Raw genomic sequence first — 57,671 nt, forward strand, 5'->3', positions numbered from 1 at the left:
AAACCGTATTGCTTTGGCCAAACAAAAAGGCTGTGATGCTGTTGACCCGGATAATGTCGACCTGCATACACAACAAAGCGGCTTTAACATCAGCTATGATCAACAACTTGAATACAATATGTTTATTGCTTCGTCAGCACATGATGCACAACTGTTCGTTGGGTTGAAAAACAATTTAGATCAATTAGCAGATCTTCATACTTACTATGATTTCGCCATCAATGAATCATGCATTCGCTGGAATGAATGTGAAATGTTGACTCCTTTTGTAAACAGCAATAAGCCTGTATTTCATGTTGAATATTTGGGTGTAAGTGGTGCTGGAAGTAGCGAGTTTGAACAGATGTGCGCACATACAAGTGAACTAGGCATCTATTCCCTCGTGTTACCGAGAGAGTTAGACGACGCCTATCGCTTTAGTTGCCAATAGCCCTGCACACACCTCAGCCCGAGCACCTGCTTGGGCTACTTTAGTACCGCATTTTTGCAAAGTCGTAATGCCTTGTAATAACCCTAATGGATGCTATGCACTAGCCTGAACTGATATCGCTTAACTGCAAGGGAGTTGCTCATTCGGGGTTCCGGCAATGAATAACAAAGCCAAAGCGCATTACCACGCGCACAAACACCTGTTAGCTATGGTTCGTTCAGTGATTTTTGATATGTGTGCAGCGGCTGTTCGCATCACCATGTTGCTGTACCATGCATTTACCAGCTCAAACTGCACCAGCGCGCATCGTTTAGCTATCTATGGTGCCTTTGTTTATCTCTTTATTCCCGCTGATTTATTGCACGACCTCACGCCCACATTGGGTTATATCGACGATGGCTTATTAATCATCGCCGCCGTTGTATCCTTGTTTTCCTGCATGGATTTAAACATCCGCATCAAAGCCAAAAATAAGACCACTAAGCTAATGGAGAAGTGGTTTCACACCTCAGCACTTTGAGATTGCTCATCAAGCAGATGTAATAACGACTTAAAGGGCACATCGCTGTGCTCTTTTAAACCAATTTCACAGGTGCGGCTGTTTGAATAACCTTGTTGGCAGCTGGGAGGTCTTTTTGCTTTGAGGCCTCGCAGCGCATGTGCGTTTAGTTCGGGCTGGGTGAAGCCTTTGTCACCGGCGAAGCCACAACAACTGACTCCTGTCGTTTGAACGTCTTTACTCAGTGCATTGGCCAATTGCAGCATACTCTGGCCGCCATCCATGTGCTGTGAACTACAGGTAACATGCACCCAAACGGTGTCATCGGCTTGTTCAACCTTGAGATACGGTAACAAGTATTCAGTGGCAAATGCCATGGCGTCAATTACTTGAATACTATCGCTAACTTGGCTTTTCATGGCGCAGGGGCTGGCGTCCATCACCACTGGCCATTTCCCCCCTTCACTCAATGTAGCGATTGATTGCTGCAACTGGGTTTGTTTATCTTGCGCTTGCTCATTTAGTCCTTTACTTTGCCACGGCATCCCACAGCACAGTTCCTCAAGCTTAGTGGGAGAAACTATGCTCACTCCCGCTTTTTGGCACAGACTTGCAAATACGCTTTGCACACTGCGCTGGTCATCATTGGCGAAGATACGATTAGCGCAACTTGGGATATAAACCACTTTACGTTCTAACTTGCGTGGTTCAGCGATTCGGGGTTGTTGATTTTGCGCGAGCGGCCAGGCGCTGTAATAAAGGGGTGCACCAAAATTCTTGTGCAGCCAACGGCTCATATTCTGCACTCTTTGTTGGCCTAGAGTGCGCGCCATAAAGTGCGTACTGCGAATACCCACGCGGGCAAAGGTGGATGTGCGCGAAAAATGTGCCGCTGTCATCTTGGAGATTGCGCGAATGATACGGCTGTTCTGTGCTTGTTCGGCCCGTAACGATTTAATGTACGCACCGGTGTCAATCCCCACAGGACAGCGCGTTGCACACAATCCAGTGGCAGCACAACTGTCGATAGCTAAATGCTGGTAGCGCTGCTGCACTGCGCCTAGTTTCTGGCGCAAACTTTGGGTTTGGCTAGTATCTTGTTGCAGATGCAACTGCTGGCGTAATTGTTGTTCATGACGTTTAAGACTGATCCGCTGCCGTGGAGTTAAAGTGTATTCTTTTGACGGGCAAACAGGTTCACAAAACCCACATTCGATACACGGGTCAATTTGCTCATCACTTGCTGGCATAGCTTTGAGGTTTTTCACATGCGCTTTTTCATCAGCGTTGAGGATCACCCCAGGGTTTAAAATACCTTTTTCATCGAACAAGGCTTTGATGCGCTGCATAACCTGATAACCATCACTGCCCCATTCCAATTCAACATAGGGTGCCATGTTCCGGCCCGTGCCATGCTCAGCTTTCAGCGAACCATTTAAGTCAACAGCAACTAACTGTGCCACGTCAGCCATAAAGCGCTCATAACGCGATACTTCTTCAACACTCTCAAACCCTTGCGTAAATACAAAGTGCAGATTGCCCGCTAAAGCATGACCAAAAATAATTGCTTCATCATAGCCATGTTTATCAAAGAGTTGATGTAAGGAATGAATACCTGTACTTAGGTCTTCAAGCGCAAACGCAACATCTTCAATAATCACTGTGGTGCCCGTTTTACGCACAGCCCCCACCGCAGGGAAAGTGCCTTTGCGCACATTCCAAAGCGCTTGCGCTCGAACTTTGTCATCACTTAATGGGTAGTGATGTACAAGATGGTCGGTGTAAGTATCTAGTAACTCTGTCACTGTCGAATTGATTGCATCGAGTTGCGCTTGGCTTTCACCTGCAATTTCGATTAGCAATGCCACGGAATCGTCGGGAAATTCGTTAACATTTTGCGGCATTACACTGTGATCGCGCACCGACATTAAGGCACGCTTGTCGAGCATTTCCACCGCCTCAATATCTAAGAGACTCAATTGCTTGATGAGCTCACAGGCACTCTCAATGTTCGCAAAAGTAAATAAACCTGTTTGTTTGAAATTGGGGTCGACAACCGTGTTATAGGTAATATCAGCAATAAAGGCTAACGTGCCTTCGGATCCTATGAGTAAATGCTTGATAATGTCGATACCATCGCTGTAATCCACCAACGCGTTAAGGCCGTAACCTGTGGTATTTTTCAAACGGTATTTATGGCCGATGCGCTGCGCCAAATCCGTGTTTTGTTTGACCTCTTGAGCCAGCTTTTCCAACGCTTCAATAAACATCTTATGAGATTGCTTAAACAGCGCGACACTGTCTTTATCGCTGGTATCCAATCGGGTGCCGTCAGCGAAGATAAGCGTCATGTCTTTGAGGGTGTGATAACTGTTATTTTTCACTCCACAACACATACCCGAGGCATTATTGGCGGCGATACCGCCAATCTTGCAGGTATTAATTGACGCCGGGTCGGGGCCTATTTTTCGCCCGAACGGGGCGAGCAAAGCATTCACTTTCGCCCCTATCATTGACGGGCACACTTTGACCCACTCACCACTTGGCGCAATATCGATATCCTGCCAATCATCGCTCAGTACCACTAACACACTGTCGCTGATTGCCTGCCCTGACAAACTGGTTCCCGCTGCTCGAAAGGTCAACGCTATTTCATAACGGTTTGCCTGCGTCACGATATGCTGTACTTGCTGGGCGTTTTTAACCATCACCACATAATGCGGTATCAGTCGATAAAAACTAGCATCAGTCGCTAACGCATATCGTAAGGCGTAATCGTCCACAATTTGCTGTTTTGGCAATGTGGGCTGAAGGGCCTGAATGAAGGCTTCCATGGCGCTATGAGACTCTGACATAATGAGATGAACGGTTATTGCAACTAGCCCTAGCATAACTTGGAATAAAATATTATTAAACTGCTATTCATAAAAAGCGAATTATGAACAGAATTAACAAAGGATTGAGCGTAATTCTTATTCATCGACAAAGCTTGTTTTTTTACCGACAAACGCTATAGAATCATGAATACTTTATTCCAAAAGCATAAAATAGACTCCTGCTGGGGAAGTGATGTGAACTACCGTCTAATAACAAAAGCGTTGGCTGCCAGCTGGCGCACCAAATTTAACCTCGTATCGATTGTAGGATGTGTTTTTATGAGTGCTACCGCTCATGCGAAAGCGCCAACGTTAGCTGAACAACTTGGTCAAAAGTTAATGTTGGACTTTCGTTATTACTGTGAAGATAACGCACAAGAGAGTGAAAAGTGCCGCACACCAATGACTTCCTTGCCACCCGCTCTCGCAAACCTAGTGGCTAAGCACAACATTGGTGGGGTGATCTTATTCGCTGAAAACATCGAAAACACCCAGCAGGTTGTTACTCTGAATCAACAATTGCAAGATGCCGCTAAACTCAGCTCGCTCGGCGCCCCTCTATTTATCAGTGTTGACCAAGAAGGTGGTCGAGTAGCCCGTATTCCACGCGATATCGGCACTGCGATGACAGGAAATATGTCTATTGGCGCCACCTATGCAGAACATGGCACTCATTACGCCACAGCCGCTGCACAAGTATTAGCGAAAGAGCTCAAGGTGCTCGGTTTTAACGTCAACTACGCCCCCACTGTCGATGTAAATATGAATCCTGAAAACCCAGTGATTAATGTACGCTCCTTCGGTGAGGACCCAAAACTCGTTGCTGAACTTGGCGGTGCACAAGTAGAGGCAATGCAAAATCACCAAGTTATTGCTGCACTGAAGCATTTCCCAGGGCATGGTGATACCAGCGTTGATAGCCATACAGGTTTACCTAAAGTGGAGCACGATAAAGCACAAGTAATGAGCCAAGACATTGCGCCATTCAAAGCGATTATCGATGAAGGACATGCGCCTGGCATGATCATGACAGCGCATATTCAATACCCAGCACTGGATGACTCTACTTTCGTCAGTAAAGACGGAAAAACGATGGTCAAACCTGCAACTATGTCGCGTGCGATCATGACCGATTTGTTACGTGATGAATTAGGTTACGATGGCGTAACGATTACCGATGCGTTAGACATGGCGGGTATCAGCCATTTCTTCACACCAAAAGACGCGGTGATCAACACCTTCAAAGCAGGTGTTGATATCGCTCTTATGCCAATTCCTATTCGCAATGACGAAGAAATCGCACAATTCGATACCCTCATGCAAGAGCTAGTTGCAGCTGTTGAAAATGGCGAACTAAACAAACAGGAAATTAGCCAATCCAGTGCACGCATCAAAGCGCTCAAAGCGCGTTACAATTTGGGCGATCAGTCTTCTAGTATTGACAAGCAAGTGAGCCAAGCTAACGCCGTGCTAGGTAGTAAAGCACATCGCGTGATTGAAGCCCAAATTGCCGAAGCGGCGATTACCGATATTAAAAATACCCAGCTTGCGCCAAAACTAGTCGCTGATGCTCAACACATTACACTTATCATGCCAGATACGCGCAAATGCATGGCCTTGCAACAAGCACTAGAAGCCACAGGCGTAAAGGACAAAACGTTTCATTGCGTGAGCCTGCAAGGGTTCGACCCTGAACAAACACAAGAAACGCTCAGCAAGACTGATCTGGTTATAGCCGCCAATGCCAGTCCTGCACAGAGTGCTGTGGAAATCGGCGGTATGGACGACGTTGAAGCTCTTGAAGCCTTTTCACTTTCGCGCTCAGAGCAACCAAAAGCGCTCGAAGCTCTGATGGCACAGGCACAAGCGCATAAAGTCAAAACTATTTTCGTAAGTCTGCGAGCACCCTATGATGTTGCTCAATTCGGACAGTATGCTCAAGTGGCACTTGCCACCTACGCCTACAATATAGATGTAGACAATGGTCAAACAGTGAAGGGCCCAGCATTTTCTGCCCTTGCTAAAGTATTAGCCGGCAAAATCAGTGCGAAGGGCAGCTTGCCTGTGACTGTTAACCAAGCTGATTCAGAATAAACAATAGGGAAAGCGATGAATGCCAATGCCTCTTTAAAAACGCCACAAGCCATTCGCGAGCTGATCCGCAATGGTGATTACAGTGGCAACACTTCTGGCTTTGCCCCTGGCTTTGTGCAAGCGAATTTGGTTATTTTGCCAAAGACCTATGCCTATGACTTTTTGCGATTTTGCCAACTCAATCCGCAAGCATGCCCCTTACTTGGGCAAACCGATGCAGGGGCTGTTGGTCTTGATGAATTAGCTAAAAATCTGGATTTGCGCAGTGACCTGCCGCGTTATCGCGTATTTAAAAATGGCCAACTCGTCTGTGAGCCGACAGATGTGAGTGATATTTGGCGAGATGATTTAGTAAGCTTTTTAATAGGCTGTTCATTTTCCTTTGAAGAGGCGCTCATTGCCGATGATATTGAGATCCGCAATATATCCGAGCAAAAAAATGTGCCTATGTACATCACCAACATACCTTGCCAAAGTGCCGGGCCGTTTAAGGGCAATATGGTCGTGAGCATGCGACCGATGAAACCCAAAGATGCGATTCGCGCTATCCAAATTTGTAGCCGTTATCCTAAAGTTCATGGTGCTCCGGTGCATTTTGGCGACCCTGCTGCGATTGGCATCGAGGACATCAATACCCCCGATTTTGGTGAGGCGGTAACGATTAAAGATGGCGAAGTGCCGGTATTTTGGGCATGTGGTGTCACTCCGCAAGTTGCCATCACCAATGCTTGTCCAGATTTTTGTATTACCCACAGCCCAGGTCATATGCTGGTGTTAGACATTAAAAATACGTCACTGGCGACGTTTTAGGAGCCCTTATGTTACTCAATTGCGACTTAGGTGAAAGTTACGGCAGCTGGAAAATGGGCGAAGATGCACTGGCCATGCCCCACATTGACCTAGCCAATATTGCCTGTGGCTTTCATGGTGGCGACTCCCAAGTGATGACCCGCACCCTAGCGCTGGCAAAGCAGCACAACGTAAAGGTCGGCGCACATCCAAGTTACCCTGACAGACAAGGCTTTGGTCGTCGTTCTATGGCGTTGAGTAAACATGAGCTCACCTGCGATTTACACTATCAAATAGCCGCGCTCAGTGGTATGGCTGCGGTACAAGGTGTCGATGTTCACTATGTGAAACCACACGGCGCACTTTATAACGACATGATGGCTAATGAAGACATTCTCATCAGCGTACTTGAAGCCGTCAGTCGCTACCCGAGTGACCTCAAACTCATGATGTTGGCAACCAATCAGGCTGCTCATCACATTGAGCTTGCCAAAAACACAGGGGTCACTGTACTTTTCGAAGCCTTTGCTGATAGACGTTACACGGATGCCGGCACCTTAACGCCCCGCAGCCAAACAGGCAGCGTGTTGAATAAGGAACAAATGCTTGCGCAAGTTTCGCAACTTGTTAATGAAGGTACAGTGACGACAGACACTGGCAAGGTGATTGCGCTGCAAGCGGATACCTTGTGCGTGCACGGCGATAATGCAGAAGGTGTTGCCGCCATTAAAGAGATACGTGCGCTATGTGCCCGTTAACGCCAGAGTTGCAATTGAGCCGAGCAATCGAGGATTTGCTGGTTGCGCGCAATTTGCGTGGTATGGCTACCATTCAAAAAGAGCTAAGCGCAGGCTATGTACATCGCGCGGCAAAAACCTTGTTCGAGGCACAAGGTGAAATTCTAATTAGCACGGGATTTCCGGTCATTGGCACCTTTGAAACCGACGGGCCTGTGGGCGCCATAGCCCTTTACAATGCCCTTGAAGCACTAGGAAAGAATCCGATTTTGGTCTGTGGTGACCCACTTTACAGTAAGTTAGTGACGGACTTTGAATGCTTACAATTGGCTATCAATGACCTTGAGGGTGCGAAACAGCAGGCGTTAAACTTTTACGAAAGCCGCGACATCGGCTGTGTTGTTGCAATCGAAAGGCCCGGCCTCAATGCCCAAGGGAAATATTGCAATATGCGCGGCGAGGATATCAGCCACGGCTGCGCGAACTTCGACCCCTTTATGACTTTTGCCCCTTGCCCTACCATCGCGATAGGCGATGGCGGTAATGAAATAGGCATGGGCAATGTTATCGACGCGCTGAGAGAATTAGACATTACTCCGAGTGTTACCAAATGCGACGAGTTAATCGTTGCCGATGTATCAAATTGGGGGGCTTACGCCCTCATCGCATATTTTTCACTGTGGCAAAAGCTGGATTTGCTTGCCGACATTGATTGCCAACAACTGCTCGCCTATTTGAGCAAACACGGCAGTGTGGATGGCGTAACAAGACGAAACGAGCCAACAGAAGATGGGCTTGATGCAACACAAGGTGAAGCTCTGATCACCGAATTGAGAAGGCTAACGGGCTATCTGCCCAATGAATGAGGAAAAACGATGAGCCTAGTGTATTTGAATGGCCAGTATATGCCGCCGGAAGAAGCGAAAATTTCGCCTATGGATCGCGGCTTTTTGTTCGGCGATGGAATTTATGAAGTGGTTCCGGCATATCATGGCAAAATGCTGGGTTTTGACGCGCACGTTGCGCGCATGCGTGATGGCCTTGCAGCCATTGAAATCGAACTAGATTACAGCGGTGATACATGGCGTGAGATCTGTGACACCTTAATAAGCAAAAACCCAGGGCCAAACCAAGGTATTTACTTGCATGTGAGTCGCGGTACAGATAGCAAACGCAACCACGCCTACCCGCAGGGTGTAAAACCGACCGTTTTTGCGTTCTGTTTTGAACTACCGGGTGAGCCAACAAATGATGAGAGCACAGCCACTTCTTATCAGGTGTCACTGGAGCAAGACCGTCGTTGGCAACGTTGTAATATCAAATCAACGGCACTGCTTGGCAATGTGATGCACTACCAAACAGGTGCACGCGCAGGCAATAAAGAAACCATCTTGTTCAACGCCAAAGATGAAATCACCGAAGCGAGTTCAAGCAACGTGTTTATCGTCAAAGATGGGATCATTTCTACGCCGCCTTTAGACAATCAAATTTTGCCGGGGATCACCCGTTGGTTAATCTTGCAAATCGTCCACTCTCACAGCGACCTTAAAATCCAAGAACGAGTGATCAGCAAAGAGGAATTACTCAACGCCGATGAAGTATGGATCACCTCAGCAACCAAAGAAGTAGGCCCTGTGGTTAAAGTGGATGAGAAAGTTATTGGCGAAGGTAAGCCGGGCCCGATGTGGCAGCGCGTACAAACGCTATTTACCGCACACAAGTTCGACTACTGATAGGTGTGGCTCTAAAGAAAAACCGCTCATTTTGAGCGGTTTTTTTATGGCTAATTCTGTTCTCTGGCGCTGTTTTTACTTCTTGGCGCTCCTAACAATATAGCTAAGTGGCAAACACACACAGATAAGAAAGCACTGACGCCAATGGCACCACCATATCCTTGTAAGCGCGGCACTAGATACTGAAATAATAGAGCGAATATCACCGCAGCACTCACTTGTGTATACCAGCCAAAGCGATGAGGGGCACTCATCCCCACAAAGGTGCCACCAAAAAACACGGCAGCGTATAGGTTTGGGTCTTCAGTGCAAAAATATAAACTGATATAGGCGATAATAGCTAACAGCGATGACGCACGAATAGCATCAAAATGATTGTGCTTGGCCAAAAGGAAGGTACTGAGCGCACCTGTGATTGCGAGTGAGATGAAAATAACGCTTACCATAACCCACCCTGCGTCAACATAAACAGCGCGACACTCACAAACGCGACGCTGCCGAGCTTGCCACCGAACCCGTGAAACATATTCATGGTGAGCGCATACAGACTTGTGCCAATTAACGACAACAAAATCAGCTGCCAATAATTACTGATCACTTCCGCTGAACACATCCCAGCAAAGCACCCAGCATAGACTGCAGCCCGAGGGTGGGCCCCATATTTCTCCCAAATGGGAATAAACGAACCAATAAAAGCGGGTAAGGCCGCCGCCAGTACCAGCGGAACTTGCCATTGTGAATGCAACACAAAGCACGTGGCGCAACCTAATAAAAAGGCGATGTATTTAAGGAGGAAGAATTTAATCATAGCGGGCTAATGTTAAAGCACTTACGTTTTGTACCCATAATGATTTTTGAGCATTGTTCGCGATTGTTGCTACAAAGGCATAGCGATACCTAACTAAAAGATATTTTAAACGCGAACACTCTCAGTTTTAGGTATCCTCGTTGTTGCTGAGTTTTTGCAACTAACACGCTTACAAATCCACAATCATGTCAAAACCGCCGTAAATAAGGCGCTTGCCATCAAGCGGCATAGGGTTGGTTTGTGGGTCCATTCTCGGGTCTTCCATCATTTTCTGCCAACCGGCATCACGCACTTCCTTTGACGGCCAAATAACCCAAGAAAACACCACGGTTTCATCATCTTGGGCCTTCACCGCCATGGGAAAAGACGTGACTTCGCCGTCGGGAACATCATTCCCCCACGTTTCCACGACCCTTAACGCACCATACTCTTTAAAAATGTCTGCAGTCATTGTTGCAAATTCAATGTATTTTTCTTTATTTGCTGTGGGTACAGCAACAACGAATCCATCTACAAAAGACATAACCGTGTTCCTTTTTCTTATTGCTGGTGAGCCATAACTATAGTGCAGCTAAAAAGATTTGCAGTGTAAGGAATACATAACTCATTCAGAGCCATAGCCTTAAACATTTCACGGAGCTGACCACCCAGATACTCTATGCTAAGCCTATGCAATCGGCCCCTGGGTTGGCGGCTATGCGTTGGCAAGCGGTGCACAAATGAATGAGACAAGCTACGTCGCCTCTTCGGTGGTTTGATAATGTAGGTGCTCAGTGCCGTCATGCGGCAGCGCCAAAAGCGCCAAGAACTGGCTCCCTGCATGAATTAAATCGTAATCATACTTCACAAGGCATGATGCTGATGTGGGCCTTGGCTGCCCACATCGAGCAAAAAGGTATCACCGTTATGCGGAAATTGCTGATGATGAGACTGCTCAAGACCTACACGCGCACTGGTCACCATTAGCATGTCTCGTTGCTCACCAACAAATGCAACACTGGTTACCTGCCACGCTGGTAAAGCAATAAAATTGATTTGCTCAGCATTGTTATCAAAGCAATACACGCCACCACCTTGGAATGCAGCGACCCACAAGTTCCCAGCACAGTCTACACACATGCCATCTGGGTAGCCCATATCTGCGCTAAAAACTACGAATAGTCGCTTGTTACAAAGTGCACCGTCATCATCAACGTCAAAGCAGTAAATCGTGCGCTTGGCAGAGTCTGTACTGAATAGTTTTGTGCCATCTAGGCTCAAGACTGGGCCATTACTGACGGTATAACCCGAGTCCAAAACTCTGACAACATTATCAGCATCGTATTGAAAAAGGTGACCACACGCAGCCACTTCTTTGTCGTCCATCGTCCCAAACAACACTGAACCATTTGGCCCAACTGCAGCATCATTAAGGCGAATGTTAGCAGCTAAATCGAGTTCTCGGATGAGAGTGCGTTCACCGGAGATTGGGTTAAGCTGATACAGAGATTGCCTAAAACCGGCGATAAAACCGAGGCGCTCACTTGGAAGCACCCAACAAAGTGGCTCAGGCATGGCTAGTTGTTGCCAACGTTCAGAGCATAAATCGTAGGTATGCAGCGCTGGCTTTTTAATATCCACCCACAAAAGTGACCTGCCATCACCAAAGCAGATAGGCCCTTCACCCAAAAGGCACTGACTGGGAATAATCGCTTTAATCACTGGCTATAAACTCACACCATCTATTTGATTTTAATCAACCTAGTCGTTTTTCAATTGCATCCAAGCGACAAATGGCTCAGATTTAATGAAAATATCGTACATAGTGTCCTGTGCGAAATCCGCCTCTCGAAAATCGAAATCCCAATTTTGTTCCATTGTTTGCAGCAACGACACCATTTGTTGATGTTCGTTCGCTTCATTGAGTAAAGTCAGTTCAGTCCAATAAGCACCGATGAAGAAAGGCTCGAGTTGACGCGATTTCTTGGCAAAGGCTCGCGCCTTTTCTTTGTCATTGAGCATGTAATACACATTTGCCAGTAAGTTATTCAATGCTGCTTCTTCGCCATACAAATCCTGCATAGCGCGAATGCCAGAGATAGCCTTGTCGTATTCACCCACGGTGAAGTAATAGTCGAGGAGCATAAACAGTGTTGTAGGATCGTCACCGTGATATTTTGCGAGCAACTCTAACTGCTGAGTATAAAGCTCTTCAGACAAAAGTTGCGCAACCCCAAGTGAGATATCTAGCAACCCCCGACTCCTCTTGGCCTTTTCAGGCAACTGCTCGTAGATATCCCATGCCTTTTGTATTTCACCTTGTTGCACATGATGAGTTAACTCTCGGTAGGCAACAATCAATTCTTCATCTAACTGCTTCACGCCTATCAGACGCTTCAGCAAATTCGATTTTGAATTAAGCATAAAAGTAAGGTTTTCAGCCATTTTCTGCGTGACGCGTTTACCCGCTGTCGCGACATACATATCGTAGGCTTGCCATTTTCCTTGTTCATTTTTGTGAGCAAATAAATGCACAAAATCATGCCCACCTGTATCTAGGTCAACACGTACGACCGGTGTTTTTTCGCCATCCGTTTCGATCACTTTGAGGAAAGTAGCATCGGAGCTAGATGCTTGCTGGAAAGCAAATAAATTCTTAACGAAGGTTTCTTTGGAGTTACTCATAAAACCGCTGAGGAAATGAGTTCGCTGCTTTTTGCCATCGTAGAGTTGCTCAGCGACTAACTCACCTGTACGTTCCATATCGTACATAGCGATAATCGCATTGATGTTGCCATGCCTAATCGCAGCCGCAAACTCAGTGCCTAATTGCTCTAGCTCATCATTCACATCACCACTTTTTGATGCAAAAGCTTGAGCAGACATGAAAAAGAATAAAAGCAGTGGTAGAAGAAGGGTGTGTTTAATTGCTATTTTCACTGAAATTCTACGTCTTATTGTTTTATATGCTGATGGTTCTAGACTACCGAACATTTATTGAGATTGGTATGCGTATTGAGAAATTGTCGTTAGTGCAACCAGCCAAAATATGGCTAAGTTAGTGAAGTACAACCAAGGCTACACCGGACAGCGCTGCCACTAACAATATAAGATAGCGCACATAGCGATTATCTAAGCTGCGGTTAATAAAATGCGAGAGCCCCCAACCTATAAGAATCGCCGGAATACACTGTAAAAACAAAATGAAATCACGTTCATTCACTCGCCCTGTGGCCCACAATACGGTGATCCCGAACAAATTAATATACACAAAGAATGCGCTGAGATTAGCTTTGATTTTTTGTTGTTCTTGCCGTTGATACAATAGCCCCATGGGCGCACCACCGGCAGCCGTTGTCGTGCCCATAAACCCAGATAATGCTGAGGCCACTAGATTATTTGGGATGCTGACACGCGGAGCATAACCGATTACGGATAACAACACGGCAAGAATGATAGTCACCCCAAGCAGCAACTGATATTGCTCTGGTTTAACAATACTTAAGACACTTCCAGCTATCAGCACCCCCACCGTACCGCCAATAATTGAGATCCCAGTAGAGCGCTTATCGATAGCACCGCGATGGCGAATCGACAATAAACCGGTGATCAGCAGCGCATTGAGGATCATCGGTCCGGGCACGAGTTCAGGCATCAACCAGTACAAAACAGGCGCGCACAATAGTCCAAGGCCAAAGCCTATTACGCTTTGTAAACAGGCACCTATGATTAAAATGATGTATACCCAGAAAAAGTCGGCCAAGCTTTCCTCACTGTTCGCCGCGCCACGCAGGACAAATCAAAATATTACTGTTGATATTATAATACTTTTAATTTCAGTCAAATGAATTACAGTGATAATTTCATGTAATCGGGGGAATATTAGGTCCAACCGCCGTCCACAACCATGCTTTGCGCGGTCATCATTTCACTGTCATCAGCAGCCAAGAATAGTGCTGCTTTTACAATGTGCTCTGGTTCGAGGGTTTTGGGAATACACTGGCTTTGACGAACACGCTCAAGGAGTTCAGGAGTGAGCCAATGCGATAACTGTTTTTCAGTCATGACCCAACCTGGAACCAGCGTATTCACACGAATGCCATCTTGGCCATGGGTCGCTGCTAAAGAACGCGTTAAGCCTTCGATTGCAGCTTTGGCAGTGGTGTATGCGGGCATTCCTGTTTGCTTAATGCGCCAACTAACCGAGCCCATATTAATAATACTGCCCTTGCCCAGACGCTTCATTTGCGGAATTGCCGCCTGCGCAGCAAAGAAGCACGGCCTAAGATTGACGGCAAAACGTTCGTCCCAATAAGCTTGGTCCATTTCATCAAACGTATGCCGGGTATCATCGGCAGCGTTATTAATCAGTACGCCGATATCACCGTGAAGTTCAGCGGCTTTGTCTACGCAGGCTTTGAGCGCATCGGTGTCACGAATGTCGCAATACATAAAGTAGGGGTCGTGTTGATAGCGCCCTTGTAAGTCTTCAGCAAGTTGCTCACCGGTGTTCTGGGCAATATCAATAAAAGTTACTTTTGCACCTTGTGCACCAAAACCACGCACCATGCACTCGCCAATGCCCGAAGCGCCGCCGGTAATGAAAACGTGCCTGCCTGCTAGACTCGAATATTGTGTTAGTTGCATGGTTGCGTTACTCATGATTGCTCTGTGTTGCCAAGCGACCAATGGGCGAAGCGCATAGTGCGCTTATCCCGCCTTTGCTTTGTTAATTTCTGCGTCGATAAACGCCATTGCTTCTTCGATCATATAAGTCATCATCGTCTTAGCGCGCTCTGGCTCGCCATTCATGATGGCCTTATAGACCTTCATATGCTCTTCAGCTATCGCTTTTTTACTGCCTTTTGCTGGTGTTGTATGCTGAATACTTACATTGAGCGCTGTGCGGATGAAATCGCGCAGTTGAAAGAAGAAACGATTGCCACTGGCAAGTAGCACGGCTGTATGAAACGCTAAGTCTGGCGTGTGGATGTCACCATCGTCTTGCGCTGCTTCTTCCATGCTGTTACAGGCTTGAGCGATTTGGTCTATTGCTTCGGCTGTACCATGTTTTGCAGCTAATGCCGCGGCTTGTGGTTCAATTGCCAAGCGCATTTGCAAAAATTCTTTAAGCACATACAACGAAGGGCTGCTCTCTAGCATCCATTTAAGGACGCTAGTGTCATATAAGTTCCAGTTATTTTCAGGCTCAACGCGTATGCCTTGGCGTGGGCGAGATGAAATTAAGCCCTTGGCTGCGAGCATTTTTACCGCTTCGCGCACGGCGGTGCGGCTAATACCGTACTGCTCACACAATTGCGCTTCAGTGGGTAATCCAGAACTACCGTCAAACTCACCGGCAATAATTGCGCGACCAAGTTCGTTGGTAACTTGCTGAGACAAATTTAGGTTTTCAATTTGCGCCATTCTTTAAATCCTATGCTGTTGCCAGAGTATCATACCGAGTTCAACCCGTGGGGTCACCCAATGTACTTGGGCTTTCATCACTTATGATTTAATTCAACTTCCTCATTTAGGCCATATTAAATGATTTTTATGTTGCTGTGCAGCTATTTAACACAAGTTTGTAAATAATCATGAAGGCCCTCTAAATTGATGATAAATACAGCCATATTGCACTTGCTTTTAGACATCAGCAGTTCCTTTCTGTAACTAATGGTTAACACAAATCTTTTGACTTAATAATTTTATAATATAATACTTCAATACTGTATTGGGATTGCACTGATGATGCAGTCCACGTTTTGTTACAACACGTTGTGAGTGAATTATGGTTGAATTAAGCACGTTGGACTGGGCGGTCCTAGCGGGGTTTTTTATCCTGTTAGCGGGTGTCGTCGTGATGTCCATTCGTCAAAAAGAAGAGGACACCACAGACTATTTTCTTGCCGGTCGTAATGCCAGTTGGCTTGTGATTGGCGCCTCAATTTTTGCCTCAAATATCGGCTCGGAACACCTCGTTGGCCTCAGTGGTTCAGGCGCACAATCGGGGATGGCACTAGCGCATTGGGAGTTGCAATCTTGGATCATCTTACTGCTAGGTTGGCTTTTCGTGCCTTTTTACTGGAGCAGTAAAGTGTATACCATGCCCGAGTTTCTCGAGCGCCGCTTTAACTCCTCATCACGCACCTTCTTGTCGGTTATTTCATTGGTTAGTTATGTATTGACCAAGGTAGCGGTGACTGTTTATGCCGGTGGTGTGGCCTTTAAAGCCATATTGGGCATTGAAAGCATTTGGGGTATCGACTTTTTCTGGATTTCCGCATTGGGCCTAGTAATTATTACCGGTATTTATACCGTGCTTGGCGGTATGAAAGCGATAATGTGGACATCGGTTTTGCAAACTCCGATTCTGATTATCGGATCAGTAGTTATCTTAGTGGTGGGTTTAGACAAAGTGGGCGGCTGGTCTGAGGTTGAACGCCTTAACGAAGCCAATATGCACCTAATTCGCTCCGCAAGCGATGCAGAATTTCCATGGCCAGGCATTATCTTCGGATCATTTATAATCGGTTTTTGGTATTGGTGTACCGACCAATACATAGTCCAGCGTGTGCTCTCAGCAAAAGGCATAAAAGAAGCTCGTCGCGGTACTATGTTCGCGGGTTATTTGAAGCTGCTACCGGTATTTATCTTCTTGGTGCCGGGCATGATTGCCTATGCGCTCAACGCCAAAGGCATTATCAGCTACGAAAGCGCCGACCAAGCTTTCCCAACACTGGTTGCTGAACTACTTCCATCAGGCATTAAAGGTGTGGTTATTGGTGGCTTAGTCGCGGCGCTGATGAGTTCGCTAGCTTCATTGTTCAATTCGTCTGCGACTCTATTTACCATTGATTTCTATAAGAAATTCAAACCAGAGTCGAGCGAGAAACACCTGCTTAAAGTGGGTCGCATCGCCACTGTGGTTATCGTTGCTCTGGGTATTTTATGGATACCGGTTATGAGCCTCATCGCCGACGTATTGTATGAATACCTTCAGAGTGTGCAGTCGCTAATCGCCCCTGGTATCGCCGCGGTATTTTTACTTGGTCTAATTAGTCGCCGTGTAACGCCTGCGGCGGGTTTTGCAGGCTTAGTAATTGGCTTTATTCTTGGGATGTTCCGCCTCGTATTGCTACCTATGAAAGACACGGTTGCTAGCACGCCTATTGGCTGGGTGGTGACAATGAACTGGCTGTATTACTGTATTTTACTGTTCGTGATAGTCACTATCGCCATCATAGTTATCAGCGCATTTACGCAGCGCAAGAGCGACGAAGAGTTGGCAGGGCTTACCTTTAAAACTCTGGGTAAAGGTACAATGCGTGAAGTAATCGCTGGCCTAGATAAATGGGACTACATCCATACCTTTGGTATTTTGGCCATCACTGCGTTTATCTACATTCGCTTTTGGTAAGTGATGCTGTAAACAATTTATGGTTCTGCACACAGGGGCTTGTCGCCCCTTTTTTATGCGCATTAAAGTGCACTCTCCCCTAGCGGACATCCCGCTGATTTCGCTACAATGCTAGTGACTATTAATTATTCGCCACTACTGTAACGAAATATGAGATAAGTCCTTTTAAAACAGGTACTAACCTAGTAATAAAACAGGGTAATTCTCATTCGAGACAACACAAGGAACCACTTTGAAAGCTTCAATTATTGCCTCTGCTATCGCGCTTTTTAGTGCATCGAGCTTTGCCGCGGCACTCAGTGCTGATAAAGACGCCATTGCTAATTATGCCGTTGAACAGTATCAAGATGCGCAAATACATACACTTGAGAACATGGTGTCATTTGCGACAGTTAATACGGGCGAAATAGAAACGACTAAAAACCCTGAGTTCATCGGTTTTAAAAACTTGCTGAAGATGAAGGCAGCACAGTTAGGTTTTGATTACCAAGATCACGGCACAACAGTGCTCATTGGTATGGGTCAACAACCACAAAAAGTGACGATTGTGACGCATGGTGATGTGCAACCGGCCGATGCCAGTAAGTGGGCACAAAGTCCATTCCAAATGGATAAAACGTCAGAACCTGGCAAGCTTATTGGTCGCGGTACAGAGGATGATAAAGGCGCAATCGCTACTGCACTGTACGCAATGAAAGCGATTAAAGATAAAGGTATCGAGCTTGATAACCGTATTGAGCTCATGATTTACCTTGCTGAAGAATCAGATTGGGCGCCGCTTCGAGCGTTCATGCAAACATACGAGCAGCCTAAATATGCGGTTACCATTGATGCCAGCTACCCAGTTGTTGTCGCAGAAAAAGGCTGGAGTCTAATTGCCCCAACGTTCAGCGGCACTGACGTTGAAAATGGCGTGTATGCGAGCGATCTTAAAGGCGGTGCCTTTGTAAGCCAAATTCCTGAAGATGCCAGCGTTGTAATTCACAATGCCGACAGCGCAACAAAGGAAGCTCTACAAAGAAATATCAGTGCCCTTGAAAACGTGAAAGTGTCTATGGTCGAGCAACAAGGTGCGCTGCATATTCAGGTTAAAGGCACATCTGCGCACTCATCAGAGCCAGAAGCAGGTGTAAATGCCATTGCTCACCTTGCGGCGATTTTTGATGGCGTAAAACTGGCTAACAACGCTGATGGACAAGCATTGGCTTTCATCAATGAACTGATTGGCTTAGGTTTATACGGCAAACAGTTTGGTGAAATAGCTTATGAACATGATTTTATGGGCCCGATGACAGTGGCACCAACGCTGCTAAAACGCTCAGGCGATGACATTACGCTTTCAGTCAATTTACGCCGTCCTGTAGGCAAAGACGCCGAGGTCCTATCACAACAAATAGAGCAAGCACTGAGTGCTTGGCAGCAAGCTCATCAAGTCACATTGAAGAATGTGGAAGTGGAGATTGGCACCCCTATGCTGCTGGACAATGCGCCACACGCCCAAGCGCTGCTGGATATCTTCAAGCACTATACCGGTGATGAAGACGCATCGTTCGTTTCAATCGGTGGCGGCACCAATGCTAAATTGTTTGATAATGCTGTGTCGTTTGGGCCGTCAATGCCGGGTAAGCCTTATACCGGTCACTCTGAGCATGAGTTTCTAACCGTTGAGCAAATTAAGCTGAACTTGAAAATGTACACAGCGATGATGCTCACTCTTGGCACTATGTAGTTATTTTATGTAACTAAAAAAGCCTGCTTCATCGCAGGCTTTTTATTTTTTTGCGTCAACACTCATCACAGCTAATCTAACTTCTCTGGGTAAACCTTCAACATGCCATTTTCATCAAATCCAACAACACGCACGCGAGCGTGGCGATTCGGATCTGACAGTGGCGAGCCTTGCAGCTCTTTGTAATCCCTGCTGTGATAAATCATCAATGGTGTTTTGCCGTCTTCAGCCAAGGTGAAGCCATTATGACCAGGGCCAAAACGCCCTAAGTCCGCATTAGTTTCAAATAAAGGCTCTGCTTGTTTGTGCCAACTCGCAGCGTCAGTCAAATCTGCATCGATATCAGCCCACAAAAGGCCCATAGCATAGCGATGATCCGTTGCACTGGCCGAATAAGTAATGAAAATACGCTTACCATGTTTTATCACTGCAGCCCCTTCGTTTACTTTGTAACCTTGCACTTCCCATTCAAGGGTTGGTTCACTCAGTAAAGTGACTGGCATTTTGATCGTTGTTGGCGAGTCCATTTGGGCAAGCCACAATGCTGAATTGTAAGTACGTTCTTTATCCTGTTGTGCCCACACTAAGTATCGCTTACCTCGGTGCTCAAAGGTTGTCGCATCCAGCGAAAACGTATCCAGATGAGTCTTGATTTGTCCTACTTCTTGCCACTGTCCTTGCATCGGATCTGCATGGGTATTTTTAAGCGCATACATACGAATATTAAACGGCTTATCTTTTGGCGCCGCGGCGTAATAGATGTACCAGCTACCCTCAATTTGATGCAGCTCTGGTGCCCAGATGTTCGTGCTCATAGGCCCTGTTTCATGCTTACGCCAAACCACCTTGGGCTCGGCGAGTTTTAAATCATTAAGGCGACACGCTTGGCGAAGCTCAATTTCATTAAATTTTGGCGAGGTGCCAATAAAGGTATAGCAGCCCGTCTGTTCATGACGAACTAACCATGGATCGGCACGTTGAAGTACTATAGGGTTATCAATGTGTGTTGCAACGCCGGTTGATTGTGCTTGCGCCAATTGCAACCACAAAGCACTAGTAACGAATACTAAGATGCAACTTATCCAAGTAGGCAAAGCATCCATCGTGTTTTCCTTGCTAATTATTAATATTGTATTACATATATACAAAGTATTGTTACACTGTGCAAACGAATAAGGCGAAAGAGACTCACTATGAACAACAATAAATCGCAATATGGGTGCAAAGCACTAATCAAAGGATTAGCTTTAGCGAGCTCACTATTGACGGCAACTGCCTGCGCCAAACAAGTTGAAGTACACGATCCGGTTATGGCCAAAGAAGGTGATACATATTATGTATTCAGCACCGGTCCCGGTATCACTTATTACGAATCCAAAGATCTTACAAACTGGCAGTTAACTGGCCGAGTTTTTAAAGACGAGCCGAGTTGGGCTCAACGCGTTGCTCCGGGTTTTGGTGGCCACTTGTGGGCACCCGACGTATACCAAAAAGACGGCAAATTTTATCTTTATTATTCAGTGTCGGCGTTTGGTAAAAATACCTCAGGTATTGGTGTGACCGTCAACACTACTCTTGACCCTGATTCTCCCGATTACAGATGGGTAGATCACGGAGTCGTTGTGCAATCTGTGCCAGAGCGAGACAACTGGAACGCCATCGACCCCGCTATTATTGAAGATGACAATGGCGAACATTGGATGAGCTTTGGTTCATTCTGGGGTGGTTTGAAACTAGTGAAGCTTGATGATGATTTAGTGCGTCTGGCCGAGCCACAACAATGGCACACCATTTCAGCACGCCCGAATACCGAGCATGGGCCGGTGGAAGCTCCTTTTATTTTCAAAAAGAATGGTTACTACTACTTGTTTGTCTCATTCGACAAATGTTGTCAGGGTCTCGATAGCACTTACAACGTGCGTGTAGGTCGCAGTAAATCTGTAACAGGTCCATATGTAGACAAAGATGGAAAATCACTCAATGATGGCGGTGGTTCGTTAGTTATTGAAGGTAACGAAGAGTGGGTCGCGCTTGGGCACAATTCCGCCTACACCTTTGACGGTCAGGATTACCTTGTTTTGCATGCTTATGAGCGCGCAGACAAAGGCATGCAAAAATTACGTATTCTGCCTATGAACTGGGAGAATGACTGGCCAGTCGTTGACGACAAAGATCTCACTAAACTGCGTACAAAGTTGATTGAGAACTAACGCCACTACAACCAAAGAAAAGCCGCACTCGCGGCTTTTTTTATGCAGCTTCTGCGACAGATTCTAACGGCTTGTGTGCGGGTTGTTTGAGCATATTGAATAACAGCAAACACAGCAATGCGACACTAGCGGCTACCACTGAGCCTAACGTGGCAAATCTAAAACTATTAAACTGTGCGATTAGCCCTGTACCAGCGGTTCCGAGCATCACTCCTAATTTTATTGCATTACCATATACCGCAGAGGTGAAACCGATGCGCCTTGGCATTTGGTCTTGCAATACGGTTAAGCCAATACCTGCAAATATGCCGTAATACAGCGCGTTTATTAGCTGTAATGCTGCAAACTGCCAAACATCCTGCGCAAAAAACACGCCGATATAAAACGTAATCGCACACACAAACGCAAAACCCAGCAGTTTCATTTTACTGACGCTCTTTGACAACTTGGCGGCATAGAGCATTACGGGAATTTCACCAAGGGCAACAAGGCCCATAAAAACGCCAGGTACATGACTGGCAAAGTTGAGCTCCTTGATTGCGTAAAGCGGCAAAGCTGAAAAATACATAATATTGGCGATAGAGCCAAACATGACGGTCCCAGTTAATAGCCAAAATGATATAGAAGCCGGTTGTGATTCTGAGTGTGCTTTTGTGCTACTACTTTGGCTCTGCTTTGGAATGAACAACACAGCAAATGTCAGCGCCAGAAGTGCCAACCCCGCGGCAATATAAAACGAACGCTCAAACGCTACACCCGCTGCAAAAAAATAACCAACAGGTGGGCCTGCAACCCAAGCAAACGAAATAGCAGCTCTAAGCTGTGAGTTAAACTGAGTAATGTCTGTATGTGCCTGCTTATCGGCCCAAAACCGTGCAATCGTCATTACTTGAGGTATTGCAGCATTACCCAAAGATAGAAACAGCACGCCTGCGGCGAAAACCTGCCAAAACGATGTAGCGTTAGCGAACATAACTAAAGCTAACGCCATTCCACCCACCGCTGTCATAAAGAGGTTACGCGCGTTAATACCTTTATCTGCCAATGAACCTAACCACTGACTAAACACTATGCCCATCAGTGTGACACCCGAGGTGTACACACCAAGATACATAGGCGGGCTTTGTAGCCCTTCAACGATGAATAGGCTCATCAGTGGGTTCACAAACGCACCGATTAAACCCGTAAGTAAGCTCAGAAAAATAAATAGCCACGCATTGCGATTCATGGATAAAACAGCCCCAAGAAAAAGAGCCGCATATTGTACGACAATTAAAATCTTTACGCTAAGCCACTAGGTGTTTTTCTAAGAAACTCTAGCCGTGTTCCTTTGCATCCGGCAGGAGACTAACCGTTGGAGATAAAAGTGGGGAAATAGTGTTGGCTTTGCACGAAGCAAAACACCGCGATTACCAAGAGCGAGTACTTTAATTTTTAAGATCTATTTCCAATGCCGTTTGTTAATTGCTTATCACACTAAATTATACCTGTTTGATTTTTACTCTATGAAAATTATATGAAATACTGCTAATATGAATTTTAAGTTATATTTTTTAACAAGTTTAACAATCTAATCATTGTAAGTCTGGTTATGACAGGCAGTTTAGTCACAGGGCTATGGGCTGATAAAAAATAATAACTATCAAAGGTAAAACCTCTATGGATAAGGAAATATTATGAGAAATTTACTTGTAACACTTCTAGCGACAAGCTCTGTATTATCTTTTAGTGCTGCTGCAGGTGGTATGTCATTAGCAGAAAAAGACAAAGCCTATGAGCAATACATTGCTAGTGAAAAACTTGAAAGCGTTGAAAAGATTAACGCTAAAAAAATTACGAGCTCAACATCTCTCAGTGAAAGCTACGTGATTATTAACGCCCAACATAATGGTAATTACCTCGTAAAAACCGCTCAAAAATGTGACGACATGGACCAACAAGCCGTTTCATTATCTCGTGTTTCTGATTTATCGCTCGATAAAAAAACAGATCACATCGTAAAGCCAGGTTCTAAAGTGGGCGAGTGTGATATTGAATCAATGTATCCGATCACTTGGGAACAGCGTAAATACTTGACGAACGTTGGTCGCGGCTAATAACCAATATTGCCGCTTATTAATAGTTCTTAAAGGGCCCTAACTAGGGCTCTTTTTCTATCTACCTTAATCTAACGCTCTTCGTGCTATCTCTTTGTAAATCAAATAATATACAGTAATAGGCTACTAAGCTGGCAACTCTAAGCACATAATGGAGCGTTAATAAGCATGAATTTTATATTACTGATAGCTGCCACAGCTTTTGGTGGTCTTGGCCTATTTATTATCATCGACTACGTTCGCTTCAATCGCGTCGCTATAAAAACCAAAGGTAAAGTTGTGCGCTACGATGAATATCAATCTAAAGGCAGCAATGGTCATAAGAAAACCATGTATCGTCCGTATTTTGAATTTATCCATTTAGGCAAAGTCTTTGAAGTGAAATCCACTACATCATTCAGTCATAAAGTGATACCTGTGGGCAGCGCAGCTGATGTTCTTTTTGTTCCAGGGCAAGAAGATAAAGCTCGACTGGCAGAGGGACATAGTTACACATTAGGCGTGTTGTTTCTGTTTTTATCCCTGCCCGCATTTTACTTGGGGTTTAAAGGTTAATTTTGACCTCTTGAGTGCATTGCTCACCACTTTTTGATAATCAAAGGTGCTCAGTCACATCGACTAACAGAGACAAAAAAGGAGCCCAACGGCTCCTTTTTTTACTTAAGCGATATCAATCAAATCAGAAAGATAGATTGTTTAGAATTTCGTCATCAACACGGTTTGCTAAGGTTACTTTTAGCTTAGGCGTGCGCGCCATTTCACGTTTAATCGCAAAATCAGCTTCTTCGTTGCGAGCCCAACTACGACGTGCAATACCGTTGTTAACATCAAACAGTAGCATTGACTTAAGGCGACGCTCTGCATCTGCTGTACCATCCAGTACCATACCGAAACCACCGTTGATCACTTCACCCCAACCAACACCGCCACCATTGTGGATAGACACCCAAGTAGCGCCGCGGAAGCTGTCACCGATTACGTTGTGAATTGCCATATCAGCCGTGAAACGACTACCGTCATAGATGTTTGATGTTTCACGGAATGGTGAATCAGTACCGCTTACATCATGATGGTCACGACCAAGAACCACTGGGCCAATCTCGCCTGCTTTAATTGCATCGTTAAAGGCTTTGGCGATTTCAGCACGACCTTGCGCATCTGCGTACAAAATACGCGCTTGTGAACCAACAACAAGTTTGTTTTGCTTCGCGTCTTTGATCCAAGTAATGTTGTCTTGCATCTGTTGCTGAATTTCTTCGGGTGACTCGGCCATGATCTTGTTAAGAACGTCTGCGGCAATCGCATCGGTCTTATCTAAATCTTCAGGCTTGCCTGATGCACATACCCAACGGAATGGACCAAAGCCATAGTCAAAACACATCGGGCCAAGAATATCTTGCACGTATGACGGGTATTTAAAGTCGATACCATTTTCAGCCATCACATCGCCACCAGCGCGTGATGCTTCAAGCAAAAATGCATTGCCGTAATCGAAGAAATACGTGCCTTTTGCGGTGTGCTTGTTAACTGCATCAGCATGGCGTTTCAGTGTTTCTTTTACTTTTGTTTTGAATACTTCAGGCTCTTCACGAATCAAACGGTTTGATTCTTCAAAGCTGATATCCACTGGGTAGTAACCACCTGACCACGGGTTGTGCAATGATGTTTGATCCGATCCAAGGTGCACAAAAATATCGTGCTTGTCGAAGCTTTCCCATACATCAACGATGTTACCAACGTATGCGATAGACACGACTTCTTCGTTTGCTTGTGCTTCACGCACACGTGCAATCAGCGCGTCCATGTTGTCGATTAACTCGTCAACCCAACCTTGCTGGTGACGCTTAGTCGCCGCTTTTTCGTTAACTTCAGCACACACGGTAATACAGTTTGCGATATTACCCGCTTTTGGCTGCGCGCCACTCATGCCGCCAAGGCCCGCTGTTAGGAAAATCTTGCCCTTCGGGCTTTGGCCTTTTTCTAATACTTTACGGAATGCGTTCATAACCGTAATGGTCGTGCCGTGAACGATACCTTGTGGACCGATGTACATGAATGAACCCGCAGTCATTTGACCATACTGAGTCACACCCAATGCATTGAACTTTTCCCAGTCATCTTGGCTTGAGTAATTAGGGATCATCATACCGTTAGTGACAACAACGCGCGGTGCTTCAATGGATGAAGGGAATAAACCCATAGGATGACCGGAATAGATATGAAGCGTTTGGTCTTGCTCCATCTCACTTAGGTATTTCATCGCTAATAAATACTGCGCCCAGTTTTGGAATACCGCACCATTACCACCGTAAGTGATAAGTTCTTCTGGGTGTTGTGCCACAGCTGGGTCTAAGTTGTTATCGATCATCAGCATGATCGCCGCTGCTTGCTCACATTTTGCTGGGTAGTCAGATACCGCGCGCGCCTTCATTTCATAGTTAGGCTTAAAGCGATACATGTAAATACGGCCAAAGTCTTTTAGCTCTTGTGCGAATTCAGCAGCAAGTTCTTGATGCCACTCTTTTGGGAAATAACGCAATGCGTTGCGAACCGCTAGCTGCTTTTCATCGGCACTAAGAATGTCCTTACGCTTTGGAGCACGATTCACGCCTGCAGGATATGGCTTTGGCTCAGGTAATACGCTTGGAATACCTTGTTTAATTTGTTCTTGGAAAGTCATAGTCACTTGCCCCTTAGTTCACGCTAAACGCTTGTGATTTAACTAATGCAATCATGGCATCAATATCAGGTTTTAGTAGTCTGTCTTCTTCTAGCTTGGCTACTTTTTCACGGATAATCGCAAAGTTCTCTTCGATGATTTCTGAGCACTTATTTGGACGGCGGAAATCAATCGCCTGCGCCGCATACATCAACTCGATTGCGAGGATCTTTTCAAGGTTACCTAAGATCTGGTTCAATTTACGGCCAGAAATACTGCCCATAGATACGTGATCTTCTTGGCCCATCGACGTTGGAACGCTGTCAGCTGACGGTGGGAAACAAAGTGACTTGTTCTCCGTTACCAACGCCGCTGTCGCATACTGCGGGATCATCATGCCTGAATTCAGGCCGCCCGATGTGGTCAATAAGCGCGGTAAGCCGTGCAGACCTTCAAGCAGAAGATAACAGCGACGGTCTGAAATGTTGCCGAGCTCAGCGGCTGCGATTGATGCGTAGTCTAGAACCATAGCCAAAGGCTGGCCATGGAAACTGCCACCAGAAATCGCTTCTTCAGAGCTGATAACAATTGGATTGTCAGTCACTGAGTTCATCTCAATCTCAACCATGTCTTTTAAGTGGTTGTAGGCGTTGCGAGATGCACCATGTACTTGTGGAATACAGCGCAGTGAATAAGGGTCTTGAACACGGTCACAGTCAGTATGTGAAGCCATATTTTGCGAATCTTTAAAGAAGTTGCGCATACGCTTCGCTACTTCGAGGTTACCCTCAAATGGGCGCGTCGCATGTAGCTCCTCTCTAAACGGCGATGAACTGCCTTGCATACCTTCAATACTCATCGCGCCTGCAAGATCTGCTAAATCAAGTAGGTAGCGCATCTTGGTCAAAGCTGTGATGCCGTGAGACAAAATAAATTGCGTACCATTGATAAGCGCTAGGCCTTCTTTTGCGTGCAACTCAAGCGGCTCTAAATTATGTTGTTTTAATAGTTCGATTGCCGCAACTGGTTTGCCTTCGTGCCAAAACTCACCTTCACCGATAAGTGGTAAAAATAAATGTGATAATGGCGCTAAGTCACCCGACGCACCTACAGAGCCTTGCTCTGGAACAACCGGAATTAAATCAAGATCTAAGAACGCAAGCATACGCTCAATCACTTCAAGGCGGATACCAGAGAAGCCTTGGCTTAGCGCGTGAACCTTAGTGATCAACATCAATTTAGAGATTGGTTTCGCAATGGGCTCACCCACTCCTACCGCGTGCGTGATCAACAAGTTCTTTTGCAAAAGGTGGGTTTCTTCTGGCGAGATTTGCGTATCGCACAATGGGCCAAAACCGGTGTTAATACCGTATACCGCTTCGTTTGATGCTGCCATCACCTCAACGTTATGTCTGCTTTTATTAATTTTATCTAACGCTTCTTGGCAAAGCTCCGCGTTAATGTCGCCGCTTGCAATACCATTCACAATATCAAGATTTAGCTGGTCTACGCCGTATCTAAACATCATTATCTCTCCAAAAAATTAAGCACAAACTGCTTTGATTGCGCCCATGCTATCTTGCTGGAGATGTTTCATAAATGCATAATGTTCGTAGTTCATTCCGATTTTATCGAACTAATAATTTTATCTAGAAGGTATTAACTCTATGCAGGTTCATGACGTTGATTTAAAGCTATTGAGGATATTTGTAGCGATTGTTGAGTGCGGTGGTTTGTCCGCAGCGGAGTCACGTTTGAACATTGGTCGCTCTACAATCAGTTCGCATTTATCGGACTTAGAAGTGCGCTTAGGGTTAAAGCTATGTAAACGTGGTCGCAGTGGCTTTGAATTGACCGAGCCTGGTCGCGTTACCTACCAAGCGTCATTAGAGTTACTGCAGCAGTGTGAAGCCTTCGCCAGTACGGTCGCGAGTTCCAAAACTGAGTTATCAGGTCGGCTCAGCATCGCCATCATAGACACTATGGTGAGCGACCCGCGCTGCCCAGTTGCAAAAGCGATTGCAGCACTGCGCGAGCAAAGCAACCACATTCAATTTGATATCAATGTATGTGAAGCCAAAGAAGTGGAGACCTCGGTAGTCAATGGCCGTGCTTTAGTGGGGATTGGTGTAAGTCGCCATCATCTGCGGGGGTTGGAATACCAGGCGCTACACAATGAAGAGAACTACCTTTATTGCGCCAGTGGCCACCCGCTTTTTGATTGCGAGCCTGCGCGTGTTAAAGCGCTGCTAGGTGAAGCCGAAGTGATCACCAGCAACTATATGCGCGATAAAGACGCGCGCCAAGATGATCTGAATTACCAAAACAGTGCCACCGCCTATCACGATGAAGGCATCGCTCAGCTCATCCTCAGTGGCAAGTTTATCGGTTACCTACCCAAACATTACGCCCAGTCTTGGGTCGATAAGGGTGTGTTTAAAGCAATCATGCCTGACAAATACTCGTATCAAATCCCCGTCGTACTTATAAACGCCAAAAACAGCAGCGGCTCAAAGTTAGCGCAAGCGTTTATTGAAGAAGTAAAGCGGTTTCACTCTCCAGATTTACCAGCCAATGAATAAATACAATGCAGCTATTACCCTCAATACGAAAACTATGGTAGAAGTATATTTAAAACAATCGATTAAGGAATGAACATGGCAAACGGATGGCAATGCCCGAAATGCAATTGTACTCGCTATGAAACCGATACGATTGCTACCACAGGCAGCGGCTGGTCGAAGATTTTTGACATGCAAAACCGCAAATACACCGCTGTAACCTGTAGTAAATGTACCTACACAGAATTCTATAAAGGTTCAACGAGCACACTCGGCAACATTTTCGATCTCTTTACCAACTAAATATCGCCATAAAACAACAAGGAAAAAGAGCGACAGTAATCAAACAGCTCACACTGCTTGCAAACGCTAGGCTCCCGAAGAGTGCAGACAAATGACATTAGAGTTTGCTCTTGCAAAATAGTAAAAAGCCGCATAGTGCGGCTTTTTTTAATCGTATTCAGCTGAAAGAGAGCAGCTTCACATCCACTACCATCACCGAGTTAGGTCCAACTTTGCCGCCGTTACCATTAATACCCCATGCCAACTCTGGCGGAATAATAAACTCGTAGCGTGCCCCAGTAGGCATAAGTTGTAGCGCTTCTTGCAATCCATCAATGGCTTCAGCAATTTCATATTCTTCAGGTAGACCGTGGCGGTAGGTATCGTCGACTAGGGTACCATCAGCGAGCGTGATACGTTGATGCACGCACACAGTGTCGTCCCACGTTGGCGCTTGACCATCACTGCCTTTGATCACACGGTACATAAGCCCCGAAGGAAGCACGATGACATCTTCTTTATTCGCATACTTACGAATATATTCACTGCTGATGTTTTTGTTATAACCCGCACTACCCTTTGCTGATTTACGTCGCTCTTGCTTATTCATAACTGATTTCCACATTCACTATTTTGCCAACAAGCGCACACCATAAATGCCACCTGCGATTGACTGAGATTTTGCTGCAAAACGCACAGTAAGCTCTTTGCTACTTGCCATAACTTGAGTCAGTGGATAGTCCACCGTGTAAAATTCTGAGCTTGACGCAGCATTAGCATGTGGCAAGGATTCTTTCACCAGCAGATCACCGTTTACAAGGATTGCAAAATGGCGGTCAACATCGCCTTTAAAATAGCGAATGCGTAAAGTGTTTGCTGTGAGTGCTTCATTTCTCAGTTGATACGAAAACCAACCGTGTGCGTCGCGCCAATGCTGGCCATTATTGACTCCCGCACGGGTGTTTTCACCCGCGAAATTATGCTCAACTTCAGGTTGTTGCTCGCCAGGGTTCACGGCATCGACCGTAATAGCTGCAAGTTGTGCTTCGTGTTTTGCTTGCTCATTAGCGCTTCGTACAAAGTCTGCCAAGTTTGCAGAATCAATTTGCGGCCAATACACCTGATAGCGCGCATCATGGATACGAAAAAAAGGTATTAGGCGAGTATGCTTAGCTGCCAATGTCTTATCAACGATAGCTAGATTATCGGTCGCAATAAAAGCCAAAGAATCACTTTGCTCTTTCACTAAAGCAGCGATGAAGTCTGCAGGTTCATCAAGCATCATTGGCAAGGCCTCTGGAGGGCAGGTTGGGCCTGCAGCGATGTGACCCATACGGCTGTCGTCAGCTATAAAATCGAGCTGTTCGTTCTTAAACGCTGTTACTGGCGTTGCCAACACAACAGGGCCATAGAGCAACGAGTAGTAGTTTTGACCATCAGGTAGCTGTTCAGTGTAGAGTTTTGCATCGAGCGTAAAGCTCAGCTCATCCCCTTGCTGCCAAACGCGATTCACACTCAAGTAGCCATTTTCATCTGCCTCAGCATTAATGGGGCTACCGTTGACTTGCAAAGTCAATGGTGCGTTTAGCCAAGTTGGCTGGCGTACTTTGACAGTAAATGACTGTGCATTTTCAAGGCGTTTAATGCGCAGCGTGACACTTGTATCATCAGGGAATTCAGTGGCTTGCTCAATAACTGCTTTTCGCTGTTCCCAAGCGACTACGCTCGGTATAAATAGGTTAACAGCGAGCTCTGAATTTGTGTGAGTAAAGACTAACTCACCATATTTACTATGATTTTCGATGCCTGAACCGACGCAGCACCACATTGAATCATGCACTGATGAATACATGCGATAATGCCCAGGACGCATCGATGTAAAATACACCAAACCGCCATGCTCGGGATGCTGCGAAGACAAAATATGGTTGTAAGTAGCACGCTCGTAATATTCTAAGTAGCGAGTGTCTGCAGTTTGCAAAAACAGCAACTTAGATAACTTCATCATGTTGTAGGTATTGCAGGTCTCCGGCCCCTCAATGTCCTCAATCATCGGCGTGAAATCGTCACTGCTATGAAAGTGCTCCCGCACACTGTTACCACCGATAGACACGCTGCGTTTTTGTGTGACCGTTTGCCAAAAATACTCTGCCGCCTGTTGCCACGCTTTATCATCGGTTTGTTCCGCTACTTTGAGCGCGCCGATGATTTTGGGGATTTGCGTATTCGCATGTAAGCCTGTTAACTCATCTTTTTGTTGGGCCAGTGGTTCAATAATACGATTGTGGGTAAAGCGTTCTGCTAAACGCACATAGCGTTGGTCACCGCTGATACGTGCCATATCCGCAAATACATCATTCAATCCGCCATGTTCAGAATACAACATGGATTGCACTTGCTCATCGGTGAGATTTTTGGTGATATCCAACATCCATTCACCCAGCGCTAGCAACATGGACTTGGCCTGCTCTTTTCCTGCGATTTCGTAGGCATCGCGCAAACCGTGAAAAGTTTTATCGATGTTATACAAAGGCACCCAGCGATCGTTGAGACTAAACAAGTCGGCACGCACCTCGCCTTTTGCAATTTCCTGCCACATAGCTAAACCATCGGGAATGCCGCTCAAGTAGCCGTTGTTTTTCTTCTGCGCAATGTGCAATTGCGCCAACATATAATCTAAGCGTTGTGCCAGCGCCTCATCACCCGTGGTGGCATACGCCAGACTAAGCGCAGTTAAGTAATGACCGCCAATATGGCCATCAAGGCCAGTATTTTCCCAATTACCATAAGACTCTGATTTGCCTTGCATACCCGCCTCTCGTAAATATGGGGCAAGCAATTTATCCGGCTCTAGTGTGAGCAGGTATTGCACGTTAACCTGTTGTGCGTGGGCAAATGGGCCTGTGGTCAGGCGTACATTCGTATAGGCAAATGCCTGCATCGATTGTGGTTGAGCCACATTGATAGATGGCGTTGTTGGGTTTTCTGCCTGCTGGCATCCAAGCGTTATTGCCAAAATTGAGAGCGCAGCAAGGCTGAACGCCCATTTTTTAAAATGTCGCACTGTAAAAGCCTCTAGTCATTTTGTAGCTAGCCAGATTTATGACTCTGGCCAGCTAAATTGTGAGTTACCCTTGGCTTGGTAGGCGCTGCGCGCTCACCATATCGGTGTAATAGTCGTCTGAAATTTTGTACTTGAAGAGAATAAAGCCCAACATGGCGTGGAATACGCCTGGGATCACCGTGAGCATCAGTGCCAAACCGTTTAAGGTGTAGGCTGTTTGCTCAATATTCGGTTGGTATTGGTAGTATTCCAGCAATAAGCCGCCAACTAGACCCGCCAAACCTGCACCGGCCTTTTGGCAAAATGAGATACCACCGAATGACAGTCCAGATGCTCTTACTCCGTCTTTTATTTCACCGTAATCAACGGCCTCAGCAATCGCTGACCAAAATACCGGCGCATGCAGATCGACTACAAATGACAGCAAAATATATAAGATAAAGGCCAACATGATGTCACCAGGCTGCACTGCAAAATACATAGCTACAGAGATGAAAAGCACTGCAATTTGCGACCAACGGAACAACTTAATTTTGCAAAAGCGTTTGGTGATCCAAGTACTGGCAACCATGGCAACAATCGAAGCCGCAATACCTGCGCTAGTAAAGGTGCCGGCTAAGTTTTCAGCGCCGAGATAATATTTGGCGTAGTACATCGCGACACTGCCGCGAATTGCATAACCCAGTGTACCGAGCACACAGGCAGTACAAAGCAATAGCCACTGATCATTTTTAAGCAGGACCTTTAATTGTGCGCTTATACTCTGTTGCTCCACTTTGTGCTCCAAACGCTCTTTGGTGGTGGCAAAACAGAACAGGAATAACGCCATGCCACATACGGAAACAAAGGCCATAGCAAGCTGGTAGCCATAAGCGGTATCACCGTCGCCCCAATACGTAGCGAGGAGCGGCACCGAAAACACAATGGCCACATTGGCAATTTTGGCGAAGAACATACGGTAACCATTCGCTGACAGCCGCTCTTTCGGATCCGCAGTTAACACGCCGATATAAGAAATGTAAGGAATCGCCACACCTGTGAACATGAGGGTTGCCAGTAGATAGGTCGCATAAGCCCATGCTAATTTCATGTTGTAATCAAAATCAGGCGTGGTGAACAACAGCATGACAGATAAACCATAGGGCACGCTTAAAAACAGGAACCAGTGGCGGAACTGCCCCCAACGCGTTTTTACCTTATCGGTGATCACCCCCATCAATGGATCGGTAAAGGCATCTACAAAGCGAGCAACGAGAAATAGAATCCCCATGTCTACAGGCTTTAATCCAAAAACATCGGTGTAAAAAAAGGACATAAAGTAGAACAAGGCTGCAACCATGACGTTTACCGCCATATCACCTGCACCGAATCCTACTTTCTCAACTGTTGAAAGCTTCTGTGTGTTGTTCATAATTCACTGCCCAAGATCCATACGCATGCGATGGGTCTAAAGTAATTATAGTTATGTGAGTGCCGCCGCCATTTCCGGCCATCGCCCACTCTTATTTTTAGGTAATGCTATTTATTGCTTTTGAATAATATTATCATACAAATAAATTAGCAACCGCTATGATTAAAATATGATGCCGCTAACGCTTGTGTAGTGGAAGGAAAAACGTCACAAATCAGTTGTAGCATGAGCCAAGTAAACAGTGAGGGAAAAATGAACCAAGTCAGACCAATAAGTGTACAGAAAGACTTTTCTATTACCCTACACATAGTTCATTGATATTTTGCACTGTGATAGGTAAATAAGAGATGAAACTGCACTATTGCTGTGCATAGTCTTTCTTTTATCTGGGGTAAACACCCGATTTACCTGCATTTTTGGCTTGGAACATACTATAATATGACTGGCTTAATTTTTGCTACATTCTTTTATTTAGACTCAAAATCGACTCATGCAAACACCTATTAGAGGGCTACGCGCATTTTGTTTCGCAGCCCGATGCTTAAGTTTCAAACAGGCCGCTGAACAGCTCTACCTTACGCCTTCTGCTGTCAGCCACCAAATCAAGCAGCTCGAAGAACAGCTTGGCTTTGCGTTATTTCAGCGTCGCACACGCGCGATTATCTTAACCAATGAAGGTAAAAACTTCTTTGATGCCATTGAACCAATCATCACTGATTTGGAACAGACAATTCGCACTTTTAGTCACAAAGACAACAATGTGACGATTAGCATCACCCTGCCCGAGTTTTTCGCCAGTGAATTATTAATGCCGAAGCTGGGCGATTGGACCAGCGCCAACCCAGATGTGAATCTTGAGGTGGATACACTGCGCACACGCACTCAAAAGGTCAGAAGTACTGATTTATCGATTGTGCTGTCACACGATAAACCTGTGAGTGGCATCGCGACTGAGCTATTTTCTCTTGAGTATGTGCCTGCCTGTAATAAAGAGTTGTATGAGCAATGGCATGATAAAAGCGCCGAAGCGCTGAGTGAACTACCGCTAATCGTGCATCAATCTCGTCCGTGGTCATGGCACCAATGGGCTGAGTACCATTACGATGGCGACTTCGCTCCGAAACAAATTATTCAACTGGACAGTATGTTTGGTGTGGCCCGCGCTGCCCAGCAGGGAATGGGCATAGCCCTTATTCCTATGCCTATCAGCCGTAGCTGGTTTAATGAAAAGTTATTGTGGCCATTAGTAAACAAACCACTGTGGACCAAAGACAAATACTACCTAGTTGAACATGAAGTCGCAGAACAGAACTCCCCTTTAGCAGACTTCACAACCTGGGTAGTGAATACGTTTAGAAGTTGAATTTATTATTAAGTACAATGAGATAGCGCTTAGCTAATTTATAGATAAATTTTTTTCACGTAACGCTGCGATTTATATCGTTTGTAGAGTAAAAGCTTTAACCCTAAAGTTAATACCGAAGCAAACACACAACCCAAGAGGATAGCAACGTGAAAACGCTCAAATTAGCATTAGCTTTATATTCAGCCACTTATTTTACTAGCAGTTTTGCTGGCGACTACAAACTAGCCGTTATCAACGATGAACTTACATCTGACGCAGTTGTGTCAGGTCAATACGCTCAAGCATTACAGCTAGGTCAAAACGCGTCTCAAAATGTAGCAAGCGCATTTGAAACATCGGTAAACCAGTGTGCAGCGAATATCCAGCTTGGTAAAGCGGATGAAGCGATTTCACTGTGCAATACCGCACTGCAACTAATTAAAGAAGTGAGAGTAGACAGCACAAAACGCCGCGAAATGACTGCATATGCTTACAGCAACCGTGGCATTGCCTACTCACTTAAAAACGAATTTGACGCTGCGTTATCAGATTTCAGCACGGCTTATGGTACCAATAAGAACACCATCACTCGTGCTAACTATAAGCTCGCAAAAACGAGTGCAAAGTAATCACAATAACGTAGCACCATAACCTTCTCATAGTGTGTTGTTCCTGCTAAGGAACCCTAAAGCGCCTTTTATAGGCGCTTTTTATTTTCTACTGTGCACTTTAATGATATTCGCAGCCAAGAACTAAGATTCCCTCCCTATAAGCAAATAAAACGCTGCCAACTCATCTATAAGTCAATTTTTTTCATCTAACGATGCGATTTATATCGTTTGTAGAGTAAAAGCTTTAATTCTAAAGTTAATACCGAAGTCATCGCAATTAGCGCGTCGTTGAACTCGCTAGATTGAGTAGATATTTATGCAGGTTGGTATAACAAGGGGAAACTCGGTGAAAACGCTTAAACTCGCTCTGGTATTATTCTCAGCATCAGCACTTACACCCGCTTTCGCAGGCGACTACAAACTCGCTGTGATCAATGATGAACTTACATCGAACGCTGTTGTATCTGGCCAATATGCGCAGGCGCTAACTCTGGCTAAAAACCAAGTCCAGAACGTAGAAACCGCCTTTGAAACTTCAGTAAACCAGTGTGCGGCGAACATTCAACTCGGTAATGCTGACGAAGCAATCTCACTTTGCAGCACAGCCCTAAAATTGATTAAAGATGTAAAACTGGACGGCACTAAACGCCGAGAGATGAGTGCCTACGCATACAGCAACCGCGGTATAGCTCACTCACTAAAAAACGAATTTGATGCTGCATTATCTGACTTTAGCACTGCATTTGGTAAGGATAAAAACACCATTACCCGTGCAAATTACAAACTTGCTAAAAACAGCCTACAACAAGGCAATGCGAACGTAGCGCCATAACTTTTCTCATAGTGTGTTGTTCCTGCTAAAAGGAACCCCAAAGCGTCCTATCAGGGCGCTTTTTTTATTTCTTGAGCCGATAATATATTAATATCAAGATTGATACACTTTAGTACATTTGCTTACTCATTATTGTCACAACCTATCTAATCAATAACTTACCTAGTTTGATAGTTATAAAATCTTCATTACTTTAATCATCATCAATGAAACAGTAAATTTTATTGTTTTCAATGCCCTGATAAAACGTTAACTTGGTCTATTGTTAATGTACTTATACTTCTTCAATAGCGTATTCATGCGACTTTACTTCACCCTATTTACTTTTTTCACAGTATTCTATGCAAACACCAGCTATGCAAAGATCCTTATCGGCTTATCCAGTGAAAATGGTGAGTCACTAAAGTATTCACAACAACAATTCATTGGCCATCTCGAGTCGGCTTACAACTGCGTGGTTGAAGGTTTGAACGGACAATATTCAGTTACAACTGTGCCCCAAGCCCGACTGATAAAAATGCTCGCAGACAACGAAATTGATATCGCTATGCCGCTCCTTCTATTACCCGAAAGAGACTCTTTTGCAAAACGTTCGCAGACCATATACAAGGTAAACTATGAGCTGATCACTCACCCACACCAATATGATTTAAATTTGGATACGCTACGAAGTAAAGTTATACAACAAGGTCTAGTATACAAAAGAGGAACCGGAGCGCGCTCTTTGCTTTTTCGCTATTTAGAGCTAAATGCTGACTCTAATCAATTTCAAGAACACCAAGTAAATACTTGGAGACAAAGCGTGGATTTTGTCAGACACAATCGAGCAGCAGTAACCGCACTTCCTTCGGTTATTGCCAAAGACATCCCCCTCGAATACTTTGATGGCTTAGAACGAATAAAAATGCCCACCCCAGAATTAGGCTTTTACATGTCTAGGCGTTTTTCACAAACCACATTGGCAGAAAGCATTAACGCATTGGCCAATCAGTGCGCTCAACAAGCTTAATTTCCTCATTCATCCAGCTAAGCTAATGTGAGAAAGGATTTAATGCCCACTCAGTAGGCTTTTTATGACTAGATTTAACTTAAACGCATAATTATTTTTGCCAGCGAATTATCCATCAACTTGCTCGCAGCAAACGCAAAGAAAAGCCCAAAAATCGGCAATAGTTTTATTAAAAATATCAATTTGTTCATTTCACGCAACATACCACGCTGTAACGGCGCTGATGTGCTGACGGCAACTAATCCAACGTCTTAGCAAATCGCCTTGAGGCAAAATATACTCCAAACACCGTAAATGCGCCTAACCATAGGGAGTCTTTCCATAACGTGGTGAGTTCAGCGCTGCGCAGTACTAAGCCTCTGATCAAGCGCATAAAGTGCGTTGCAGGCAGCACTTCAGAAATCCATTGCGCCGCGACAGGCATCCCTTCGTACGGAAACATGAACCCTGACAACAAAATCGAAGGGAGTAACACGAATAAGGTCATCTGCATGGCCTGCAACTGACTTTGCGCGAAGGTAGATATCAAGAGTCCGAGCGTTAAGCTCGCGGAAATAAACAGCAAAGATCCCAGCATGATTTCATGCGGCTTGCCATTAATTGGGACGTCAAACATCACATAACCCAAGCCCAAAACAATAACCACTTGAATTAACCCCACGAAGATATAGGGGACGATTTTGGCAATCATTAATTCAATTGGGCGCACGGGGGTGTTAATGAGTAACTCAAGATTACCCCTTTCTCGCTCGCGGACAATGGCAATACTGGTGAATAGCACCATGGTCATACTGAGGATCACCGCCAACAATCCAGGCACGATATTCACCGCTGTTCGCCGGCTCGGGTTGTAATACAACGCGATTTCAAACGTGCTCGTGGAACTTAACTCGGTAATTTGGCTATTCGCTGATTTAGTGTCTAGCGAAAATGGCATATTCTGCAAACCGGATATCGCTCCGCCAATCACACTGTCGGTGCCATCAACCATCCAATGCGCTAACACCCGCCCTTGCTCTAAACGTTGATTTACATCGTGAGGGATCACCAACACAGCGCGAACTTCACCTGCTTGAATAGCCGCTTTTGCCTGCTCTGGTGTGTCAAATGTCTTGGTAAAATCCACTATCTGTGAGGCTCTAACGGTTTCAGTAAGCAAGCGCCCAGTCTGGTTGTTACTGTGGTCAACTAAAGCAACGGGGATATGACGCACATCGGTATTAATGGCAAAGCCAAACAGCATTAACTGCACCAGCGGAATGATTACTATCATGGCAAAGGTGAGGCGATCGCGCGAAAGCTGCTTGACCTCTTTGAACATCACGGCACGAATACGGGCGAAGGAAATCATTCTCGCCCCTGCCCAGTTACGCTCACAAACACATCCTCTAACGTGGGTCTTGCAAGAGTCAGCTCTGCGTTTTGCAGTTCAGGAAATTCTGATCGTAACCATTGCACAGGGTCGCTGATTTGGTTGTAAACCAGCACCCGTAAACGCACGCCTAATTGCGCCGCGGAGCGAATATGGCTATTGGCAATGAGCTTGGCTTTTAAAGATCTTAACCCGCTGGTTTTCACTTCAACGATGTTCACGCCCATGTTTTGCATCAGTTCTTCTGGGGTGCCATCGGCGCGAATTAGCCCTGACTCCATAATCGCCAATCTATGGCACCGCTCCGCTTCATCCATATAATGCGTGGTCACCAAGATGGTGGTTCCCTGCTCTGATAAATCAAATAACTTTTCCCAAAAGTCACGACGATTTTCAGGGTCTACAGCGGAAGTGGGTTCATCCAAAAATAGCAATTCAGGCTTATTAATAGTCGCGCAGGCCAAGGACAAACGTTGCTTTTGGCCGCCGCTCATACCGCCTACCATCTGCTTTTGTAGCGAATGCAGTCCGTATGTTTTCATTTGCTCAAAGCAACGAGCTTTGAGTTCAGCGCCGCCCAAGCCATAAATCTGCCCCATGAAAAGCAGATTTTCTTCCACGGTTAAATCTTCGTACAGTGAGAATTTTTGCGTCATATAGCCTATGCGTAATCGCAACGCATCAGCGTCTTGGGGGATGCGAAGACCTAGCACTTCAACGTCTCCTGACGAGGCGGTGAGTAGGCCCGTCAAGACTCGAATTGTGGTCGATTTGCCACAGCCATTAGGCCCTAAGAAGCCGTAAATATTACCTTTTTCTACATTCAACGAAATATCGTCAATAGCATTGAAATCACCGAATTTCTTGGTGACATTGTGCGCTTTGATGACTAATTCGTTCATAGCGCAGTCAACTTAACTTGCACAGGAATACCTGCTGGCAACGATTGCGTGCTCTGGGGAAGGTCGATTTCAGTTAAGTAAACCAAACGCGATCGGTCACTTTCGCTCATGCTGCGATAAGGTGTAAAGGCAGGTTCAACAGAGACCCAACGTACCGTGCCCGTTACTTCACCTTGCACACCATCAATAATGACAGTGACTTTTTTACCTGGGGCGATTTTTGCTTTGTAAGGCTCGGGTACATATACACGTGCATACGGGGTGGTGTTTGCTTGTAAAATGGCCACCACAGCGTGCTCATTTATACGTTCCCCGAGATTGTGCGGCAGTGAATCCAATATACCGTCGCGCGATGCGCGCACCGTTAAATCCGCCAACACTTTTTGCTCGAATGCCACGGCTTGCTGCGCTACTTTGAGCGACTCTTGGGCTTGCTCAATATCTTCAATTCGCGAGCCACTTACCAACTTTTTCAAACTCTGCTGCGCTACCACAACGGCGGCTTTTGCTGAATCATTTGCCACAACCGCATTGTCGAGTTCAACTTGCGACGCCAATGACTTGGCAACGAGTTCTTGAGCGCGTTTTAACTGTAATAACGCTTCAGTAGCCGTGGCTTTAGCCGAATCTAGGGTGGCGCGCGCGGCTTCAATATCTTCAATGCGTTCGCCATTGAGTAATTTTTGCAAATACACCTGAGCCTGCTGTTCAACAGCCTTGGCTTTGTTAAATGTCGCCAGCTGTTTAGTCTTATCAAGCTCAACCAACACATCACCTTCTTTAACTCGTGCACCTTCATGTACGGGCAATGCAGTGATCACTTCATTGGCAGTGGCTAGAAGCGTTACCCTGTCGCGCTCCAAAATACCAAATGCTGTGTCCTCTTCGGTGTCAGTGCAACCGAACACAGTGGCAAGTAAGCCAAAAAATAGCGGTATGTATTTAAATCTCATAAAGTTAGCCTAGCGTATAAATGCAAATAGGGACGACGCACATTTAGGTTTAGTTTAAATTAAATTTAATTTAAACTAATGCCGGTCATATTTCAATCAGTTTGGTCACACCACTATGCCAAAGCAAGAAACGTCGTCTCGAAAAGATGGTGCCCTCACCCATCAACGCATTTTAAATACCGCAGGAAGGCTCTTTGCCACTCAAGGGCTTGGGGCGACAAAAAACAAAGATATTGCCATTAAAGCAGAAGTGGATTTGGCGCTCATAAATTATCATTTTGGTGGTCGCGACGGTTTGTATCAGCACACTCTCAAAGAAGCACATGCGCACATCATCAAGCTCGAAGACTTATTAATTATCACTGAGCAAAGCGACTCCCCCGAAGCACAGCTCAAAAGTGTGATTGACCTACTAACGAAAGCAGTGTTGTCGCCGAACGATTGGCATTTTAAGTTATTAGCAAGGGAGCTGTTGTCACCGAGCGCTAGCCTGAAGGTTCTTGCCGATGAAGAAGGCCTGCCGAAAATCAACATTATCAAAACCATTCTTAGCAATTTAACGGGCATTGCGGCCGATGATCCTTCGATATTCCCCTGCGTTATAAGCGTGATGGCGCCATGTTTGATGATTTTGGTGGCAGGTGAAAACTTGCCGGGCCCATTGCAAGCCATTCGCTCTATGGAGCAACAGCAACTCTCCAACTACTTATTTAACTATGCATTAGGCGGACTTAACGCCGTAAAAAATATGCAGGGTTAATCGCCTCTTCTCGCCTGCTTTGCTTAAACACTTAATTTTTAACATGCAACCAGACATAGCGCTGGGCGAATATTGAGCCTTGTGAGCATAATTTTTAGCCTGCTAAATGGCGTCGCTATTTAAGTTGATTGGTAATAGACACAAAAAAAGAAGGCGATGAGGGTTACTCATGGCCTTCTTTGTCGTGTGGTATACAGCTGTTAATCAGCTAACACTGAGAGTTGTTAGAAAGAGTATCTCAAACCCAGCGCAAATGTGCGGCTGAACAATGAGCTACCCGAATTATGTGTGTACGGGTACTCATAATATGTATGAAACATTTCTTCAGTTAGGTTGGTGCCATCAAACGTCACCATAAAGTCTTCCGTTACATCGTAGCTAAGTTGGAAATCCAAACTTTGTTCTGGACGACGGTACACACCTAATGGGTTGGCAAACTGCGCCGCTTCATAGTTGTTTAAGAAGTTGTCACGCCAAACATACGCTAAGCGCATGTCGAAGCCTTCACGCTCATAAATAAGTACGGTCGAGTAAGACTCTTTAGATACACCAAACATGTCACGCGTGTCGTAACCGGTGAACTCTCCCGTCTCGCTATAAGTTGGTAGCTTTTGGTTTGAATCAAGAAGTGTCGCACTTGCTTGAACACCAAAGCCATTCAACCAATCCGGTAGATTTTCAGGGAAGTAAACTAGACCAAGCTCCCAACCATCCAACGTACCGTTTGATGAGTTATCCGGTTGACTCAAGATATAAGGGTATGGCGCGTCATCATCTGGACCTTGGTATTGAACGATACGGTTTGAGCCGTAGACAAAGCCTTCAATATCACGCTTAAACCAAGTGCCGTAAAGTGAGCTGTCTTCAGCGAAGTACCACTCAAGTGTCAGGTCAAAGTTTTTAGACTCAACCGGCTCCAAGTCAGGGTTACCGCCACTTGCCGTGCCATAACCAATGTCTGTTACATCTTCTTGATAATAGATAAATGAATTCAACTGTGCGAAATCAGGGCGACGAATTGTCTCTGTGTATGCCGCACGAGCGATTAAATCTTCACCTAAGTGATAGCGAACAACAACACTTGGCAACCAAGCTATTGAGCTGTTTTCAGCTGTACTAACCGCCGTTGGTACTTGATCAATATCGAAGAAAGTCATGTCGGCTGTTGCGTCTTCATAACGCAAGCCGATTTGACCATCGAACTCACGACCAAACAGCATGGTAGAGAAGTCGCCTTGAACGTACGCCGAATATGATTTCTCTTCTATATCGAACGTCGTTTCCAAGACTAGCTGGTCTTCAGGAAAACCGTATAAGCCTCGGAAGTAATCGCGATTGTTGTAAATGTAGTAACCATTGGCCACCGCCCATGTTGATGGCCAATTCGCTTGTCCATCAAAGAAGCCTTCATTGATTGAGGTTAAACCTTCGTCCAAAGTGCTCAGCGGCTGACCTAAGAAACCATCAACATCACGCGTTGCATCGGTTGCACCACGGTTGTCATAACGCACACCGAAAGAAATCTTCTCAAAGCCGAAGCTATCTACGTATAACTCGCCATCCAAGGTGAAAGTTAAGGCATCGCCCTTAGAGCTGCCGCCGCTATCATATAGTTGCGCGACGTTCCACTGGGTGGTGTCAGTTAAATCCGCTTCGTTTACTTCTGTCTCTGGATTATCTAGGTACTCCAAAGAAGGTAGGCCGTCGTTGTCATTGAAGTCAACGTTCAAGCCATAAGCAACACGGTCGGTACGCATTGCGAAGAACTGAGATTCGAACTCACTGTCTTGGTAATATATTTCAGAGGCAAGTTTGAAGTCATCCGTGATATTCCATTCACCGCCCAAAGCATACACATAACTGTCTGTTTTACCGACCGTTAAGTCGCCACTGTTAAAGCCATAAGGTGCTGAAACATAACGTTCTTTAATGATGTTCGTGCCATCAAATAACAGTGGTGGATTCTCAGGGTCAACATTGCCCCACCAATCTACGAAGGTGAAGTGTAAAGAGTTGAATGATTCATTACGATAACCGTTATAAAAGGCTTCGAATGTGTATTGAGAGTCGTTATTTGGACGCCATTGCAAGGAGATGTTCGCAGCTGGACGTTCACGGTTACCGGTAAAATCATTGCCAAATACCGCATCACGCGACAGGTAGTATTCCGTTGGTACACCATTGATATCAAGGGTTGAACCCGATTGATACGGTAAGCCATTTTCAAGACCTGGTTGCCAGATTAGCTCTTCGCTCACGCGACCATCGGTTGTAGGAATACGCTCTAGTTGACCAAAGCCATCAGCCGGATTCAACGTCATAAATGGCACCATCGCACCGGCTGCGATGTTTTGGTCGCGATATGATGTTTCAGCATAAGAAACGTTTACCAGCGCTCCAAACTCACCAAAATCAGATTCCCAACGGTTACTCGCTAATAGCGATACGTTCGGCTCTAATTCTTCAGCTTGTTCTTGATAAATACCACGCGCAGATGCAACAACTTTTGCGCCTTCAAAGTTAAACGGACGCTGAGTATTAATGTCGATTTGACCAGCAATACCACTACCCACTTGTGAAGCAGAGCGAGTTTTAAACACATCGACACTTTCAAGCAGTGCAGCTGGAATATCAGCGAGTGCAACATTGCGGCCCGCCGCTGTAAAAATTTGGCGACCATTTACCGTGGTCGTAACATCCGTTAAACCACGAATAGAAACTGTATTGACTTCACCGGCGCCTCGGTCAGTTACCTGAATACCCGTTACACGTTGAAGTGCTTCTACGACGTTGTTATCTGGGAACTTACCGATGTCTTCAGCAACAATTGCATCCACTACTTGGTATGCTTGGCGCTTAACATTGAGGGCTTTGTTTAAGCTTCCACGTATCCCTGATACAACGATCACTTCAACGTTTTCTTCTGACTCTTGTGCAGCTTGCTCATTCTCAACGTCTGCAGCAAAGCTGTAATTACAGCTTAATGCTAACAGGACTGCGCTCGCTAGTTGCGTTCTCTTGTGCATGTGTTGTTCTCCGCTTCGTTGTCATGATAGGCCTGCATTCGTATGCAAAGAGAGAAACTAAAAAAGTTCCTGTACTCTAACATCCTCTTCTTGCAATAGCTGCACGCACTGCGGATCCGCACAGCCTAGCCTAATGGCGTTAATTTATTATTAGTCTTATCCGGACTATAATCGTATTGTATGATTTATTATCAGTCAATACCAAACAGTTAACAAATTGTACGATTAAACACAAAGCGCATTACACCTACCGAATTTCCTACACTCTTTCATCAATTAAAATTCACCAAAAAGCCCCAAAAGCGCAACAAGATTGGTGTTTGTCGGCACGCTTGCCAATGTGACTTCACATCCTCATATGATTATTTTGCTAATTATTCACTACATATAAATTTAACAAGTAGTTTACACGGGCAAAAAACATGCTAATTTATGTATTACAATAATACCTATAACCATTAATGAGAGATACACTATGAGAATCCTTCCCTCTTTATTGGCTACTAGCATTGCTCTAGCTTTAACAGCTTGTAATGATGGTAGCTCGCAAAGCTTTGGCATGGGCGAACCTGTAGCAGCCGCACCAGAAATCCCTCCTGTGGAATATGAAGATCCGACGTTGGCAGGCGAAGTGAGCTTTAGTGATGTTACCGTACACGATCCATCGGTTATGCGTGACGCTGAGGGCACGTATTATATCTATGGCTCTCATCTCGCAGCTGCAAAAAGTACTGATTTGCTTAACTGGGAACTGATCGCAAGCGATGTGACAGATGAAAATCCACTATTTAATACCTATGCCGCAGAAGCGGCGGAAGGTATTGAATGGGTTGGCGGTCATGTGGGTTCTTGGGCTGCGGACGCTATCCAGCTGAATAATGGTCGCTACTACTTCTATTATGATCACTGCGCCTTGCCGGATACTGGAAATTGCGTATCCCGCTCATATTTGGGTGTGGCTGTTTCAGACTCGCCAGAAGGCCCATTCACAAACCTAGGGTTAATCCTTAAAACAGGCCACGTAGGCGATGAAAACCCAGGCATCAATGGCGAGGACTATAATGGCAATGTTCACCCCAACGCCATTGACCCAGATGTATTCTTTGATAAAGAAGGCCGCTTGTGGATGGTCTATGGTTCCTATTCAGGCGGTATCTGGATCATGGAAATGAACCCTGAAACAGGTATGGCACTGCCAGATCAAGGCTATGGTAAGAAACTAATGGGCGGCTTCTACAGTGCCATTGAAGGGCCCTACATGCTTTATAGCCCAGAGACTGACTACTATTACCTATTCACTTCATTTGGCGGGTATGAGCAAAACGACGGCTACAATATGCGTATCTCTCGCTCAAAAAATCCAGATGGTCCATTTGAAGATTATCAAGGCCAAGACATGATTGGCGCTGCGGGTAATTGGGACTCTATCAGTCCATATGGCGTAAAAATTATGGGTGGATTTGAGTTTAACCATAACGTCGGCGAAGAAGGATTTGACCACGGCTATATGGCGCCTGGCCACAATTCGGCTTACTACGATGAAACGACGGGTAACCATTACCTTATCTTCCATACCCGCTTCCCGAATATGGGTGAGGGCCACTCAGTGCGCGTACATGAAATGTTCACCACTGAGGACGGCTGGCTCGTTGCATCTCCACACCGCTATGTGCCAATCGCAGGCGCAAACTTAGTGGATGAAATTGACGCCTACGGTACCTATCAATTCATTATTCACGGTTTGGATATTAACCGCACAGCCAAACAATCAAGTTACTTACGTCTTGAAGAAGATGATGTAATCTCAGGTGATTACAGTGGCTCGTGGAAAATAGACGAAAACAGTAACATCACCCTCAACATTGACGATTTAGGCACCTTTAAAGGCGTTGCCAAATGGCAATACAACAATGTAACAGGCCGCTTAACGCCCACATTCAGTGTGCTTTCGGCAAAAGGCGGTGCAGCATGGGGCTCTGAGCTCAACGACCCTGGTTTAAGCCAGGTAATGGCAAACATTCACGAAGCCCTTGTGCTGCCGCAAAGCACGCAATCAGACGTAACATTGCCAAGCGTAGGTGCGATGGGTGCAAGCATCAGTTGGGTCAGCGATAAACCTGAAATCATCAACACAGTAGGCCAGCTAAACCGACCGAATGCAGGTGAAGCGGATGCGACTGTCACACTCACAGCTACAATTGAGTTACAAGGACAAGTACAAACCAAGACCTTTACAGTAACCGTACCGGCGCGTAAACCATACAACCGCGTTGCACATTATAGCTTCAGCGATAGCCTTGCGGATAGCTTGGGCTACCAAGGTGTGGGACAAGCAACGGCGGAGCGCCCAGACAATATTACTGGCAATGCGAACTTCACCGCAGGCTACGAGGGTCAAGCGCTACAACTCAATGGCAGCAATGGCGTGCGTCTACCCGATGGCTTAATTGATAACTTTGAATACACGGTATCAATGTGGCTCAATCCAACACAGTTAACACAATTCACCACTGCATTCTTTGGTGCCAAGGATGTCGACAACTGGCTGAGCCTTGTACCATGGAGTTGGGATGGCAATACCATGCTGTGGAGTGGCTCACAAGTGTGGATTGATGGCTCTGCGGGTATGCAAATCCCTGCGGGCTCATGGTCACACGTTGCCTTTTCAGTCAAACAAGGTTCACTGCAAGTGTATGTAAATGGTGAGCAGAAATACTCAGGTGGTAACTTCCAAGACTTGTTCTCAAACGGTGATGGCTTATTTGCTCTTGGCGTGAACCATTGGGATATTCCTTACAACGGCTTAATTGACGACGTAAAGGTGTATGAAGGTGCACTCAGTGCAACCGAAATTAAGAACCTTGACGTAACACCACTGCCGGCCAATGAACTACTCGCTTCAGCAACTGAACTGCTTAGTTTAGGGGACACCTCATCGGTACGTGAGAACCTACGCTTACCGCGCACTGGTGCTTACGCAAGTGCGGTGCAATGGCAGTCATCAAATACAGAAGTGGTATCCACACAGGGTGAAGTGACGCGCCCTGAAGCAGGTGAATCCGATGCTGTAGTTACACTGACAGCCACCATTACGCTGGATGGCGAAACGGCAACAAAATCATTTGAAGTCGTGGTTCGTGCTAAAGGTTTACCGGCACCGCGTGTGGCTTACAGCTTCGATAATGACACCTTGCTTGATAATGAAGATAAGTACCCTGCAGGCACAACCACTGGGCCACAGCTAGGTAGTGCAGGACCAGCGGCCATGTTTGCTGACGGTGTAAGCGGTCGCGCATTGCATCTAGACGGCAGCTATGGCGTTGAATTGCCTGATAACCTCCTCAGAGATAACACCTATTCCGTATCACTATGGGTAAACCCTGAAGAATTGACTCAATTCACACCAACTTTCTTCGCCTATGCGACAACTGAAAGTTGGATAAGCTTGGTGCTCAAAGGCACAGATGGCGTGGGCAATAACTCTATGGTGTGGTCGGGTACCAACTGGTATGACGCGGGTATGGGACAGCAAACGCCAATCAATGCTTGGTCACATATTGTCTTTGTAAATAATGGTAACGCCCTGAACATCTATTTCAACGGTGAAGAAGTCTACAGCGGTAATAACTTCCCTGACGTATTCACACCTGCAAGCTTCACTGGCTTTGCAATTGGTGTGAACTTCTGGGATCTTCCATACAAAGGGCTTGTGGATGAGTTGATGATTTTCGACGATGCATTGTCTGCACGCGATGCCCAACAACTTTACTCTGAAACTATGCAATAGCCAATAAGTAATATAATATCAATTTATATTGAATTTAGGGCGCTAACTTCGGTTGGCGCCTTGCTATGAGGAACAAGCTATGAAAAAGATAACAACATTAGCCTCTGCGCTGGCGCTTTGCAGCAGTGCAGCCATTGCTAAAAACCCATTATTCGATGACGTATTTACCGCCGATCCTGCGGCGCTTGTGCATAACGACACCGTGTATCTTTATACCGGTCACGACGAAGCCCCAAACAACGACCGTTTCTTTGAAATGCACGACTGGCTGGTGTTTTCTTCCACTGACATGGTGAATTGGAAAAAGCACGGCCCAATCATGAAAGCAACAGACTTCAAATGGGCAACAGGTGATGCGTGGGCATCGCACATGGTGGAAAAAGACGGTACGTTTTATTTCTACACTACGGTTCGTCATAACGATGAAAAGTCTGGTTTCGCAATTGGTGTAGCAACGTCACAATCACCAACCGGTCCTTTCAAAGATGCGATTGGCCATGCACTTGTAACCAATGACATGACTACCCACACACCGAATGACTGGGATGATATTGACCCAGCTATTTTCATCGAAGAAAACGGCGATGCGTACATGTTTTTCGGCAACCTAATGCCAAAATACGTAAAGCTCAAAGACAATATGGTCGAACTCGACGGTGAGATTAAAACCATTGATGTGCCGAATTTTACCGAAGCGCTATGGGTGCACAAAAAAGACGACAACTATTATTTGTCTTATGCCTGTGAATTTCCGGAGAAAATTTGCTACGCCATGAGCAAAAGCATTGAAGGCCCTTGGGAATACAAGGGAATTCTCAACGAAATCGCCGGTAATTCTGAAACCAACCACCAGTCGATTATAGAATTCAAAGGTCAGAGCTACTTTATCTACCACACGGGCGCCGTGCCACCAAAAGATGGCGAGCCAAGTGGTGGACGCTTTCGTCGTTCGGTGGCTATCGACCCACTTTACTATAACGAAGACGGTACTCTTAAACGTGTGATTATGACCACTGAAGGTGTACAAGCCGTTAAATAAATGGCTTCGTTATGGACGCAAAAAAAGAGCTGAAATTCAGCTCTTTTTTCATTGTGGGCAATTAGCCCAACGAACTACCAACTCAGTTATAAATTAGCCCTAAGCCACTTCTTCAGAGTTGACAGTAGTATGCTTTGGAATATCGTTCTTGAGCAGAATAAAGGCTAAAAAGATAAAACCTAGCGGCGGTAAAAATCCTAAAATAACACCCAAGATCCCTACAGCTATTGGATGTTGCGTCTTGCGGCGGCCATAGTAGTAGCACATCGGCCCAACCATGATCACAGTACTGAATGCGATAAGCTGCCCAATCAAGACTGCATTCATGCCCATATTTACGCTCCCTGTATATTCCTTTATAGCGAAACAAGTTCGCTTTTATCGTTCTTTAGTTACAAATATAAGCATAGTAACTATCAATAGCAAATAGCGATGTGCATGAAACAATAATTTACCTATATTTGTCCTTGGGGTAATAATGACTATTAATCAAAGTGACAAGGCAAAAAGAACGACATAATTACTTCTATGTAATACATAAATGGGGGCGACAGGAAAAAAGAGTAAACAGCAGCTAAAGAACATTAAAAAAGACTGCGAGTGTACTTAAAAGAGGAAATAGTTGTAATTTTGTATAAACTTGAAAAATAATATTTACCTTCATAATGATGGACATATAAATGGTACATGAATTATCGCGATATACTCGCCTTAATAATCGCAGTGGCTTTACATTAATTGAGCTAATGGTCGTCATTGCTATCATCGGCATACTAGCTTTAATAGCCTTACCGAGCTACAAGCGTTACGTAAATGAAGCCAAGGCTGCGGAGGTGTTGTACAGAATCCATGCAATAAGTTCAGCCTACTCCTATGTTAGTACGCGAAACCCAGAAATCTTGAATAATCACGTTGAACTATCAAGTTCAGATTTCGGCCTGGCTCCTAAGTATTTGCCACGCCTTGCCAATCAATTTTCACAACGGCACAACATAGATTTCTCTGCACAATTAGTTAACCATTCAGGATATTTCCAATTTACTGGTGATCAAGCGTTCCCTGTTTTGTTTCTAAGGGCCAATGATCAAAATGGCATTGATGTGCTCAACGCCGTTGATCATATTGCTGAGTTCAAGCATGCATTTGTTACTCCTAATATATTGATGATCGCACTAATTTCCCCATACGAGCTGCATCACAACACCAACCATTCCACCGACCAAGTCACAGGGCAACCCACTGACCAAGTCACAGGACAACCCACCGACCAAGTCACAGGACAACCCACCGACCAAGTCACAGGACAACCCACCGACCAAGTCACAGGACAACCCACCGACCAAGTCACAGGGCAACCCACTGACCAAATCACAGGGCAACCCACTGACCAAATCACAGGCCAACCTACTGACCAAATCACAGGGCAACCCACTGACCAAGTCACAGGACAGACAACCAACCAAAACACTGGACAATCAACCGTTCAAACTCCAGTACCAAGCCAAACTGCGGGAGGGACTCAAAGCACGGCTGGAGACCACTTAAATTGGCCCCCGGGCTGGGTGAAGCACCCCCAGAACCACCAAAATCAACAGCATGGTCACAATAATTAGTTTGGAGGGTAACGCAATGATTTCAACGAATAAGCGATGGGAAGAAAATATTGCCAACGCAATGAATGAAGCGCAAGAAGGTACGCAAAGAAAGGCAGGAACGGCGTCAATTTATATTCCTGACTGGCTATCTTATGTAATCTGTATAGCGTTTGGATTTATGTTAGCTAAAACTTTTTTTACTGGGGTCGAAACCCACAGTGTCAATAACAGCAGAGATTATCAAACAGGTAGCTCAGTCGCTTTATTGATGGTGGCAGAAGATGTAGAGCATTACCGAACTACCTACGGCGAACTCCCAAACACGGCTCCGAGCCCAATAGCTTCAGTGATGAATATAACTTACGAAAAGATCTCGCCAGATCATTTTCGCCTAAGCATCCCCCATGGAGACTCGAGCATCACGTTTGATGCCAAAGAAGATAAATTAGTAATGGATTAATAATGATCGAAAACACTGATAGCCAAAGAATTCATACAGCCTTTATGTGGCTTCAACGTTTTTGTAAAGAGCACGCTACAGAAAAATCACCCGAAATTGATGAGAGTTTTGACTTTACAAGCCCTAGTTCAGCTTGGCAAACAGCACAAGAATTATTAGGAGTCGAATCCCACACTTTAGCTACAATGATTGCGGATCAATATGAGTTAGAAACCGCTAAAATCAAAGTGAAAATGACTGAGGACTTGTTACATTATGTGCCTCGTAAATTCGCTGAGCAGTACACTATCTTCCCGCTGGATTTCACAGATGGCGTGCTTACAGTTGCTTGTGCGCATCCATTTGATAAAGACATGGAGACAATGCTTGAGTTTTTAACCACATTTCACGTTAAAACCCGATTAGCGCCACCTCAAGTAATCAACAATTGGATTGCTCACTACTACCCAGATGAGCTCATCTCGCAAAAAGACATTGTTATAAAGTCGTCATCGTCACAGTCATCCAATGATAAGAATCATTTAGCGACTGACTCAGCTATTGTCAAAATAGTATCGGAAATGTTCCTAGAAGCTTTTCTTATGAAAGCGAGCGACATTCATATCGAACCCTATCAAAACGGTGGAATTATTCGTTACCGCATTGATGGTATGCTTCGCATCATATCAGAGGTGCCATCCCAAATATTGGTACCCATTGTTCAACGTATAAAAGCCATTGCCCGCCTTAACTTAGCGAAGAAGATGGTTCCTCAAGATGGCAGTGTTAGCCTCGAAATGCGTGGCCATGATGTTGACCTGCGGGTATCTACGCTGCCCGTTAAAGGTGGTGAAAAAGTTGTAATTAGGCTGCTTATAAAGTCTGTAGTTAGTACATTAGAAGAAATTGGGCTACAAACAAGAGAGCTAGATTCGTTCAAACGCCTACTACAAAATAGTGAGGGGATATTTGTAATTACTGGGCCAACAGGTTCCGGAAAAACAAGTACCCTCTATGCGGCCCTCAAAGAGCTTAACACACCTGAAAAATGCCTTGTAACGGTCGAGGATCCCGTAGAGTATGAAATCGAAGGTATTGCTCAAGTCAGTATTAATCCAGAACAACACCTCACCTTTTCTGCCGCTTTGAAAAGCATCCTCAGGCAAGACCCAGATGTTATTTTAATGGGCGAAATTCGCGATGAAGAAACAGCTGAAATGACTTTTCGCGCGGCGGTAACTGGGCACTTTGTTATGACAACATTACATACCAGCGATGCTATCACGACAATTCCTCGACTTATGGGTCTTGGGGTCCCTCCCCCCATTGTTGCAGATTCTCTAAAAGGTGTTGCAGCGCAGCGGTTAGTAAGAAAACTATGTGAGCACTGTCGTCAAGAAGGACCTGCGCCTGATGATACACATGGAAACCGTTTTAAACTCGCTTTACCAAAGTTGAGCATCCACTCTGCTAAAGGGTGCGATAAATGTCAACAAACCGGTTACAAAGGACGAATGCCACTGTTTGAAATTATCACAATTACCGATCAATTGGCTGATGCAATAAGAGCCGGTGAAGACTCCTCTTCGCTAAGAAGAATTGCAGCACAAAGTGGAGCTAGACCCTTATTTGAAGTAGCAATCGATGCAGTTGCTGCCGGACAAACATCTGCTGAGGAAATAAACAGAGTTTTGGGCGAGGCGTTTTGGAGAGCGCTGTGAACAAAAGCGGGGGTCGCTCTACCCCCTTCAAAACCATTTTCAAGCACATCGATTAGCACACTGCACATCGTACCATGAACAAAAAAGCAGAGATTCCCTTTGCTCTATTGTTCCTTTATCGACAACGCGCTATAAACATATTACCAAACTCATTCGTCTATAAGATATAGTCAGTTGCCAATATGATGCATGATATGACCACACTAACGATCACCGTATTCATGGGGTTCTTTGCAATGATGAACCCCATCGCCAATACAGCGGTATTTGTTGGGATGACTGCCAACCAAACACCTCAGCAGCGCAGAAAAACCACCTTCAAAGCGCTTACTACAACTTTCTTTATAATCACTACGTTTTGTTTACTGGGCAAGGGGGTCTTTGAAGTATTTGGGATCACCTTACCTGCGCTAAGATTATCTGGCGGGATTTTGGTTTTTATTGTTGGTTACCACATGCTTCAGGGGCAGTCATCTAAGTTACACTCTCACAGCACAACAGCATCGAGTGAAGATGATGAAGACATTGCGATCTCGCCTCTAGCCTTACCCATTTTGGCCGGCCCTGGAACCATCGCCACAGCGATGAACTATTCCGCCTCTGGGGGTATTATTCACATTATGGTGACCATTATCACCTTTGCAGTGCTATGCCTAATCACCTGTATTTGCTTTTTAAACGGTGCCAAGCTTGTAGAAAAAGTCGGTGCGGATGGCATCAGTATTACTACACGGTTAATGGGACTGATTCTTACAATTATTGGAACGCAAATGTTCATACAAGGTATGAACGATGCGTATGTACTCTTCCAACATACCAATGCTAGTACTTAGCCTGCAACTGGCCGGAATAAGCAAAAGCTAGATGTCCATTTTTTGCTGGTATTTATATAATCCAGTTAACGCATTGTATAAACCAGCAGCCATGGTGAAGTCATGATCGGCAGCGCTGAATTCGTCCAGCAACAGTACTAAATCTACTGAGCGATTTCTCGCAATGGTGTTGGCAAGATCGTCATAAACTTCGCGCATTTCACCACCCTCACTGCCAATATTTAAGTATAAAAAGTTGGCCGTTTGCTTTTCAGAAGTAACATATTGTTTGGCCGATTGCGCAGTTTCACGTGCCCCCCACCATACCGCTGGGCTAAACGCTAAATGAGCTTGAAATAAATTCGGGCGCGAATGGTAAGAATGAATAACAAACAATCCAGCGACGGAGTGGCCGGCAATAACCTTGTCATTGTTGGTTCTGTAGGTGTTATTGATAGTGGGGATGAGCTCTGATTCAAAATAATTAAGTAGGCTATCAGCCCCACCACCAGCGCCAACGGGGCCTCTAGGGTCTAAATTTACAGTAGGTGCAAAATCATCCAAACGATTTTTGGACTCGACTCCCACCACAATGTGTTCATTCCCGCCATTAGAGTCTGCAAGGCGTTGCATCATGCTCTGTACCAGTTCAACGTTCAGGGTGCCATCTAACACATAAATCACTGGGTAGCGCTTTGTTTTGTCAACGTCATATGATGCAGGCAACTTCACAGTTATCTCTGGCGCATCACTTAGTTCCTTATGGGCCGTTGTTTTATTAGCCGCAGAAGAAGCAAAAGAAAGCAGTAATAACAGGCAAGACAGCAGTGTTTTCAAAATCTAAATTCCCTTTGTGATTGATGTATTGGTGGGATAAAACCTCAAGAGGTGTTTATCCAATTACAACCTACATTAACCCAAAGAGAAATAAAGTCTAATTTTTTCAGTTGGTTATGAGTTTAATAAATGTAAAATTTAAGATGGATATTTCTATATCGGTACTATTTCTATACTCACGGATTGCGTTTTTCATTAGGCAGTGTAAGCAATCCCCTTTAGATACAGCTGATAAAGCGGTGCATTACCCTTTGCTATACACAAAACAAAAGCCACTCAATCGAGTGGCTTTTTGTAATGCATTTTAGAGAGTTACTCTGATCTCAAGTGGCGTTCTTAGTGCTCATGTTGGTGATCATCAACATGCTCTTTGGCCCAAGTAACATGAGTTAGGTGGCGTGTGCCATCAGGGTCAATACGAATAAACGTTTCAGAATTACCGCGACGACCTAACGAATAACCCCAGCCAATTTCACTGTTGCTGTTACCTATGTCTGACTTATTACAGCCCTTGCCTTTTGGCGCATTACAGCCGCCATCACCACCGCCGCTGTTACCTCCTCCTATGTAAGAATCATAGCTATCGGTGTGAGTATACATAGTCACGAGTTGCTCATAATCATGGGCATTGGGATACGCATAAGGAGGGTCTTGGTAATCCATGCAGGTGTATAGGGAGCCGTTGTTGAAATCCTCATCCTGATGATCTAAGCCGACGTTGTGGCCCAACTCTTGGCATGTGACACTTTGCTTCCAAACATCATTGTTGTAGTAACCAGATGCAAAATAGGTGTCATTGAGCTTGGTATAGCCTCTGGTGATATGTCCCTGAGCATCCAAAGAAATTCCCGCAATCCCTAACCAGCCTGTTTGACCATACGCCAAATTACATATCCTCACCATGCCATCGGGAGCATTACATTTACGCCGGGTTCGGCTGCTGCTATCCCCTGACAAATCCTCAATCATATTGAGCTTTGTGGAGGCTGACCAATCGCTTACAGCCTGACTCACGTAACCATCCCAATCCGGTGTAGTACTGTTGATTATAATAAGATCGAATGAACTTGTGGTTCTTGCCCAGTGATAGTCGCCCCAAGAATGATCGGCAATTGCACTTCCAGACAAGGCCAAAAAGAAGCTGGATACAGCCATTATTTTAGACTTCATAACACCACCTTTTACAAAGATGCTTCAGCAAATACCAAGGTGTGTATTTGCAACGAATATCTAAAGTTTAGTACACATAATCAGGTATCTCTAAGGAGCGAGTACAGAACAACGCCGTGTCGCTTTGCTGGGACAGGAACTCCCAAGGAGTTAACATGGGTAACAACCAATTAATACAACTAGTTACTGCACCATGGTTTGTAAGCTTTGCTAAAAAATCTGATGAATATTATTTCTGATTTTACAGCAGCGGGAATCCTAGTGCGGTATTTACGGTGTCTTTAATTGCATCAAAAGCCGCGTTTAGCGCTTGCTCAACGGCCAAAGCACTGAGCCCCGCGAGAGTAAGCAACACGCTTTGGCTCGCATTTCTTTGAATGGCCAAATGCAGCATCGCTTCTTCTTCATCAATTTCACCCGCAATAATTAAGGCCTGAATTTTCGACAGAGATTGCGCCAACTTGTGCGCTTCTGCCTCACCATACCCTCTGATTTTTGGCCACTTTTCAGATAACACACCTCGCATCGCGACAAGCATATTACCTGCTAATTCTGCTGTATTTATAGTCATGCGATTATTCCTTATCAATTGCGTTTTTTGGCAAGTTCCAACTTCAATATGGCGGTAAAACTCGAATTAAATGCTGATCTTAAAGGGGTTATTTCATCAGCCGACATGCACTTAAGCTCACCACCGGATTTGGACTTTTTATCCTTAACACGATGCAGCATCTCTAAATTATTTAAACTGCTAGTTAACAAGCTAAGTTGCTCGTTGGTGAGATCATTTTTAGGGATAGCCTCAGTCCTGACTTTGATGGAGCTTAAATCTACTTTTGCCTCATTGTAAAAAGCGGCATTTTGGCTAAACGCGCATTCAGGCAAACCTTCTTTTGCTTGCAGGCCAATCAGAAATGTTTCAAATTTTCGCTGCAATGCCGTGATATTTTTGTCTGTGGTTTCATCATATGAAGCAACTGATTTTATCGCACACCCCGAAGACAAACTCACAGCGGCAATTACTAGCAGTAGCTTGGTAAAATAAGCAACACCAAACCTTTTCAAAGGCCTTCCCCCGCATTGGCTCAAACAAAGTAACACCGGAGTCATGACTACTTGTGCATGAACTCGCTGATTTTTATAATATTTACATAAAGTTACCAATCATTTCACTTTAAAACAACGCAAACTTATCTGGGTACCTTCGGCCACAAAGATATTTAAAAACACCAAGCGAAAAAAAAGGAGCCTAGGGCTCCTTTCAATGTGCTAACACGCAGATTTAATGAATTAAACGCTGGTGTGTTTACGAATTAAGTTATGGTAAACGTGATGCAGGCTATCGAGTTGCTCCCGCGAAATCGATTCATTTTGCAGTAACTGCTGAATGTTTTGGTCCAGCTCAAACAAAATTTCGCGGACATGGGTGTCGGCGACCAAACTTTGCATCCAAGTAATGGCTGCGATACGCGCTCCTTTCGTTACCGGTGTCACGCGATGCAGACTACTAGAGGGATACGTAACCGCATCGCCAGCTTGCGGTTTAACCCGCTGCTCTCCAAACTCGGTTTGGATCACCAGTTCTCCCCCCTCATACTCATCAGGCTCTGATAAAAACAAGGTCATCGACATGTCTGAGCGCAATACATCCGCAGAGTTGGGTAAGCGCATAATCGCGGCATCAACATGGAACCCGTATGTTTCCCCTTGCGCATACCGATTAAAACACGGAGGGAATATCTTGTGCGGTAACACAGCCGATACCAATTTCGGATTCTCACCATATTTGGCCAACAATAAATTGGTCAATTGGCGAACCATCTCGTCGTTGGTATCCGCTTGCGCGTTATTTTTTACCGCAGCGGCCATCCCCATCGCAGTGCCTTTACCGTCTAGCCAAGGCACCTGATCGAGGTGCTTACGAAAGGTGCGCACTTCATCTTTTGTTAGCAATTGCTCGATCAAGACCATGATTAACTTTCCTTAAAATTCGTAAGTAACAGTTGCGCGAATCGACTGGCGGTCACCAATGTACATAAACTTAGGCGCGCGGTATGTTGAGGTGTAGTACTCTTTGTCGAACA

51 protein-coding genes and 1 pseudogene (2 of these 52 only partly in view) are annotated in these 57,671 nt (G+C 45.3%); 25 read left to right on the top strand and 27 right to left on the bottom strand.

Translation table 11 applies throughout. The features are described from left to right. A protein-coding gene (locus tag V1358_RS09205) for an endo alpha-1,4 polygalactosaminidase (RefSeq protein ID WP_347393334.1) crosses the window boundary here: on the top strand, nucleotides 1-430 show its 3' end. It extends 500 nt beyond the left edge of the window; the window shows 430 of its 930 coding nt (coding positions 501-930); its start codon lies beyond the left edge, outside the window; it ends in the stop codon at nucleotides 428-430. 157 nt (nucleotides 431-587) lie between these two features. After that, nucleotides 588-950 carry a YkvA family protein gene (locus tag V1358_RS09210; RefSeq protein WP_347393335.1) on the top strand — a complete coding sequence of 121 codons (363 nt, stop codon included), beginning with the start codon at nucleotides 588-590 and terminating at the stop codon, nucleotides 948-950. Here the strand turns inward: V1358_RS09210 and V1358_RS09215 are convergent. Next, nucleotides 932-3,784, bottom strand: a complete 2,853-nt coding sequence (locus V1358_RS09215) for an FAD-binding and (Fe-S)-binding domain-containing protein (protein ID WP_347393336.1) — start codon at nucleotides 3,782-3,784, stop codon at nucleotides 932-934. The genes V1358_RS09210 and V1358_RS09215 overlap by 19 nt on opposite strands. Nucleotides 3,785-4,084: 300 nt before the next feature. Here V1358_RS09215 and V1358_RS09220 point away from each other — a divergent pair, with 300 nt between their 5' ends. Genes V1358_RS09220 through V1358_RS09240 form a run of 5 tightly spaced genes read left to right on the top strand, consistent with a single transcriptional unit; the run spans nucleotide 4,085 to nucleotide 9,158 of the window. After that, complete coding sequence (locus V1358_RS09220; protein ID WP_347393337.1) at nucleotides 4,085-5,899, top strand: glycoside hydrolase family 3 protein; 1,815 nt, start codon at nucleotides 4,085-4,087, stop codon at nucleotides 5,897-5,899. 15 nt (nucleotides 5,900-5,914) lie between these two features. After that, a complete protein-coding gene (locus tag V1358_RS09225) occupies nucleotides 5,915-6,709 on the top strand; it encodes a putative hydro-lyase (protein ID WP_347389693.1) in 795 nt (264 codons plus the stop codon). A gap of 8 nt (nucleotides 6,710-6,717) precedes the next feature. Continuing rightward, nucleotides 6,718-7,446: a 5-oxoprolinase subunit PxpA gene (locus V1358_RS09230; protein WP_347393338.1), complete on the top strand. Its 729-nt coding sequence runs from the start codon at nucleotides 6,718-6,720 to the stop codon at nucleotides 7,444-7,446. Then, complete coding sequence (locus V1358_RS09235) at nucleotides 7,434-8,291, top strand: DUF4392 domain-containing protein (protein ID WP_347393339.1); 858 nt, start codon at nucleotides 7,434-7,436, stop codon at nucleotides 8,289-8,291. Before V1358_RS09230 ends, V1358_RS09235 begins: the two co-directional genes overlap by 13 nt. 9 nt (nucleotides 8,292-8,300) lie before the next feature. Further along, a complete protein-coding gene (locus V1358_RS09240) occupies nucleotides 8,301-9,158 on the top strand; it encodes a D-amino acid aminotransferase (RefSeq protein WP_347393340.1) in 858 nt (285 codons plus the stop codon). A gap of 50 nt (nucleotides 9,159-9,208) precedes the next feature. Here V1358_RS09240 and V1358_RS09245 read toward each other — a convergent pair whose 3' ends face one another. The 8 genes from V1358_RS09245 to V1358_RS09280 all read right to left on the bottom strand — a co-directional run bounded on the left by V1358_RS09245 (nucleotide 9,209) and on the right by V1358_RS09280 (nucleotide 15,372). Then, a complete protein-coding gene (locus V1358_RS09245) occupies nucleotides 9,209-9,604 on the bottom strand; it encodes a hypothetical protein (protein ID WP_347389697.1) in 396 nt (131 codons plus the stop codon). Next, nucleotides 9,598-9,966 carry a hypothetical protein gene (locus tag V1358_RS09250; RefSeq protein ID WP_347393341.1) on the bottom strand — a complete coding sequence of 123 codons (369 nt, stop codon included), beginning with the start codon at nucleotides 9,964-9,966 and terminating at the stop codon, nucleotides 9,598-9,600. The genes V1358_RS09245 and V1358_RS09250 overlap by 7 nt, the downstream gene beginning before the upstream one ends. Nucleotides 9,967-10,135: 169 nt before the next feature. Next, nucleotides 10,136-10,489 carry a DUF1428 domain-containing protein gene (locus V1358_RS09255; RefSeq protein ID WP_347393342.1) on the bottom strand — a complete coding sequence of 118 codons (354 nt, stop codon included), beginning with the start codon at nucleotides 10,487-10,489 and terminating at the stop codon, nucleotides 10,136-10,138. A gap of 320 nt (nucleotides 10,490-10,809) precedes the next feature. After that, nucleotides 10,810-11,667: an SMP-30/gluconolactonase/LRE family protein gene (locus V1358_RS09260; protein ID WP_347393343.1), complete on the bottom strand. Its 858-nt coding sequence runs from the start codon at nucleotides 11,665-11,667 to the stop codon at nucleotides 10,810-10,812. Between the two features lie 39 nt (nucleotides 11,668-11,706). After that, nucleotides 11,707-12,885 carry a tetratricopeptide repeat protein gene (locus tag V1358_RS09265; RefSeq protein WP_347393344.1) on the bottom strand — a complete coding sequence of 393 codons (1,179 nt, stop codon included), beginning with the start codon at nucleotides 12,883-12,885 and terminating at the stop codon, nucleotides 11,707-11,709. A 118-nt stretch (nucleotides 12,886-13,003) separates the two neighbouring features. Further along, the gene (locus tag V1358_RS09270) at nucleotides 13,004-13,708 is read right to left on the bottom strand and encodes a sulfite exporter TauE/SafE family protein (protein ID WP_347389702.1); all 705 of its coding nucleotides are present in this window, start codon (nucleotides 13,706-13,708) and stop codon (nucleotides 13,004-13,006) included. Nucleotides 13,709-13,827: 119 nt separating this feature from the next. Then, nucleotides 13,828-14,607 carry an SDR family NAD(P)-dependent oxidoreductase gene (locus tag V1358_RS09275; RefSeq protein WP_347389703.1) on the bottom strand — a complete coding sequence of 260 codons (780 nt, stop codon included), beginning with the start codon at nucleotides 14,605-14,607 and terminating at the stop codon, nucleotides 13,828-13,830. Between the two features lie 48 nt (nucleotides 14,608-14,655). Then, on the bottom strand, nucleotides 14,656-15,372 hold the full coding sequence (locus tag V1358_RS09280) for a FadR/GntR family transcriptional regulator (protein ID WP_347389704.1): 717 nt from the start codon (nucleotides 15,370-15,372) through the stop codon (nucleotides 14,656-14,658). Between the two features lie 364 nt (nucleotides 15,373-15,736). Here V1358_RS09280 and V1358_RS09285 point away from each other — a divergent pair, with 364 nt between their 5' ends. Together V1358_RS09285 and V1358_RS09290 are read left to right on the top strand one after the other, a co-directional pair. Further along, the gene (locus V1358_RS09285) at nucleotides 15,737-17,365 is read left to right on the top strand and encodes a sodium:solute symporter (protein ID WP_347389705.1); all 1,629 of its coding nucleotides are present in this window, start codon (nucleotides 15,737-15,739) and stop codon (nucleotides 17,363-17,365) included. A gap of 232 nt (nucleotides 17,366-17,597) precedes the next feature. After that, nucleotides 17,598-19,094 carry a dipeptidase gene (locus V1358_RS09290; protein ID WP_347393345.1) on the top strand — a complete coding sequence of 499 codons (1,497 nt, stop codon included), beginning with the start codon at nucleotides 17,598-17,600 and terminating at the stop codon, nucleotides 19,092-19,094. 71 nt (nucleotides 19,095-19,165) lie between these two features. Here V1358_RS09290 and V1358_RS09295 read toward each other — a convergent pair whose 3' ends face one another. After that, complete coding sequence (locus tag V1358_RS09295; RefSeq protein ID WP_347393346.1) at nucleotides 19,166-20,197, bottom strand: glycoside hydrolase family 43 protein; 1,032 nt, start codon at nucleotides 20,195-20,197, stop codon at nucleotides 19,166-19,168. Nucleotides 20,198-20,287: 90 nt separating this feature from the next. Here V1358_RS09295 and V1358_RS09300 point away from each other — a divergent pair, with 90 nt between their 5' ends. Continuing rightward, complete coding sequence (locus V1358_RS09300) at nucleotides 20,288-21,304, top strand: arabinan endo-1,5-alpha-L-arabinosidase (protein WP_347393347.1); 1,017 nt, start codon at nucleotides 20,288-20,290, stop codon at nucleotides 21,302-21,304. A gap of 40 nt (nucleotides 21,305-21,344) precedes the next feature. Here the strand turns inward: V1358_RS09300 and V1358_RS09305 are convergent, their stop codons facing one another. Continuing rightward, nucleotides 21,345-22,532 carry a sugar efflux transporter gene (locus V1358_RS09305; RefSeq protein ID WP_347393348.1) on the bottom strand — a complete coding sequence of 396 codons (1,188 nt, stop codon included), beginning with the start codon at nucleotides 22,530-22,532 and terminating at the stop codon, nucleotides 21,345-21,347. 448 nt (nucleotides 22,533-22,980) lie between these two features. Between V1358_RS09305 and V1358_RS09310 the strand changes: the two genes are divergently transcribed. Together V1358_RS09310 and V1358_RS09315 are read left to right on the top strand one after the other, a co-directional pair. Continuing rightward, nucleotides 22,981-23,400 (top strand): DUF6491 family protein, encoded by a 420-nt coding sequence (locus tag V1358_RS09310; RefSeq protein WP_347393349.1) that lies wholly within the window; start codon nucleotides 22,981-22,983, stop codon nucleotides 23,398-23,400. Nucleotides 23,401-23,568: 168 nt separating this feature from the next. Continuing rightward, on the top strand, nucleotides 23,569-23,955 hold the full coding sequence (locus tag V1358_RS09315; protein WP_347393350.1) for a hypothetical protein: 387 nt from the start codon (nucleotides 23,569-23,571) through the stop codon (nucleotides 23,953-23,955). 124 nt (nucleotides 23,956-24,079) lie between these two features. On the opposite strand, the gene hutU is transcribed toward V1358_RS09315, so the two are convergent. Further along, nucleotides 24,080-26,080 carry a urocanate hydratase gene (gene hutU / locus V1358_RS09320; protein ID WP_347393351.1) on the bottom strand — a complete coding sequence of 667 codons (2,001 nt, stop codon included), beginning with the start codon at nucleotides 26,078-26,080 and terminating at the stop codon, nucleotides 24,080-24,082. A gap of 13 nt (nucleotides 26,081-26,093) precedes the next feature. Then, nucleotides 26,094-27,587, bottom strand: a complete 1,494-nt coding sequence (gene hutH / locus V1358_RS09325) for a histidine ammonia-lyase (protein ID WP_347393352.1) — start codon at nucleotides 27,585-27,587, stop codon at nucleotides 26,094-26,096. A gap of 139 nt (nucleotides 27,588-27,726) precedes the next feature. Between hutH and V1358_RS09330 the strand changes: the two genes are divergently transcribed. Together V1358_RS09330 and V1358_RS09335 are read left to right on the top strand one after the other, a co-directional pair. Further along, nucleotides 27,727-28,641 (top strand): LysR family transcriptional regulator, encoded by a 915-nt coding sequence (locus tag V1358_RS09330; protein WP_347393353.1) that lies wholly within the window; start codon nucleotides 27,727-27,729, stop codon nucleotides 28,639-28,641. A 75-nt stretch (nucleotides 28,642-28,716) separates the two neighbouring features. Beyond that, on the top strand, nucleotides 28,717-28,923 hold the full coding sequence (locus tag V1358_RS09335; protein ID WP_347393354.1) for a zinc ribbon domain-containing protein: 207 nt from the start codon (nucleotides 28,717-28,719) through the stop codon (nucleotides 28,921-28,923). Nucleotides 28,924-29,080: 157 nt separating this feature from the next. On the opposite strand, the gene V1358_RS09340 is transcribed toward V1358_RS09335, so the two are convergent. The 3 genes from V1358_RS09340 to V1358_RS09350 all read right to left on the bottom strand — a co-directional run bounded on the left by V1358_RS09340 (nucleotide 29,081) and on the right by V1358_RS09350 (nucleotide 33,377). Beyond that, complete coding sequence (locus tag V1358_RS09340; protein ID WP_347393355.1) at nucleotides 29,081-29,512, bottom strand: FKBP-type peptidyl-prolyl cis-trans isomerase; 432 nt, start codon at nucleotides 29,510-29,512, stop codon at nucleotides 29,081-29,083. An 18-nt stretch (nucleotides 29,513-29,530) separates the two neighbouring features. Continuing rightward, complete coding sequence (locus V1358_RS09345) at nucleotides 29,531-31,966, bottom strand: beta-L-arabinofuranosidase domain-containing protein (protein ID WP_347393356.1); 2,436 nt, start codon at nucleotides 31,964-31,966, stop codon at nucleotides 29,531-29,533. A gap of 64 nt (nucleotides 31,967-32,030) precedes the next feature. Next, nucleotides 32,031-33,377 (bottom strand): MFS transporter, encoded by a 1,347-nt coding sequence (locus tag V1358_RS09350; protein ID WP_347393357.1) that lies wholly within the window; start codon nucleotides 33,375-33,377, stop codon nucleotides 32,031-32,033. A 490-nt stretch (nucleotides 33,378-33,867) separates the two neighbouring features. On the opposite strand from V1358_RS09350, the gene V1358_RS09355 reads away from it, so the two are divergent. The 4 genes from V1358_RS09355 (at nucleotide 33,868) to V1358_RS09370 (ending at nucleotide 37,174) form a co-directional block, all read left to right on the top strand. Then, nucleotides 33,868-34,740: a LysR family transcriptional regulator gene (locus V1358_RS09355; RefSeq protein ID WP_347393358.1), complete on the top strand. Its 873-nt coding sequence runs from the start codon at nucleotides 33,868-33,870 to the stop codon at nucleotides 34,738-34,740. Between the two features lie 149 nt (nucleotides 34,741-34,889). Next, nucleotides 34,890-35,351 carry a tetratricopeptide repeat protein gene (locus V1358_RS09360; protein ID WP_347393359.1) on the top strand — a complete coding sequence of 154 codons (462 nt, stop codon included), beginning with the start codon at nucleotides 34,890-34,892 and terminating at the stop codon, nucleotides 35,349-35,351. A 328-nt stretch (nucleotides 35,352-35,679) separates the two neighbouring features. Beyond that, nucleotides 35,680-36,165 carry a tetratricopeptide repeat protein gene (locus V1358_RS09365; RefSeq protein ID WP_347393360.1) on the top strand — a complete coding sequence of 162 codons (486 nt, stop codon included), beginning with the start codon at nucleotides 35,680-35,682 and terminating at the stop codon, nucleotides 36,163-36,165. Between the two features lie 298 nt (nucleotides 36,166-36,463). After that, complete coding sequence (locus V1358_RS09370; RefSeq protein WP_347393361.1) at nucleotides 36,464-37,174, top strand: transporter substrate-binding domain-containing protein; 711 nt, start codon at nucleotides 36,464-36,466, stop codon at nucleotides 37,172-37,174. Nucleotides 37,175-37,412: 238 nt separating this feature from the next. On the opposite strand, the gene V1358_RS09375 is transcribed toward V1358_RS09370, so the two are convergent. From V1358_RS09375 to V1358_RS09385, 3 genes are read right to left on the bottom strand one after another with little or no spacing between them, the layout of a single operon-like run. Next, nucleotides 37,413-38,525, bottom strand: coding sequence for an ABC transporter permease (locus tag V1358_RS09375; RefSeq protein WP_347389724.1), 1,113 nt, complete (start codon nucleotides 38,523-38,525; stop codon nucleotides 37,413-37,415). Next, complete coding sequence (locus tag V1358_RS09380; RefSeq protein WP_347393362.1) at nucleotides 38,522-39,448, bottom strand: ABC transporter ATP-binding protein; 927 nt, start codon at nucleotides 39,446-39,448, stop codon at nucleotides 38,522-38,524. The genes V1358_RS09375 and V1358_RS09380 overlap by 4 nt, the downstream gene beginning before the upstream one ends. Beyond that, complete coding sequence (locus V1358_RS09385; RefSeq protein ID WP_347393363.1) at nucleotides 39,445-40,401, bottom strand: HlyD family secretion protein; 957 nt, start codon at nucleotides 40,399-40,401, stop codon at nucleotides 39,445-39,447. Before V1358_RS09385 ends, V1358_RS09380 begins: the two co-directional genes overlap by 4 nt. Before the next feature lie 115 nt (nucleotides 40,402-40,516). Between V1358_RS09385 and V1358_RS09390 the strand changes: the two genes are divergently transcribed. Continuing rightward, complete coding sequence (locus V1358_RS09390; RefSeq protein ID WP_347393364.1) at nucleotides 40,517-41,161, top strand: TetR/AcrR family transcriptional regulator; 645 nt, start codon at nucleotides 40,517-40,519, stop codon at nucleotides 41,159-41,161. A 224-nt stretch (nucleotides 41,162-41,385) separates the two neighbouring features. On the opposite strand, the gene V1358_RS09395 is transcribed toward V1358_RS09390, so the two are convergent. Further along, nucleotides 41,386-44,187 carry a TonB-dependent receptor gene (locus tag V1358_RS09395; RefSeq protein WP_347393365.1) on the bottom strand — a complete coding sequence of 934 codons (2,802 nt, stop codon included), beginning with the start codon at nucleotides 44,185-44,187 and terminating at the stop codon, nucleotides 41,386-41,388. Between the two features lie 475 nt (nucleotides 44,188-44,662). Here V1358_RS09395 and V1358_RS09400 point away from each other — a divergent pair, with 475 nt between their 5' ends. Beyond that, nucleotides 44,663-47,974: a LamG-like jellyroll fold domain-containing protein gene (locus tag V1358_RS09400; protein ID WP_347393366.1), complete on the top strand. Its 3,312-nt coding sequence runs from the start codon at nucleotides 44,663-44,665 to the stop codon at nucleotides 47,972-47,974. Nucleotides 47,975-48,053: 79 nt separating this feature from the next. Continuing rightward, nucleotides 48,054-49,013: a glycoside hydrolase family 43 protein gene (locus V1358_RS09405; protein WP_347393367.1), complete on the top strand. Its 960-nt coding sequence runs from the start codon at nucleotides 48,054-48,056 to the stop codon at nucleotides 49,011-49,013. A 99-nt stretch (nucleotides 49,014-49,112) separates the two neighbouring features. On the opposite strand, the gene V1358_RS09410 is transcribed toward V1358_RS09405, so the two are convergent. Then, nucleotides 49,113-49,346, bottom strand: a complete 234-nt coding sequence (locus V1358_RS09410; RefSeq protein ID WP_347393368.1) for a hypothetical protein — start codon at nucleotides 49,344-49,346, stop codon at nucleotides 49,113-49,115. Nucleotides 49,347-49,693: 347 nt separating this feature from the next. Between V1358_RS09410 and V1358_RS09415 the strand changes: the two are divergent. The 4 genes and pseudogenes from V1358_RS09415 to V1358_RS09435 form a co-directional block, all read left to right on the top strand. Further along, nucleotides 49,694-49,829, top strand: a pseudogene (locus V1358_RS09415) (type II secretion system protein); the annotation flags it as partial. Between the two features lie 813 nt (nucleotides 49,830-50,642). Then, a complete protein-coding gene (locus tag V1358_RS09425; protein ID WP_347393369.1) occupies nucleotides 50,643-51,068 on the top strand; it encodes a hypothetical protein in 426 nt (141 codons plus the stop codon). Between the two features lie 2 nt (nucleotides 51,069-51,070). Further along, nucleotides 51,071-52,768 (top strand): GspE/PulE family protein, encoded by a 1,698-nt coding sequence (locus V1358_RS09430; RefSeq protein WP_347393370.1) that lies wholly within the window; start codon nucleotides 51,071-51,073, stop codon nucleotides 52,766-52,768. A 194-nt stretch (nucleotides 52,769-52,962) separates the two neighbouring features. After that, the gene (locus V1358_RS09435; protein ID WP_347393371.1) at nucleotides 52,963-53,601 is read left to right on the top strand and encodes a MarC family protein; all 639 of its coding nucleotides are present in this window, start codon (nucleotides 52,963-52,965) and stop codon (nucleotides 53,599-53,601) included. Between the two features lie 27 nt (nucleotides 53,602-53,628). Here the strand turns inward: V1358_RS09435 and V1358_RS09440 are convergent, their stop codons facing one another. The 6 genes from V1358_RS09440 to V1358_RS09465 form a co-directional block, all read right to left on the bottom strand. Continuing rightward, the gene (locus tag V1358_RS09440; protein ID WP_347393372.1) at nucleotides 53,629-54,417 is read right to left on the bottom strand and encodes an alpha/beta hydrolase; all 789 of its coding nucleotides are present in this window, start codon (nucleotides 54,415-54,417) and stop codon (nucleotides 53,629-53,631) included. Nucleotides 54,418-54,753: 336 nt separating this feature from the next. After that, nucleotides 54,754-55,587: a hypothetical protein gene (locus tag V1358_RS09445; RefSeq protein ID WP_347393373.1), complete on the bottom strand. Its 834-nt coding sequence runs from the start codon at nucleotides 55,585-55,587 to the stop codon at nucleotides 54,754-54,756. A 241-nt stretch (nucleotides 55,588-55,828) separates the two neighbouring features. Beyond that, nucleotides 55,829-56,158 carry a hypothetical protein gene (locus tag V1358_RS09450; RefSeq protein ID WP_347393374.1) on the bottom strand — a complete coding sequence of 110 codons (330 nt, stop codon included), beginning with the start codon at nucleotides 56,156-56,158 and terminating at the stop codon, nucleotides 55,829-55,831. Between the two features lie 14 nt (nucleotides 56,159-56,172). After that, nucleotides 56,173-56,652 carry a hypothetical protein gene (locus tag V1358_RS09455; RefSeq protein ID WP_347393375.1) on the bottom strand — a complete coding sequence of 160 codons (480 nt, stop codon included), beginning with the start codon at nucleotides 56,650-56,652 and terminating at the stop codon, nucleotides 56,173-56,175. A gap of 225 nt (nucleotides 56,653-56,877) precedes the next feature. Next, entirely contained in the window at nucleotides 56,878-57,558 is a 681-nt protein-coding gene (locus V1358_RS09460; RefSeq protein ID WP_347393376.1) for a Fe2+-dependent dioxygenase, read from the bottom strand. 12 nt (nucleotides 57,559-57,570) lie between these two features. Next, a protein-coding gene (locus tag V1358_RS09465) for a TonB-dependent receptor (RefSeq protein ID WP_347393377.1) crosses the window boundary here: on the bottom strand, nucleotides 57,571-57,671 show its final stretch. The gene runs 2,185 nt beyond the window's last position; 101 of the gene's 2,286 nt are visible here — the last part of the coding sequence; the start codon falls outside the window, past its right edge — the gene reads right to left on this strand; the stop codon is at nucleotides 57,571-57,573.

This window comes from Pseudoalteromonas pernae, from assembly GCF_039831865.1.
Lineage (GTDB): Bacteria > Pseudomonadota > Gammaproteobacteria > Enterobacterales > Alteromonadaceae > Pseudoalteromonas > Pseudoalteromonas pernae.

Coding starts and splice junctions, on each gene's coding strand:
- V1358_RS09210 (WP_347393335.1), top strand. CDS start 588: ATGAATAACAAAGCCAAAGCGCATTACCACGCGCACAAACACCTGTTA.
- V1358_RS09215 (WP_347393336.1), bottom strand. CDS start 3,784: ATGTCAGAGTCTCATAGCGCCATGGAAGCCTTCATTCAGGCCCTTCAG.
- V1358_RS09220 (WP_347393337.1), top strand. CDS start 4,085: ATGAGTGCTACCGCTCATGCGAAAGCGCCAACGTTAGCTGAACAACTT.
- V1358_RS09225 (WP_347389693.1), top strand. CDS start 5,915: ATGAATGCCAATGCCTCTTTAAAAACGCCACAAGCCATTCGCGAGCTG.
- V1358_RS09230 (WP_347393338.1), top strand. CDS start 6,718: ATGTTACTCAATTGCGACTTAGGTGAAAGTTACGGCAGCTGGAAAATG.
- V1358_RS09235 (WP_347393339.1), top strand. CDS start 7,434: ATGTGCCCGTTAACGCCAGAGTTGCAATTGAGCCGAGCAATCGAGGAT.
- V1358_RS09240 (WP_347393340.1), top strand. CDS start 8,301: ATGAGCCTAGTGTATTTGAATGGCCAGTATATGCCGCCGGAAGAAGCG.
- V1358_RS09245 (WP_347389697.1), bottom strand. CDS start 9,604: ATGGTAAGCGTTATTTTCATCTCACTCGCAATCACAGGTGCGCTCAGT.
- V1358_RS09250 (WP_347393341.1), bottom strand. CDS start 9,966: ATGATTAAATTCTTCCTCCTTAAATACATCGCCTTTTTATTAGGTTGC.
- V1358_RS09255 (WP_347393342.1), bottom strand. CDS start 10,489: ATGTCTTTTGTAGATGGATTCGTTGTTGCTGTACCCACAGCAAATAAA.
- V1358_RS09275 (WP_347389703.1), bottom strand. CDS start 14,607: ATGAGTAACGCAACCATGCAACTAACACAATATTCGAGTCTAGCAGGC.
- V1358_RS09280 (WP_347389704.1), bottom strand. CDS start 15,372: ATGGCGCAAATTGAAAACCTAAATTTGTCTCAGCAAGTTACCAACGAA.
- V1358_RS09285 (WP_347389705.1), top strand. CDS start 15,737: ATGGTTGAATTAAGCACGTTGGACTGGGCGGTCCTAGCGGGGTTTTTT.
- V1358_RS09295 (WP_347393346.1), bottom strand. CDS start 20,197: ATGGATGCTTTGCCTACTTGGATAAGTTGCATCTTAGTATTCGTTACT.
- V1358_RS09300 (WP_347393347.1), top strand. CDS start 20,288: ATGAACAACAATAAATCGCAATATGGGTGCAAAGCACTAATCAAAGGA.
- V1358_RS09305 (WP_347393348.1), bottom strand. CDS start 22,532: ATGAATCGCAATGCGTGGCTATTTATTTTTCTGAGCTTACTTACGGGT.
- V1358_RS09310 (WP_347393349.1), top strand. CDS start 22,981: ATGAGAAATTTACTTGTAACACTTCTAGCGACAAGCTCTGTATTATCT.
- V1358_RS09315 (WP_347393350.1), top strand. CDS start 23,569: ATGAATTTTATATTACTGATAGCTGCCACAGCTTTTGGTGGTCTTGGC.
- hutU (WP_347393351.1), bottom strand. CDS start 26,080: ATGACTTTCCAAGAACAAATTAAACAAGGTATTCCAAGCGTATTACCT.
- hutH (WP_347393352.1), bottom strand. CDS start 27,587: ATGATGTTTAGATACGGCGTAGACCAGCTAAATCTTGATATTGTGAAT.
- V1358_RS09330 (WP_347393353.1), top strand. CDS start 27,727: ATGCAGGTTCATGACGTTGATTTAAAGCTATTGAGGATATTTGTAGCG.
- V1358_RS09335 (WP_347393354.1), top strand. CDS start 28,717: ATGGCAAACGGATGGCAATGCCCGAAATGCAATTGTACTCGCTATGAA.
- V1358_RS09340 (WP_347393355.1), bottom strand. CDS start 29,512: ATGAATAAGCAAGAGCGACGTAAATCAGCAAAGGGTAGTGCGGGTTAT.
- V1358_RS09350 (WP_347393357.1), bottom strand. CDS start 33,377: ATGAACAACACACAGAAGCTTTCAACAGTTGAGAAAGTAGGATTCGGT.
- V1358_RS09355 (WP_347393358.1), top strand. CDS start 33,868: ATGCAAACACCTATTAGAGGGCTACGCGCATTTTGTTTCGCAGCCCGA.
- V1358_RS09370 (WP_347393361.1), top strand. CDS start 36,464: ATGCGACTTTACTTCACCCTATTTACTTTTTTCACAGTATTCTATGCA.
- V1358_RS09375 (WP_347389724.1), bottom strand. CDS start 38,525: ATGATTTCCTTCGCCCGTATTCGTGCCGTGATGTTCAAAGAGGTCAAG.
- V1358_RS09380 (WP_347393362.1), bottom strand. CDS start 39,448: ATGAACGAATTAGTCATCAAAGCGCACAATGTCACCAAGAAATTCGGT.
- V1358_RS09385 (WP_347393363.1), bottom strand. CDS start 40,401: ATGAGATTTAAATACATACCGCTATTTTTTGGCTTACTTGCCACTGTG.
- V1358_RS09390 (WP_347393364.1), top strand. CDS start 40,517: ATGCCAAAGCAAGAAACGTCGTCTCGAAAAGATGGTGCCCTCACCCAT.
- V1358_RS09395 (WP_347393365.1), bottom strand. CDS start 44,187: ATGCACAAGAGAACGCAACTAGCGAGCGCAGTCCTGTTAGCATTAAGC.
- V1358_RS09400 (WP_347393366.1), top strand. CDS start 44,663: ATGAGAATCCTTCCCTCTTTATTGGCTACTAGCATTGCTCTAGCTTTA.
- V1358_RS09405 (WP_347393367.1), top strand. CDS start 48,054: ATGAAAAAGATAACAACATTAGCCTCTGCGCTGGCGCTTTGCAGCAGT.
- V1358_RS09410 (WP_347393368.1), bottom strand. CDS start 49,346: ATGGGCATGAATGCAGTCTTGATTGGGCAGCTTATCGCATTCAGTACT.
- V1358_RS09425 (WP_347393369.1), top strand. CDS start 50,643: ATGATTTCAACGAATAAGCGATGGGAAGAAAATATTGCCAACGCAATG.
- V1358_RS09430 (WP_347393370.1), top strand. CDS start 51,071: ATGATCGAAAACACTGATAGCCAAAGAATTCATACAGCCTTTATGTGG.
- V1358_RS09435 (WP_347393371.1), top strand. CDS start 52,963: ATGACCACACTAACGATCACCGTATTCATGGGGTTCTTTGCAATGATG.
- V1358_RS09445 (WP_347393373.1), bottom strand. CDS start 55,587: ATGAAGTCTAAAATAATGGCTGTATCCAGCTTCTTTTTGGCCTTGTCT.
- V1358_RS09450 (WP_347393374.1), bottom strand. CDS start 56,158: ATGACTATAAATACAGCAGAATTAGCAGGTAATATGCTTGTCGCGATG.
- V1358_RS09460 (WP_347393376.1), bottom strand. CDS start 57,558: ATGGTCTTGATCGAGCAATTGCTAACAAAAGATGAAGTGCGCACCTTT.